The organism is Enterococcus raffinosus (assembly GCF_001886185.1).
Lineage (GTDB): Bacteria > Bacillota > Bacilli > Lactobacillales > Enterococcaceae > Enterococcus_A > Enterococcus_A raffinosus.
In genome coordinates, this window is sequence record NZ_JXLA01000011.1 from 57,672 (window position 1) to 115,342 (window position 57,671).

44 protein-coding genes (1 of these 44 only partly in view) are annotated in these 57,671 nt (G+C 39.0%); 12 read left to right on the forward strand and 32 right to left on the reverse strand.

The features are described 5' to 3' along the window. Window positions 1-128: 128 nt before the first annotated feature. Together ligA and pcrA are read right to left on the reverse strand one after the other, a co-directional pair. Entirely contained in the window at window positions 129-2,147 is a 2,019-nt protein-coding gene (ligA, locus tag RV13_RS07680; protein ID WP_035016638.1) for an NAD-dependent DNA ligase LigA, read from the reverse strand. A gap of 31 nt (window positions 2,148-2,178) precedes the next feature. Next, window positions 2,179-4,428, reverse strand: coding sequence for a DNA helicase PcrA (pcrA, locus tag RV13_RS07685; protein ID WP_010744989.1), 2,250 nt, complete (start codon window positions 4,426-4,428; stop codon window positions 2,179-2,181). 151 nt (window positions 4,429-4,579) lie between these two features. Here pcrA and RV13_RS07690 point away from each other — a divergent pair, with 151 nt between their 5' ends. Then, window positions 4,580-6,154: a ClC family H(+)/Cl(-) exchange transporter gene (locus RV13_RS07690; protein WP_010744990.1), complete on the forward strand. Its 1,575-nt coding sequence runs from the start codon at window positions 4,580-4,582 to the stop codon at window positions 6,152-6,154. Window positions 6,155-6,162: 8 nt separating this feature from the next. Here the strand turns inward: RV13_RS07690 and RV13_RS07695 are convergent, their stop codons facing one another. Continuing rightward, window positions 6,163-7,623 carry an alpha-amylase gene (locus tag RV13_RS07695; RefSeq protein WP_010744991.1) on the reverse strand — a complete coding sequence of 487 codons (1,461 nt, stop codon included), beginning with the start codon at window positions 7,621-7,623 and terminating at the stop codon, window positions 6,163-6,165. Window positions 7,624-7,780: 157 nt separating this feature from the next. Between RV13_RS07695 and RV13_RS07700 the strand changes: the two genes are divergently transcribed. From RV13_RS07700 to RV13_RS07710, 3 genes are read left to right on the forward strand one after another with little or no spacing between them, the layout of a single operon-like run. Beyond that, on the forward strand, window positions 7,781-8,533 hold the full coding sequence (locus RV13_RS07700) for a DeoR/GlpR family DNA-binding transcription regulator (RefSeq protein WP_010744992.1): 753 nt from the start codon (window positions 7,781-7,783) through the stop codon (window positions 8,531-8,533). After that, complete coding sequence (gene pfkB / locus RV13_RS07705) at window positions 8,530-9,450, forward strand: 1-phosphofructokinase (RefSeq protein ID WP_010744993.1); 921 nt, start codon at window positions 8,530-8,532, stop codon at window positions 9,448-9,450. Before RV13_RS07700 ends, pfkB begins: the two co-directional genes overlap by 4 nt. 52 nt (window positions 9,451-9,502) lie before the next feature. Beyond that, the gene (locus tag RV13_RS07710) at window positions 9,503-11,425 is read left to right on the forward strand and encodes a PTS fructose transporter subunit IIABC (protein WP_010744994.1); all 1,923 of its coding nucleotides are present in this window, start codon (window positions 9,503-9,505) and stop codon (window positions 11,423-11,425) included. 42 nt (window positions 11,426-11,467) lie between these two features. On the opposite strand, the gene RV13_RS07715 is transcribed toward RV13_RS07710, so the two are convergent. After that, window positions 11,468-11,653, reverse strand: coding sequence for a hypothetical protein (locus tag RV13_RS07715; protein WP_010744995.1), 186 nt, complete (start codon window positions 11,651-11,653; stop codon window positions 11,468-11,470). 50 nt (window positions 11,654-11,703) lie between these two features. Continuing rightward, window positions 11,704-13,071, reverse strand: coding sequence for a hypothetical protein (locus RV13_RS07720; RefSeq protein ID WP_010744996.1), 1,368 nt, complete (start codon window positions 13,069-13,071; stop codon window positions 11,704-11,706). Window positions 13,072-13,204: 133 nt separating this feature from the next. On the opposite strand from RV13_RS07720, the gene RV13_RS20985 reads away from it, so the two are divergent. Beyond that, on the forward strand, window positions 13,205-13,357 hold the full coding sequence (locus RV13_RS20985; RefSeq protein WP_010744997.1) for an SPJ_0845 family protein: 153 nt from the start codon (window positions 13,205-13,207) through the stop codon (window positions 13,355-13,357). Here the strand turns inward: RV13_RS20985 and yihA are convergent. The 8 genes from yihA to RV13_RS07760 form a co-directional block, all read right to left on the reverse strand. Next, the gene (gene yihA, locus RV13_RS07725; protein ID WP_010744998.1) at window positions 13,354-13,950 is read right to left on the reverse strand and encodes a ribosome biogenesis GTP-binding protein YihA/YsxC; all 597 of its coding nucleotides are present in this window, start codon (window positions 13,948-13,950) and stop codon (window positions 13,354-13,356) included. The genes RV13_RS20985 and yihA overlap by 4 nt on opposite strands. Before the next feature lie 56 nt (window positions 13,951-14,006). After that, window positions 14,007-15,254, reverse strand: a complete 1,248-nt coding sequence (gene clpX / locus RV13_RS07730; RefSeq protein ID WP_010744999.1) for an ATP-dependent Clp protease ATP-binding subunit ClpX — start codon at window positions 15,252-15,254, stop codon at window positions 14,007-14,009. Window positions 15,255-15,406: 152 nt separating this feature from the next. Beyond that, window positions 15,407-16,780 carry a GH25 family lysozyme gene (locus tag RV13_RS07735; RefSeq protein ID WP_010745000.1) on the reverse strand — a complete coding sequence of 458 codons (1,374 nt, stop codon included), beginning with the start codon at window positions 16,778-16,780 and terminating at the stop codon, window positions 15,407-15,409. 254 nt (window positions 16,781-17,034) lie between these two features. After that, the gene (gene tig / locus RV13_RS07740) at window positions 17,035-18,318 is read right to left on the reverse strand and encodes a trigger factor (RefSeq protein WP_010745001.1); all 1,284 of its coding nucleotides are present in this window, start codon (window positions 18,316-18,318) and stop codon (window positions 17,035-17,037) included. A gap of 103 nt (window positions 18,319-18,421) precedes the next feature. Then, complete coding sequence (locus tag RV13_RS07745) at window positions 18,422-19,345, reverse strand: tetratricopeptide repeat protein (protein ID WP_010745002.1); 924 nt, start codon at window positions 19,343-19,345, stop codon at window positions 18,422-18,424. Further along, window positions 19,342-19,887, reverse strand: a complete 546-nt coding sequence (locus RV13_RS07750) for an RDD family protein (RefSeq protein WP_010745003.1) — start codon at window positions 19,885-19,887, stop codon at window positions 19,342-19,344. The genes RV13_RS07745 and RV13_RS07750 overlap by 4 nt, the downstream gene beginning before the upstream one ends. Window positions 19,888-19,889: 2 nt before the next feature. After that, entirely contained in the window at window positions 19,890-20,918 is a 1,029-nt protein-coding gene (gene sppA / locus RV13_RS07755) for a signal peptide peptidase SppA (RefSeq protein ID WP_010745004.1), read from the reverse strand. A gap of 10 nt (window positions 20,919-20,928) precedes the next feature. Next, the gene (locus tag RV13_RS07760) at window positions 20,929-21,216 is read right to left on the reverse strand and encodes a hypothetical protein (protein WP_010745005.1); all 288 of its coding nucleotides are present in this window, start codon (window positions 21,214-21,216) and stop codon (window positions 20,929-20,931) included. 477 nt (window positions 21,217-21,693) lie between these two features. Here RV13_RS07760 and glmS point away from each other — a divergent pair, with 477 nt between their 5' ends. Continuing rightward, complete coding sequence (gene glmS / locus RV13_RS07765; protein ID WP_010745006.1) at window positions 21,694-23,502, forward strand: glutamine--fructose-6-phosphate transaminase (isomerizing); 1,809 nt, start codon at window positions 21,694-21,696, stop codon at window positions 23,500-23,502. An 84-nt stretch (window positions 23,503-23,586) separates the two neighbouring features. On the opposite strand, the gene glmM is transcribed toward glmS, so the two are convergent. The 4 genes from glmM to nifJ all read right to left on the reverse strand — a co-directional run bounded on the left by glmM (window position 23,587) and on the right by nifJ (window position 30,820). Beyond that, on the reverse strand, window positions 23,587-24,942 hold the full coding sequence (gene glmM, locus RV13_RS07770; protein WP_010745007.1) for a phosphoglucosamine mutase: 1,356 nt from the start codon (window positions 24,940-24,942) through the stop codon (window positions 23,587-23,589). Window positions 24,943-24,965: 23 nt separating this feature from the next. Then, complete coding sequence (locus tag RV13_RS07775; RefSeq protein ID WP_060789511.1) at window positions 24,966-26,066, reverse strand: CdaR family protein; 1,101 nt, start codon at window positions 26,064-26,066, stop codon at window positions 24,966-24,968. Next, entirely contained in the window at window positions 26,063-26,947 is an 885-nt protein-coding gene (gene cdaA, locus RV13_RS07780; RefSeq protein ID WP_010745009.1) for a diadenylate cyclase CdaA, read from the reverse strand. Before cdaA ends, RV13_RS07775 begins: the two co-directional genes overlap by 4 nt. Window positions 26,948-27,148: 201 nt before the next feature. Beyond that, on the reverse strand, window positions 27,149-30,820 hold the full coding sequence (gene nifJ / locus RV13_RS07785; protein ID WP_010745010.1) for a pyruvate:ferredoxin (flavodoxin) oxidoreductase: 3,672 nt from the start codon (window positions 30,818-30,820) through the stop codon (window positions 27,149-27,151). A gap of 279 nt (window positions 30,821-31,099) precedes the next feature. On the opposite strand from nifJ, the gene RV13_RS07790 reads away from it, so the two are divergent. Next, window positions 31,100-31,615, forward strand: coding sequence for a thioredoxin domain-containing protein (locus RV13_RS07790; protein WP_010745011.1), 516 nt, complete (start codon window positions 31,100-31,102; stop codon window positions 31,613-31,615). A gap of 22 nt (window positions 31,616-31,637) precedes the next feature. Here RV13_RS07790 and whiA read toward each other — a convergent pair whose 3' ends face one another. The 7 genes from whiA to uvrB form a co-directional block, all read right to left on the reverse strand. Then, window positions 31,638-32,573 (reverse strand): DNA-binding protein WhiA, encoded by a 936-nt coding sequence (whiA, locus tag RV13_RS07795; protein WP_010745012.1) that lies wholly within the window; start codon window positions 32,571-32,573, stop codon window positions 31,638-31,640. A 98-nt stretch (window positions 32,574-32,671) separates the two neighbouring features. Further along, entirely contained in the window at window positions 32,672-33,670 is a 999-nt protein-coding gene (locus RV13_RS07800; RefSeq protein ID WP_010745013.1) for a gluconeogenesis factor YvcK family protein, read from the reverse strand. Next, window positions 33,667-34,554 carry an RNase adapter RapZ gene (gene rapZ, locus RV13_RS07805; protein WP_010745014.1) on the reverse strand — a complete coding sequence of 296 codons (888 nt, stop codon included), beginning with the start codon at window positions 34,552-34,554 and terminating at the stop codon, window positions 33,667-33,669. The genes RV13_RS07800 and rapZ overlap by 4 nt, the downstream gene beginning before the upstream one ends. Window positions 34,555-34,857: 303 nt before the next feature. Then, complete coding sequence (locus RV13_RS07810) at window positions 34,858-35,571, reverse strand: amino acid racemase (protein ID WP_010745015.1); 714 nt, start codon at window positions 35,569-35,571, stop codon at window positions 34,858-34,860. Between the two features lie 2 nt (window positions 35,572-35,573). Further along, a complete protein-coding gene (locus RV13_RS07815; protein ID WP_010745016.1) occupies window positions 35,574-36,830 on the reverse strand; it encodes a carboxylate--amine ligase in 1,257 nt (418 codons plus the stop codon). Window positions 36,831-36,927: 97 nt separating this feature from the next. Continuing rightward, window positions 36,928-39,753: an excinuclease ABC subunit UvrA gene (gene uvrA / locus RV13_RS07820; RefSeq protein ID WP_010745017.1), complete on the reverse strand. Its 2,826-nt coding sequence runs from the start codon at window positions 39,751-39,753 to the stop codon at window positions 36,928-36,930. Window positions 39,754-39,830: 77 nt separating this feature from the next. Then, entirely contained in the window at window positions 39,831-41,822 is a 1,992-nt protein-coding gene (uvrB, locus tag RV13_RS07825) for an excinuclease ABC subunit UvrB (RefSeq protein ID WP_010745018.1), read from the reverse strand. A 245-nt stretch (window positions 41,823-42,067) separates the two neighbouring features. Between uvrB and RV13_RS07830 the strand changes: the two genes are divergently transcribed. Then, window positions 42,068-44,230 carry an amino acid ABC transporter substrate-binding protein/permease gene (locus RV13_RS07830; protein ID WP_010745019.1) on the forward strand — a complete coding sequence of 721 codons (2,163 nt, stop codon included), beginning with the start codon at window positions 42,068-42,070 and terminating at the stop codon, window positions 44,228-44,230. Further along, window positions 44,231-44,980, forward strand: a complete 750-nt coding sequence (locus RV13_RS07835; protein WP_028021200.1) for an amino acid ABC transporter ATP-binding protein — start codon at window positions 44,231-44,233, stop codon at window positions 44,978-44,980. Window positions 44,981-45,001: 21 nt separating this feature from the next. On the opposite strand, the gene RV13_RS07840 is transcribed toward RV13_RS07835, so the two are convergent. Then, window positions 45,002-46,045, reverse strand: a complete 1,044-nt coding sequence (locus RV13_RS07840) for a glycerol dehydrogenase (RefSeq protein ID WP_010745021.1) — start codon at window positions 46,043-46,045, stop codon at window positions 45,002-45,004. Between the two features lie 130 nt (window positions 46,046-46,175). Next, window positions 46,176-47,363: an elongation factor Tu gene (gene tuf, locus RV13_RS07845; protein ID WP_010745022.1), complete on the reverse strand. Its 1,188-nt coding sequence runs from the start codon at window positions 47,361-47,363 to the stop codon at window positions 46,176-46,178. A gap of 334 nt (window positions 47,364-47,697) precedes the next feature. Here tuf and RV13_RS07850 point away from each other — a divergent pair, with 334 nt between their 5' ends. From RV13_RS07850 to RV13_RS07860, 3 genes are read left to right on the forward strand one after another with little or no spacing between them, the layout of a single operon-like run. After that, window positions 47,698-47,973, forward strand: coding sequence for a hypothetical protein (locus tag RV13_RS07850; RefSeq protein ID WP_010745023.1), 276 nt, complete (start codon window positions 47,698-47,700; stop codon window positions 47,971-47,973). Window position 47,974: 1 nt separating this feature from the next. Continuing rightward, window positions 47,975-48,613 (forward strand): ABC transporter ATP-binding protein, encoded by a 639-nt coding sequence (locus RV13_RS07855; RefSeq protein ID WP_010745024.1) that lies wholly within the window; start codon window positions 47,975-47,977, stop codon window positions 48,611-48,613. Continuing rightward, the gene (locus tag RV13_RS07860) at window positions 48,610-49,371 is read left to right on the forward strand and encodes an ABC transporter permease (protein ID WP_010745025.1); all 762 of its coding nucleotides are present in this window, start codon (window positions 48,610-48,612) and stop codon (window positions 49,369-49,371) included. The genes RV13_RS07855 and RV13_RS07860 overlap by 4 nt, the downstream gene beginning before the upstream one ends. 42 nt (window positions 49,372-49,413) lie before the next feature. On the opposite strand, the gene ilvA is transcribed toward RV13_RS07860, so the two are convergent. The 6 genes from ilvA to RV13_RS07890 all read right to left on the reverse strand — a co-directional run. Continuing rightward, window positions 49,414-50,670, reverse strand: a complete 1,257-nt coding sequence (gene ilvA, locus RV13_RS07865) for a threonine ammonia-lyase IlvA (protein WP_010745026.1) — start codon at window positions 50,668-50,670, stop codon at window positions 49,414-49,416. Window positions 50,671-50,683: 13 nt separating this feature from the next. Next, window positions 50,684-51,679, reverse strand: coding sequence for a ketol-acid reductoisomerase (ilvC, locus tag RV13_RS07870; protein ID WP_010745027.1), 996 nt, complete (start codon window positions 51,677-51,679; stop codon window positions 50,684-50,686). Window positions 51,680-51,738: 59 nt separating this feature from the next. After that, window positions 51,739-52,215, reverse strand: coding sequence for an acetolactate synthase small subunit (gene ilvN / locus RV13_RS07875; protein WP_010745028.1), 477 nt, complete (start codon window positions 52,213-52,215; stop codon window positions 51,739-51,741). Between the two features lies 1 nt (window position 52,216). Continuing rightward, the gene (gene ilvB / locus RV13_RS07880) at window positions 52,217-53,914 is read right to left on the reverse strand and encodes a biosynthetic-type acetolactate synthase large subunit (protein ID WP_035016634.1); all 1,698 of its coding nucleotides are present in this window, start codon (window positions 53,912-53,914) and stop codon (window positions 52,217-52,219) included. A 20-nt stretch (window positions 53,915-53,934) separates the two neighbouring features. Then, window positions 53,935-55,617 (reverse strand): dihydroxy-acid dehydratase, encoded by a 1,683-nt coding sequence (ilvD, locus tag RV13_RS07885; protein WP_010745030.1) that lies wholly within the window; start codon window positions 55,615-55,617, stop codon window positions 53,935-53,937. A 430-nt stretch (window positions 55,618-56,047) separates the two neighbouring features. After that, window positions 56,048-57,671: the 3' portion of an ABC transporter ATP-binding protein gene (locus RV13_RS07890; RefSeq protein ID WP_010745031.1), read on the reverse strand. Its footprint extends 182 nt past the window's final position; the window shows 1,624 of its 1,806 coding nt (coding positions 183-1,806); its start codon lies beyond the right edge, outside the window; the stop codon is at window positions 56,048-56,050.

The window sequence follows — 57,671 nt, forward strand, 5'->3', positions numbered from 1 at the left end:
TTTTTCTTGAAATTTTTTGAAAAATAATTCAATTCAAACAATTCCAAAATAGACGCTTTATAACAGACTTGACGCCTTTTTATAATACTCGTTCGTTAATAGTGTCGTCAACAATCATATGGGTAGACTTACTCAGTATGACTTTCTTCAATTGCTTGGATCATTTGTTTTTCATCCCAGACTTCGATCCCTAAATTTTGAGCTTTAGTCAATTTACTTCCAGCATCTTCTCCCGCAACAACAATGTCCGTTTTTTTCGAAACACTGCCAGTAACTTTCCCACCAAGATTTTGAATCTTCTCTTTCGCATCTTCGCGTGTATAATCAATAAGTTTCCCTGTTAAAACAACGGTTTTGTCCTTGAATGGCGACTCCACTTCAGCCAATTGGCTTGCACGAATTCCCTTGTACTCAAGATTCACACCACGTTCCGCTAATTCTTGCATTAGCTCATGAACTTCTTCATTCTCGAAGTAAGTCACCAAACTGTCAGCAATCGTTTCTCCAATAGTGTTTAGATCAATGATTTCTTCTTTGCTAGCCTTGCTGATCGCTTCCAAACTTCCAAAATGCTCTGCCAAAATTCCAGCTGCTTTTGCTCCTACATGGCGAATCCCCAAACCAAAAATTAGTCGTTCGACGGAGTTCTCACGGCTCGCGTCAATTGCCTTTAGGATATTTTCAGCAGATTTATCTTTAATTTTATCTAACGTTAAAAGTTGGTCCTTTTCTAATCCATAAAGATCCGCTACATCAGAAACCAGTCCTTTATCGAACATTTGAGCTAGCACACGTGGACCTAATCCATCAATATTCATTGCGTTCCGAGAAACAAAATGACTTAATCCTTCTTTTATTTGTGCTGGACATTTGGGATTGATGCATCGAAGAGCAACTTCCTCATCTAAATGAACCAGTTCGCTATCACAAATTGGACAATGTGTAGGCACAGGATATGGCTCACTATCCTCAGGTCTTTTTTCCAGAATGACCTGTGCTACTTCTGGAATAATATCTCCAGCTTTGTATACAAGGATTGTATCTTTCAAGCGAATATCTTTCTTTTCAATATAATCGCTATTATGAAGACTGGCGCGACCAACTGTTGTTCCTGCCAGTCTAACAGGTTCCATAATCGCCGTCGGTGTCAACACACCCGTACGTCCAACTGTCCAATCAATATCTAAGAGAGTTGTTTGAGCTTCTTCAGGAGGAAATTTATATGCGGTCGCCCAGCGAGGAGCTTTCACTGTAAAGCCTAATTCATCTTGTAACTCAAACTCATTTACTTTAACAACAATACCATCAATTTCATAAGGCAATTGATCTCTTGTTTCATGAAAGGTCTCGATGTAGGCCCACACTTCATCAATCGTCTCACAAACACGATGTTCAGGATTTGTTCTAAAGCCTAATCGTGACATTTCATTGAGTGCGTGATCTTGTGTAGTGGATTCCAACGGACCGAAATCAGCCAGCGTATACAAAAATGTGCTCAAATTCCGCTTAGCCGCAATGCGTGTGTCCAATTGACGTAAACTTCCAGCTGCAGCATTCCTCGGATTAGCAAAAACTTCTTTTCCTTCCTCTTCTCTTTGATGGTTTAACTTAACAAAGGAAGATTTTGGCATATAGCATTCTCCGCGAACTTCAATCGAAAGAGGCTCCTTTAAGCGTAATGGGATTGACTTAACAGTTTTCAAATTCTCAGTAATATTCTCTCCGACTGTTCCATCTCCACGTGTAGCCCCTTGAACAAAAACACCATTTTCATATTTAAGGGAAATGGACAATCCATCAATTTTTAATTCGCAACAATAAGAAACGGCATGTCCTATCGCCTTTTTTACCCGCTCATCAAAAGCGATTAATTCCTCTTTACTGAAAACGTCGTTTAAGCTATATAAAGGAATGTCGTGTACAACCTTTTCAAAGCCCTCCAGCACTTTTCCGCCAACACGTTGGGTAGGTGATTCTGGCGTAATTAAGTCCGGGTATTCCGTCTCAATTTCAACTAGTTCTTGATATTTTTTATCATAAACAAAATCTTCCACCGAGGGTTGATCTTGTACATAGTACTCATACGAATATTGATTCAGCTCATTCCGGAGCTCTGCAGAACGCTTTTCTGCCGCTTGAAACGTCATTGGTTCCAAGAAAATCCCTCCTAATTTTTGCTTAAATTTTTTCTATTGGTGCAAAGGCGGCTAATAAACGCTTAACTCCTTGTTGAGGAAAAGCAATATCTAACTCCACATCTTTGGCGTTGCCGCTAACTTTTACCACAGTCCCAACACCCCACTTTTTATGTTGAACCTTATCACCAGGATTCCAGTTTTCATTTTCACCGCCAGAAGCCGTTTTGTTCATCACTGGTTCGCGAGTAGCATGTTGGTATTTAGGCTTCATAGTATTTGGATTTGAGGTAAATGGATTATTGAAAGCCGTTTTTGCTTGTGGCTGCATACCAACTGAGTTTAACAGGCTTTCATCAATTTCTGCAACAAAACGTGAAGGTTGATTATACTGTGTTTTCCCATAAAGCGTTCGAGAGAAAGCATTCGTTAAATACAAGTTCTCCTCTGCACGCGTAATACCTACATAAGCCAAACGACGTTCTTCCTCTAACTCTTCTTCTTCCATTAATGAACGAGAGAGCGGAAAGATCTTTTCTTCCATGCCAATCAAGAAAACGATTGGAAATTCCAATCCTTTTGCAGCGTGTAACGTCATTAACGTTACTTGTGCACTCTCTTCTTGATAATCATCTAAATCTGATACCAAAGCCAAATCATTTAAGAAAACAGCGAGTTTTTCTTCTGGCGCATCAGCTTCCTCCTCATTTTGAGCTTCATTTCTTTTATCAAACTCTTTCGTAACTGTGCGGAATTCCTCTAAATTTTCTAACCGTGATTCCGCTTCTAAGGTTCTCTGATTTTTTAGATCATCTAAGTACCCCGTTCTTTCTAAAACTTGATCAACTAAATCAGTTACTGGAAGATAAGCAATCATCTCCTGAAATTGTGAAATCATAGTTCCAAATTCACCAATCATTCGACTTGCTTTACCAGAAATATTGGCTAGATCAACATTTTGTGCTGCTTCTACCATAGACCAATCATGCATTGCTGCAAAATTTCGTAATTTCTCAACTGAAGCTGCACCAATTCCCCGTTTTGGTGTGTTAATTACACGTTCAAAACTAACGCCATCTCGTGGGTTATTGATGATGTTCAAGTAAGCAATAATATCCTTGATTTCTTTACGATCATAGAATTTATGGCCACCTACCATAGTATAAGGAACATTTGATTTAACTAAAGTGTCTTCAATCACGCGTGATTGGGCATTGGTTCGATACAATACTGCGAAATCATTATAGCTACGATTATTACTTTGAATTTCTTCTTTAATCTTTCCCACAACGAACTGAGCTTCATCTCGCTCGCTATCTGCACGATAGTAAGTAATTTGTTCACCCGTCTGATTGTCTGTCCAAAGATTTTTATCTCGTCGATTGCTATTGTTTTTAATAACCTGATTGGCGGCGTCTAGAATACTTTTGGTTGAACGATAATTTTGTTCTAACAATATAACCGTAGCATCGTTATAGTCTTTTTCAAAATCCAAGATATTCTGCATATCCGCTCCACGCCAGCCGTAAATACTCTGATCCGCATCTCCCACGACACATAAATTACGGAAACGAGCTGCCAACATATTTACTAAAGTGTATTGTGCATGGTTGGTATCTTGATATTCATCTACATGCAAATAATGAAATTTATTTTGATAATAAGTTAATACTTCCTCGTTCTCTTTGAATAAACGAATCGTGTTCATGATTAAATCGTCAAAATCCATACTTTGATTGTTTCGAAGTGCTTTTTGGTAGGCATCATAACAGCGAGCAACGATTTCCTCAAAAAAAGACCCTTGACGCTCTGCATAAGTTTCCGGAGTTAATAATTCATTTTTTGCATTGCTGATTGTTCCTAGAATCGAACGAGGATCATATTTCTTTGGATCAACGTTTAACTCTTTCAATATCCGTTTCATTAGCGTTAGTTGATCTGAACCATCCAAAATTGTAAAATTTCGATCATAGCCAATCGCATCTACATCACGGCGTAAAATCCGCACACACATCGAATGGAAGGTCGAAACCCACACGTCGTTGCCACCCTGTCCTAAAATGTCATTGACACGTTCCTTCATTTCTCTGGCGGCTTTATTCGTAAACGTAATTGCTAAAATATTCCACGGGTTAACATTTTTTTCTTCTATTAAATAAGCAATACGGTGGGTTAAAACTCTCGTTTTACCACTTCCTGCTCCTGCCATAATTAGTAATGGACCTTCGGTATGAAGTACCGCTTCTTTTTGTTTAGGGTTAAGTCCTGCTAACAACTCTTGTTTGTTTGGCATGCAAAACGTCCTTTCTATATTCAATCTTTTTTATTATAGCATCTCAGAAAGTTTCGCGACACCAGCAACATTTAAAAAAGCGAATTCATTGATTCATCCTTGTTTTTCTCATAGATTCGCGCTAAATTTAATAATGGTATGGAGGGAAAACATGAAGAACGAACATGAAATCAAACGTTTAGATAGTACAAAAGTTATTTTCATCTTAAAAGGAATCCTAATCGGCGCGATCGCTGGTATTATTGTTAGCTTATTCCGCCTATTTATTGAGGAAATGATGAATCATTTAGTGGCTCTTTATTTGTGGTTCCGTATCAATCCAATAGGGTTGATTCCTTGGACTCTTGTAATGATTATATTCGCAGTTGTCGTAGGATTATTGATAAAATCAGAGCCAAATATTAAAGGGAGCGGAATCCCACAGGTTGAAGGAACTTTGCAAGGAGAAATCAAGCTAAATTGGTTTTCAATTCTTTGGAAAAAATTTGTTGGCGGCGTCTTATCTGTAGGATCAGGCCTTTTCCTTGGACGAGAGGGACCTTCTATTCAGTTAGGGGCAATGGTAGGTCAGGGTTTCGGTGAATATACAAAAGCCTCTACTTCTGAAAAGAAGATATTTATTTCTAGTGGTGCAGCAGCAGGCTTAGGCGCTGCCTTTAATGCTCCTATCGCAGGATTATTGTTTGTAATTGAGGAAGTCCATCATCACTTTTCACCCTTGATTTGGTTAACTTCTTTAACAGCAGCGTTGACTGCAAACTTAGTTTCACTAAACTTTTTTGGTTTAAAACCAGTCTTATTCATTGCGGATGTTCCTTCATTACCGTTAAAATATTACGGACTGCTGATACTTCTTGGGATTATCTTAGGTGCCCTAGGTTATGTGTATCAAATTGTACTTTTGTCGTTGCCTCAAATATATAAAAAAACTCATTTACCCGAACATCTCTATGGACTCATTCCATTTTTATTGATAATTCCAGTTGCTTTCTTTTTTCCAAATTATCTTGGGGGAGGCAATCAAATTGTTTTAGCTATTGGAGAACACAGTTTTCCTTTAACCGTGTTGATCTTTCTATTTTTCTTACGGTTTCTTTTTTCTATGATCTCTTATGGAGCGAACCTTCCAGGAGGAATTTTCTTACCAATCTTGACTTTAGGAGCATTGATCGGTGGGATTTACGGAACTACCTTACATCAGTGGTTTGGTTTAGATTCCCTCTTGATTCGAGACTTTGCAATTTTTGCTATGGCTGGATATTTCACTGCAATTGGTAAAGCCCCATTAACAGCCATTATTTTGGTCACTGAAATGGTGGGGAATATTACACACTTAATGCCATTAGCGGTTTGTTCACTGACAGCCTACGTTGTGAACGATTTATTAGGTGGCAATCCAATCTACGAATCTTTACTTGAACGTTTACTTAACGGTCATCTTCCAAGTATTACTGGAAACAAAACAATCATTGAATTTCCTGTTACGGCTGAAAGTACGTTGGATGGCACAATGGTTCGAGATTTTAATTGGCCGAAAGAAATGTTGTTGATTTCAATCAGACGAGGATCAACAGAAATCTTAACACACGGTGATACTGTGATGAAGGTTGGTGACCTTTTGATGATCTTAACAGATGAAGGCTATACACAAAAAATTAAAAAACAGATTCGTGAACGGTCAGATGCAGCAATAGCAAAAAAACAAGACAAAGCAATACGAGGATGAGCTTAAGCTCATCCTCGTATTTTATTAGCTAATTTCTCATTAATATATACAGATACTTGTCCATCATTTACAGGAAATATTCCTTGACCATTTTCATCAAGGACAATTTTTGCTTCATTATTTCCGAGTAGATCAACAAAGGTTTCCCCTTCATGAATGGCACTAATAGTCATTTCTTTTTCCCCACCATTGGCATTGGTCATAATGATTGCAGCTCCAGACTCAATATCATCAAAGTCACCTGTTAAAGTCCAGCCAATAACGTTTGGATCATCAAAATAGTCCGCTTGATTGCCAAAGTTCAATTCTTCTCTTAATTTAATCAACGCATTCAATCCTTCACCAACAGCATCTGCATTTTCTGTTCCGTAAAGGTCTCCCCAAAAAATTACTGGTGTTCCTTCATTTCTCATTAAAATTAAGCTATAGGCATGTAATTTAAACCAACCTTCTACCCACGATTCTAAGCTTTGTCCATGCTGCGTATCATGGTTGTCCACAAATGTAACAGCCCAATCAGGCCGAGTTTCAATTAAAGTACCAGTAAAAATTTGTCGCATATCAAACTCGCCCATTGTAGAAGCTGCTTGAAATAAATTAAAGTGCAAAGGAACATCGAACAATGAAATCAAATTACCCGATGAATCCAGATATTCCTGCAATTTATCCAACTCATCAGACCAATATTCACCGACAACGAAAAGCTCCTCCCCTTTTTCTTCACGGCGATGTAACAGCCAGTCAACAAATAGGTCAAAACGAATGTGCTTCACTGCATCTAACCGATATCCATCAACATCTGTTAACGCTTGATACCACTTCCCCCACTTATCTAACTGATCAATGGTTTCAGGGTTTTCCATGTCCAAGTTACATCCCATCAAATAGTCAAAGTTGCCATTTTCATCGTCAACTTTTGGTTCCCAGCCTTTATCGGCAAAATTAAAGATCGCATGGTCTTTTTCGCGCGCATCATAATCAACACCTGAAAAGTTTTTCCAAGTCCACTGATATTCATTGTATTTACCTTGTCTTCCGGGAAAAATAAATTTTGTCCAAGCTTCTATTTCTTCTTCTCCCGAACTTGGTTTAGTTCGGTCGTCAAACTGATAAGCAACAGCTGAAACAACTTCCGTCTCATCCGCACCCATGAAGTGATCAAAAACGATGTCTGCGTAAATTTTCAAACCAGCCTTTTTCAATGCAGTAATACTGCTCAAATACTCTTCTTTCGTTCCATACTTTGTTGCAACGCTTCCTTTTTGATCAAACTCACCTAGATCGTATAAATCATAAGTGCCATACCCGACATCGTTCGCCCCTTCAGAGCCCTTGTAGGCCGGTGGCATCCAGATCGCATTGATTCCCAAATGACGTAATTCTTCTGCTTTCTCAGTCAATGTTCTCCAATGATTTCCGTCCGCCGGAAGATACCATTCAAATCCTTGTAAAATTGTTTGTTTTCCCATAAGCTTCACCTCTACTTCTATCATACAAAAAATGAGAGTTCTTTCATAATATGACGAATCAAAACATACCCTTTAAATGTTTTTGACTGATTTCGACTGTTTATGGTTGAAATGCAAAAATACTTGTGGTATTATTTCAAATGAAGGAGGATTGAAAATGCTTACAGAAGAACGACATAGAAAAATTATTGAGCGGCTTGAACGTGATGGAGTAGTAAAGTCACAGGATTTAGTACAGTGGTTAGACTCCTCTGAATCGACCGTCCGAAGAGATTTGCAAGAGCTAGAAGATTTGGGAATCCTAGAACGTGTACATGGCGGAGCAAAACGACCTCAACATTTAGAACAAGAATTAGGTATGTTCGAAAAATCATCCAAAAACGTTCAACAAAAAAAATTAGTTGCTAAGTATGCCGTTGAATGCATTGCTGAAGGCGACGTCATTTATTTAGACGCTGGTACTACCACTTCGGAAATGATCCCTTTTTTGAAAGAGCGTACTGTTACTGTTGTGACAAATTCCGTTGGTCTTGCTGCTCGCCTAGTTGAAGCGGAGATAGCCACAATTGTATTAGGCGGACGTATTAAATTAACAACGGATGCAGTTGTTGGTTCACAAGCTTTAGAACAGTTAAAACAATATCGTTTTAATAAAGCCTTCATGGGAATGAATGGTGTACACACAGATAGCGGCTACTCTACACCTGATCCAGAAGAAGCAATCCTTAAAAGAGCGGCTATCCAACAAGCCGAAGAGGCTTTCATACTAGTTGATCATAGCAAATTCAACCAAACAAGTTTTGTCAGTGTCGCACCTTTGTCAGCTGCTTCAATTCTCACAGATACCTGTCCTTTGGTTATCCATGATCAAATCACAGAGCAAACTACCCTAAAGGAGGTTTCTGTATGATTTATACAGTAACACTAAACCCATCAATCGATTATATTGTCCATGTCAATCAACTGGCGATTGGCGACGTCAATCGCATGAAAAGCGACTTGAAATTACCTGGTGGTAAAGGAATCAACGTATCACGAATTTTGAAACGAATTAACAATGATTCTACAGCTCTAGGTTTTCTTGGCGGCTTTACCGGACGCTTTATCAACGAGTGGATGGAACGCGAAACAATTAAAACGAATTTTACACCTGTAGCTGATGACACGCGCATTAATATCAAACTAAAATCGAATGAAGAAACTGAAATCAACGGTCAAGGTCCAAAAGTCTCTACTGAAGAGATGACTGCATTGAAAAAAGTTTTAGAGCATTTAACTTCAGAAGATATTGTGGTGCTATCAGGAAGTAAACCTGCAAGCATTCCAACCGGTTTTTATCAAGAATTAATTGAAATCATCAAAGCCCAAGGCGCCTCATTTGTCATTGATACTACTGGTGCTGACTTGATGGATGCTTTAGAGAAACAACCTTTACTAGTTAAGCCAAATAATCACGAATTGGCGGATTTATATCAAACAACCTTTAGTTCCGTTGAAGATATTTTCCCATTCGGTCAACGCTTATTAGATGAAGGAGCTCAACATGCACTAGTTTCAATGGCTGGTGATGGAGCTTTATTATTTACCAAGGACGGGATTTACCGCTCCAATGTCTTAAAACGCCCGGTTAAAAATTCTGTTGGTGCGGGAGATTCGATGATCGCCGGTTTTGTAGGAAACTTTACTAAAACGAAAGATCCGGTCGAAGCCTTCAAGTGGGGGGTCGCATGTGGCAGTGCAACTACTTTTTCAGATGATTTAGCAACTGCAGAATTTATTCAAGAATTATTACCAGAGGTACAGATCATAAAAGTAAAAGAATCTTGATCTGCCCTTCTGTTAAAAAATATGTATTAATTTAAAATTTGGAGGAATTATAATGGACATTAAAGATTTATTGATCAAAGATGCCATGATCATGAATTTGCAGGCAACCACTAAAAAAGCTGCAATTGATGAAATGGTTCAAAAAATGTATGATGCTGGTCGAATCTCAGATATTGATGTTTATAAAGATGGGATTTTGGCACGTGAAGCCCAGACATCAACAGGCTTAGGTGATGGGATCGCAATGCCCCATGCTAAAAACAGTGCCGTTAAAAAGGCAACCGTTCTTTTCGCTAAAAGCAAAACAGGTGTTGACTATGAATCTCTAGATGGTCAACCTACGTTCCTATTCTTTATGATTGCCGCTCCAGAAGGTGCAAACGATACTCATCTGCAAGCATTAGCTGCGCTATCAAGATTATTGGTTGATCCAGATTTTGTTGCTAAATTAAAAGCGGCCGAAACACCTGATCAAGTCCAAAAAACTTTTGATACTGCTGAAAAGGCTAAAGAAGCGGAAGAAAAAGCAGAAGCTCAGGCGGAGGCAGAACAAAAAATCAAAGATACGAACCGACGTTATCTCGTGGCCGTAACAGCCTGTCCTACCGGTATTGCACACACCTACATGGCAGAGGACGCTTTGAAGAAAAAAGCAAAAGAACTGGGCGTTGATATCAAAGTTGAAACAAACGGTTCAGAGGGAATCAAACATCGCTTGACAGACGAAGACATCGCTCGTGCAGATGGCGTTATCGTCGCTGCTGATAAAAAAGTTGAAATGAATCGCTTCAATGGAAAAGAATTAGTTAACCGCCCTGTAAGTGACGGGATTCGTAAACCAGAAGAATTGATCAACTTAGCGTTAAGTGGTAAAGCACCTGTTTATCATGGAAACGGCGAAGATACTTCAGCCAATGAAGAAAAAAGTGATAACGGTACTTTAGGTCAACGCATTTATAAAGACTTGATGAATGGTGTATCACATATGCTGCCATTCGTTATCGGTGGCGGAATCATGATCGCATTATCATTCATGATCGATCAATTTATGGGCGTACCTCAAGCAGAACTTGCTAATTTAGGAAATTACAACCAAATCGCTAGCTGGTTCAACCAAATCGGTGGAGCAGCATTTGGCTTTATGCTACCTGTTCTTGCAGGTTTTATTGCTTCAAGTATTGCTGATCGTCCTGGCCTAATCGCCGGCTTTGCTGCTGGTGCTTTAGCGAATGCTGGAGGTGCTGGTTTCTTGGGCGCATTAATCGGCGGTTTCCTAGCTGGTTATGTCATCATTTTCTTGAAGAAATTATTTAAAAACTTGCCTAAATCACTTGAAGGAATTAAAGCGATTCTTTTCTACCCCTTCTTTGGTTTAATGATTACTGGTTTCTTAATGCTCTTGGTAAATGTACCGATGAAAGCAATCAATGATGGCTTAAATGGGTTCTTGACTGGTCTAAGCGGATCAAATGCTATTTTGCTAGGCGCTTTACTTGGTGGGATGATGGCAGTTGACTTAGGTGGACCAATTAATAAAGCTGCCTATGTATTTGGTACTGCAACTTTAGCGTCCTCTGTTGCTCAAGGTGGTTCAATCGTCATGGCAGCCGTTATGGCCGGTGGGATGGTTCCTCCATTAGCTATTTTTGTCGCTACTCGTCTATTCAAAAATAAGTTTGAAAAGAGTCAAGTAGATGCTGGATTAACAAACATCGTTATGGGACTCTCCTTTGTTACTGAAGGAGCAATTCCTTTTGCAGCAGCTGACCCAATTCGAGTAATTCCGAGTTTTGTTGTAGGTTCAGCTTTAGCTGGCGGCCTAGTCGGTGCTGTCGGCATCAAATTGCTAGCTCCCCACGGAGGAATCTTTGTTGTCTTATTATTAAGCCATCCATTACTTTATCTTTTATTTATTGCTATTGGAGCAATCGTTTCAGGTGTTATTTACGGATTAGTAAAAAAACCTGTAGCTTAAAAAGAAGACCACTCTCAATTTGAGAGTGGCCTTCTTTTTTTTCTACAACCAGCGATCCTTTCTGCGGGCACGAACAGGCTGAGGTTTTGGTTTAATCGTAAATAAAATCATACCAATAAAGAACACTGCAATAGACAACGGAATCTCCAATGACGCAAGTGGCAACATAAAAATTATTCCAACAATCAATAAGCAACTACCCATAATCTTGATATATCTTCGATCCATAAAAACCTCTCCTTTCTCAAATTGAGAATCTACTTTCAAAAAATAGAATTTCAATATTTAGACACTTGAAAAGGCAACATCCACGAATTATCAAATTTCCAGTATATCCAATTGATTTTTTGCTGACACTTTTTTTGATCAATAAATGAGACAATTAGGTGCTTCGCTTCTTTCTCTAAAGAAAATGTGAGTGAATCATTTTTACGACTAACCTGATGAATCGTCATATCCTTTAAAGCACCTTTTAGTTCCTCCAAAGGAAAATCTAAAAATGCTTTTTTGGGAATGAATAATTGCAGTACAGCAGTATAATCTTTGTACCGCATATCCTGTATCTCAAATTCGATAGAATCACGGATATAATATTCGAATGCGGCCAGTCCCTTATCCAATGTCAGTTCAGGATACAAGATATGATAATTCATCATTCGTTCACTCTCATCATCAATCCAAGGAAAATAAGCTAAAGCGTTCAGGCCTCCCTTCATTCGATTCACACGGTATTGATTCGTCAAAAAATTATAGGTCCGTGTTACAAAATAAGAAGCATCACTTTTCTTGGTCGGTTGAAACTGTTCATTTTGATATTGGACGGTTTGAATTACAGTATCCTCAAAAGCAAATTCAATGTAGGGCTGTTTTAGCAATCCTACACCATTCGTATAAGACAATTGAGAAATCCCCAATTGATCACGAAATAATTGTTGGAACCGCAAATTGGCTTCTTCCTTCCATTGAAATGGATCCTTGTATAGCTCAAAAAAAACTCCCTCACCTAGCTCGGTTACTTTGTCCACTTGTTGAATCTCAAGCAGTAACTGTTTTGCAAAAAGTTTTTTGTATGGATCTCCTAGGAATAACCACCAGCAAGCGGTAAGACAAACCCCTTTATAAAAAACGTCATAACCAGGAAAAACATTACAATCTACCACAACATCTCCATTTAGTCCCTTCATTTTAGGCAAAGCACTCGTCTCTTCAGCCGTTTCAAATGAACGACGTTTAGATAGCTCACTTGTATTATGATAGAGGTATTCTTCATAGGAACGGATATAAGCAAAGAAACCGTGTTCAGTTAAGCGCGATTTTAGATAATCTAAATAGACATTCTCCCAATAAAAAAAATTCTGTTTAACAAGAATAGATTTTTCAAAAAGAGTATCCCCCAGTAAGTGAACAGTCATTTCCTCATCTTGGTTTTTTAATTGAAGCCAATAATCTTCTTTTGTCCCAAAAGCATTAATTGTACGCTGTAAATAATCCGGATCAAAGGCCTGTTCTTTCCCATTAATCAACATTCTGTCTGGTTCCAGCAATAGACGACTCATAACTAACCAATCTTTGGTCTTCAACTGAATATCGGCTTGCTTTAAATCGTAAAGCTGGCTGACACTGTAAATCTTTTGATTATTCTCCATTGCTTTCCCCTTTCTCATTACTCTATTATAATTATATCTTAAAGATTTAAAAAACCCTATGAAATTGATTACTAAATGTAAAAAAATTGTATACTATAATAAACTATGTTAAAACTGAAATGGAGGTGTTCAAATGGGACTAAAATTTGAAAAAACCGATGATTTAGATAAGTTGTTTGAATCATTCGTCGTTGATCCAGATAAAAAAGTACAAAAAGACGAAGACATTCAGAAGTTCTTAAAACCAAAAACTGAACAAAACGATAAAAAAAAGGATCAGGCTTAAGCCTGATCCTTTTCGATTGCAGCTTCGATGGCCGCCCATGCTTCTTCTTTTCCTTTTTTTGTTTCAGATGAGAAAAGAATGAAGGTATCATTCGGGTCGAAATCCAACTTCTTCTTGATAGCACTCGTATGCTTATTCCATTTTCCACGAGGAATTTTGTCTGCTTTAGTTGCCACCACAATCACTGGAATCCCATAGTACTTCAGGAAATCGTACATTTGAATATCTTCTTTACTAGGATCATGACGCACATCTACTAAAGAAACTACCGCACGTAATTGCTTGCGTGAAGTAATATATGTCTCAATCATTTCTCCCCATTTTGCTCTCTCTGTCTTCGAGACTTTTGCATACCCATAACCAGGAACGTCCACAAAATGCAAAGCATTCTCAATTAAGTAAAAATTTAACGTTTGCGTCTTCCCTGGTTTACCTGACGTTCGCGCTAAATTTTTACGATCAATCAGTGTATTAATAAATGAAGACTTCCCAACATTGGAGCGCCCTGCTAAGGCGATTTCCGGTAAATCAGTTTCGGGATATTGTTTAGGCGAGACTGCACTAATAACAATCTCTGCATTATGAACTTTCATATTTTCACGCCTTTCAAAAAGGGCTCACAAATTAATTTGTGAACCCTCAACACTTGCTAACCTGCTTTTTTCTTATCGTTATGATACTCAATAATTGGTTTGCCAGAACCCTCAACAGAATCTTTCGTCACGATTACTTTTTCAATTGATTCATCTGAAGGAATGTCGAACATCACATCCATCATAACATCCTCAATAATTGATCGCAGACCACGTGCGCCCGTATTTCGAGAAATGGCTTTGTCAGCAATTGCACTTAATGCATCCTCATCAAATGTTAGATCCGTGTCATCGTATGAAAGTAATTTTTGATACTGTTTAACTAATGCGTTTTTAGGTTCTGTTAATATCCGAACTAAGTCTTCGGTTGTTAATTTCTCCAATGCTGTTGTAACCGGTAATCGTCCGATAAATTCTGGTATTAAACCGAATTTCAGCAAATCTTCAGGAATAATCTGCTGCATCACACTCGCATCTTCATCAATCTTTTTGTTGTTCTTTCCAAACCCAATGGTTTTTTCACCTAAACGGTTTTTCACAATTGTTTCGATACCATCGAAGGCTCCGCCAACGATAAATAGAATGTTCGTTGTATCGATTTGGATAAATTCTTGATGAGGATGTTTGCGTCCTCCTTGCGGTGGTACACTAGCGACTGTTCCCTCAAGGATCTTAAGCAAAGCTTGCTGAACTCCCTCACCTGAAACATCACGAGTGATCGAAACATTTTCGCTTTTACGAGTAATTTTGTCGATTTCATCAATGTAAATGATTCCTTTTTCAGCACGTTCAACATTATAATCAGCAGCCTGCAAGAGCTTTAATAAAATGTTTTCAACATCTTCACCAACGTAACCCGCTTCAGTTAAACTTGTTGCATCTGCAATAGCAAATGGTACGTTCAGCGTTCTAGCTAATGTTTGTGCCAAGAACGTTTTACCAGAGCCGGTTGGTCCAATCAAACAAATATTGCTTTTCTGTAATTCTACTTCGTCGATACCATCATTTTCAGTATTTACTCGCTTATAATGATTGTACACTGCAACCGATAATGCTTTCTTTGCCCGATCTTGACCAATAACATATTGATTTAAAACATCCAATAGTTCTTTGGGCTTTGGCACATCAATAAACTCACGAATAGCTTCCTCATGGAATTCTTCATCTATAATTTCTTTACAAAGGTCGATACATTCATTACAAATGTAAACGCCTGGACCCGCAACGACTTTTTTTACTTCCTCTTGGGTCTTTCCGCAAAATGAACAGCGAACTGTTTCTCCTGCGCCTGTGCTCTCATACATGGCTGTCACCTCTTGTTTCATTCTCTACAAGTGTTTCCACGATTGCAGTCTTTATCTATAATAACATAAAGCATTAAAAAGACAAAGAAACCAATTGCAAATAAAAAGGAAATCTAAAGAAAAAAAGTTCTCGAAAATCGAGAACCTTTTGACTATTTTGCATACCAGGCTAAACCTTCATATTTCCAGCCGTGCTTAACTAAATTATTTTTTTCATTCGTGTTCAATGTGTAGTGATGCGCGCCAGATTTAGCATTTGGATTGTATAATCGATGTAACGCATTAGGGCCGCCAGAGTACCAAGAAATCCCTTCATATCTCCAGCCCTTCTTGATTAAATTGTCTTTTTCATAAGCATGAAGAGTATAATGATGATCTCCTGCATTAGGGTTGTACAAACGATAAACTGGATTACCGGAGGTTGGTCCATTCCAACCAATTCCTTCGTATCTCCAGCCTTTTGAAACTAAGTTGTTCTTTTCAGCAACATTTTGTGTATAAAAATGTTCGCCGCTGTTCGGATTATAAACACGGTACATTTGTACACTATTTGCCGGAGGCGTTGGTGTCGGGTTGCTAAAGGTTGATGTATAATCTGCGTTAATGTCAAAATTCCCGCTAATACCAGGGAATGATAATTGCGAAGACCATTGCCAAGCGCCGTATTGGGTATAAAAATTTGTTGTTGATAAATTATATGGATAAGCAGCAACCCATATATTTTTATATCCAATAGTAGCAGCATTAATCCGTCCGGTATCTAACCAATTCAAACCAATGTAATGTCGAACATTTCCATATCCTAAGCTTTTTAAACGACTTTCAAATGCCCTAGAGTTATTTGTATGGTTTCCTTTACCAAGAATTTGAGGTTCCTCGATATCATTCACCATAACGGTACCGCTACTCAAACCGAATTTCTTAGCTGCAGCCGCAAAATAATTCGCCTCTGCCACAGCTTGAGCATCGCTCGTAAACCAACTATAATGATAGGCAGAAACTTTCATTCCCGCTGCCATAGCATTGTTAATCTGTGACTGAGCGTAAGGATTTGTATAACTGGTAGCTTCTGTTAGCTTGACAACAACCCCCGTAACACCATAGCCTTTCATTTTTTGGAAGTTTGCAACAGAAATATTTCCATTATGAGAGGAAATATCAATAAAACTTTTACTAGGCGTATTAGTATTCGTTGCTGATACAGATGGAAGCGAAGCAAATAATTGGATACTTGGATATAAATCAGAACGTCCTTTCGGTAAAGACATTGTTCCCTCAGCTGTCTCCATTTGCGATTGCGGAACTGTCACTTCTTCTGTTTCAACACTATCAGACGTTTGTTCAGAGTCAAAATTTCCCGTAGTCTGTGATTCGATTTGTGAAACACTCGCAGTTGAATCAGTGGTCGATGAACTTTGAGTGATTTGTTGACTGCTTTCTATTTGATTTTCTTCAGCTAGAGCTATAGTCGAAAAATTTAAACATAGCACTGATAAAAAACATAGTCCTAAAATTTTTCTCTTCATTTTCTCCTCCTTAGGGTATTAAAACATAAAATAATTACATCTTTTAAAAACGAGAATGACCCTCATTTCATTAATAATTCAATATTACCAAATTTAAGAGTTATTTTGAAGTTATTCGTTATAAATATCTATAAAAAAAGTGAGAAACTAAATTCATGAGTTTCCTTAGTTAGCAAAAATACTAGTGAATAAAAAAATGTGACGCATAATCTGCGCCACATAGTTTAACTACCTGCTTAACTAACCAGTACTGCTTATTTTTCTACAGCAGTCCCAGTTACTAATTCAACAGCTTTTTTCATTTTAATATCATGTTCAAGCATATCTTCCGTTAAAACACGACGAATTTGCTCTTCTGGCATTTGATACATTTCAGCCAAGTCTTTGATTTCTTTCGCAATATCTTCCTCAGAAGCTTCAATTTTTTCTGCTTCAACAATAGCTTCCATGACTAAGTTTGTTTTCACTCGTCCTTCCGCTTCACCTTCAAATTGAGTATGAAGATCTTCCTCAGTTGAACCAGTTAATTGATAGTACATTTCTGGTGAGATTCCTTGACGTTGCATGTTATTTAAAAATTCATCCATCGAACGGTGAACTTCATCATGAACCATTACATGTGGAAGTTCTACGATTTCAGCATTCTCAACAGCTTGCTTGATTGCAGCTTCGTCTTTTGCTTCTTTCGCAGCTTCTTCTTTTTGTTTTGCTAGTTCATCACGATATTTTGCTTTTAATTCATCTAATGAATTCACTTCTTCATCAACATCTTTAGCAAAATCATCATCCAATTCAGGAAGTTCTTTTGCCTTTACTTCGTGAATCGTTACTTTGAATACAGCTTCCTTGCCAGCTAAATCTTCTGCTTGGTAATCTTCTGGGAAAGTAACTGTTACATCTAAGCTTTCACCTGCTTTGTGTCCGACTAATTGCTCTTCAAAGCCAGGAATAAATGAACCAGAACCTAATTCAAGAGAATAGTTTTCACCTTTTCCGCCTTCAAATGCTTCTTCACCAACGAAACCTTCAAAATCAATTACAGTAGTGTCGCCGTTTTCAGCAGCTTCGTCTTCTTTGATAACTAGCTCTGCTTGAGATTCTTGTTCTGATTTCAAACGCGCTTCTACATCAGCGTCAGAAACTTCAACATCTTGTTTAGGAACCTCTAACTCTTTATAGTCACCTAATTTAACTTCAGGTTTTACAGTAACCTCTGCTTTAATAACCCAAGCTTCGCCTTTTTCCATACTGTCAACATCGATTTTTGGTTGAGAGACTGGATCGATGTCTGCTTCTTTTACAGCAGCTTCATAAGCTGCTGGTAATACATCATTCAACGCATCTTCATACAATGCTTCTTCACCGTACATACGGTTAAATACTTGACGAGAAACTTTTCCTTTACGGAAGCCAGGTACATTAAGATTTTTTTTCACTTTGTTGAATGCATTTGTTAATCCCTTTTGAATCTCAGTTTGTTCAATTGAGAAAGTTAACACACCATCATTGGTGCCTGTTTTTTCAAAATTTGCAGTCACGTTTGTTCCCTCCGAATACTAATATACTTGCATTTTGCATACCATTAAATATTACACTACTGATTATGAATTGTAAATATAAAGCTTTTACTCTAGGCATTTTTTAATGATAATCGAACATAAGTTGTTTTATTTTCATACGCACGCTTTCGATCACTTCATCAAGTGGTTTTGAGCATTCCGAATACTCGGATAGATAACTGGACACCCAAGCATCCGGTTTCATGAACGAACTTTGAAGAGGGTATAAAAAAGCCATTTCTAGTTTTACTTGCTCCATTAAACTCGCTAACAAGATTGGATTCTCGTCTTCTAACTCCTCACTCAGGTATTTTTCAATTCTTTTTTGCAGCGTATCGTCAAATCCAGAATAAGCAGGAGATAATTCTACAATTTCATCTTGTATGGTTAGATAACGCACACTTTCAGATACCCCTACACGTGCTAAACTTTCGAATAAATAACTTCGAACCAATGGTGCAATTCGTCTGTCTATCATATACAATTTAGACAAAGTTTGTAGCCGATCTACAGGCAGCTGCCTAATCCTTCGAACTAGGGTTAATTGCTCGAGCGCATTCATGGTTGGAAGCAGATTCAGCTCATCCTCAAGTTGTTTGAAAACTGCTTGTTGCTGATGTTGGTAAAACCTCTCTTGATCATCAATTCGTGTCAACCAGATATCTCTTTGCTCTTCTGTCAACTGTTTCATCTTTTGGGCACGCCATAAAAATTCTCTAGCTTCATAAAATTTTTGTGCATATAATTGAATTTGTAGAAACAAATCGATTGTATCCAGAGTTTCTAAGTAACTATCTGGCATTTCATCTGCAAACAGTAATGCTTCAGAAAATTCTCCTTGTTCCAAAGCCATGCTAGCAATTAAGAAGTTAAGCTTAGCTGTTGGCTTCTCTTTATAAGCCTGTTTATAGTTTTCTAACGCTTCTAGATAATTCCCTGCGGAAAAAGCCTTTTCCGCAAGCGTTAAGTAATACTGATCATTGTTTGGAAAATCTATTGGATTCATTTCTGTACAAAGCCCTCTCTAGCTGCTAATAGGTTTAGTGTCACAACACTCGTATCTGAAAAATAATCACCTATGTGTTGCTTATTGGGGGTAAAAATAGTGACAAGGTATCCTAACATAAAAATAGAGCCACGCAGAACAAAACGACAGGCACCTTCACGGACTAAAACCGTTGGCCAACTCAGTTCCTCTTCCTCAAAACAGATAACTCTGATTCCAAAAACCATTTTTCCTATTGTTTGTCCATGATTTAGTTTTGTCAATAAAATAAAATACGCTAAGTATACGAGTAATGATAAAAATCCGTAAAGACTAAGTAATTCCTCGCTTTTAGACACCCCGATTAGATTTGCAGGGAACCCTATAATGATTCCTATTAGGGCTGTAATACAAGCTAAATCCAATAGATAAGCAAAAAAACGAATCCAGAAACCAGCATAAAAATAGTCTGGGTAATCATGAAATTGATGTTGACGCTGTTTTTTTTCTAACAATTGTGTCACTGGTCCCACTGCTGGTCTTTGATTAGTTTCTTCCTCCATTATTATTCACCTCCATATAAATACATTGCTTTAGGTGCTTGTGGAGTTCCAATACTTTTTACAATATTTGTCATCAATTCCTCTTGCGAAGGCTTAAGACCTTGCATATCTGCTAAATTGTTTCCTAACCATGTATTCATGAAATTAGTAGTTCCACTTTTGTATGAAATGACTTTCGCTCCAGTCAGACCTTCATTTCGTTTAAGCGCGATCAAAGCCTGATCAGGATATCCAATTTCATCTACCAAACCGTTATCGAGGGCCTGTGCCCCATCATAGATCCTTCCGTCTGCCAATTTCCTTACCTTTGCTTCATCCATATTACGCCCTTCAGCAACAGTCTTAACAAATCGACTATACATGCTGTCAACAAAGGACTGCAAAACTTCTTTATCTTCTTTTGTTTGCGGACGCGAAGACGAACCAATGTCTTTAAGCGCACCACTTTTAACTGTTGCATCTGTGATTCCAAGTTTTTCCATCAGTCCAGAATAATTAACACTTGACATGATGACCCCAATAGATCCGGTCATCGTATCCTCAGAGGCAAAAATCCGATCAGAGTTAGCGGCAATATAATAACCACCGCTAGCAGCTTGACTCTCCATAGAAGCATAAATCGGAATTTTCTTGTCCTTTTGAATTTCTTTCAAAGCACGAGTGATTTCTGCCGTTTCATAAACAGAGCCACCTGGAGAATTTATCTCTAATAAAATGCCTTTAACAGTTGAATCATCCTTAATTTTCTCTAGCTGTTTCATAAACGAAGTATGATTATAGCCGCCAGTTGAAAACAACCCACTTGTGCCATCATTAATGATGGTGCCCTCTACTTCTAATTTAGCAATTTTTTCTGTGTCTGATCCTTCTTCAACGGTCTCTTCTTGAGGCTCATTGTTTCCATACAATAGTTCATTCACTTGACTGAGTTCCTTTTTGCTTTCACTACTACGGCTGATTGATGAAGAAATTGCTGAAAAGATTAACAACACTACCGCAATACCAATTGCAACCCAACGTCTCTTATTCATTTTCTACCTCCTAGTATAAGTTACGAATAATTACTACTTTTTCTATCGGTCCATCAGCATTCATTTTTTCTGCTTTTTCTACTAAAGAATAGCCCCCGAAAAGCTCATGTGTTAATGGATCTTCAATATTAAAGGTTTGAGCTTCCTCAATACTTAAAGCATCCGGGCTGATTTCTTGAATGCTATCCCAGCCTGTATCTAAAAAAATTTTTGTTTCGTTGTTCACTTCGGGATTATTCGTAATTTTTTCTAAAAACTTACGTAAATCGCCAACAGTTAAGTTTTCTGGTTGATTCATTTTATTTTCTCCTCTCCGTTTATTCTGTGAAAATTGATTTCCCGTAATATTTTTTATCATAATAAACGTCTTTAGCAAGCTATAAAAAAAGTGGTTAAAAGATGCCTATTAAATGATACTTTTCTATTTTACCCTATTCTTTCAATAGATGAAACGCAGAAGGCATTTTGCTTTTTGCATTTCAATTTCACAAATATCATATATACCAATTCGTTTAAAATAAAAAAACATTTGACTACAAGCGAAGTTTATATTATATTAATCATTGTTTCCGATGTTAAAACAAAAAAATCTTAAATGTACCAATAAGATAGCGCCAGACCTTTTAAAGGTGACGAGGAAGAAGCTAATCGAAATATTCGGCGGGTGGCTTCAGGGCAGCTGTACTCTACAGACTATTACAAAAACTTTTTTAAAGAACAAAGAAATGGTCATACAGCTCGGAAACATATAATGACAGGAAAGTAGGAAGACATTATGTGTGGAATTGTAGGAATTGTGGGAAATGAGCAAGCAACAAGTATTTTAGTAAATGGTTTAGAGAAATTGGAGTATCGCGGGTATGATTCTGCCGGTATTTTCGTGGCTGACGAAAAAGAAGATTTCTTAATTAAGTCACAAGGTCGTATTAAAGAGCTAGCTGAAAAGATTGGCTCTGGAGTCCATGGTTCCATTGGCATTGGGCATACACGCTGGGCAACACATGGGGAGCCTAGTGAAGAAAACGCACACCCTCACACTTCACAAAGTAAACGTTTTGTATTGGTTCACAATGGTGTAATTGAAAATTATGATGAATTGAAGGAAAAATATTTAACAGATGATACCTTTTACGGTGAAACAGACACAGAAATCGCTGTTCATTTAGTTGAGTATTTCGCAAATCAAGGACTTTCAACCAAAGATGCTTTTCGGAAAGCTCTCAAAGAAATTCATGGGTCATATGCCTTTGGGTTAATTGATAAGAAAGACCGGGAGACAATCTTTGTCGGAAAGAACAAAAGCCCCTTATTAATTGGCTTAGGCGACGGATTCAATGTTGTTTGTAGCGATGCAATGGCGATGTTAGAACAAACCAATCAATTCGTCGAGATTAACGATGGCGAAATGGTTATTGTAACAAGTGATCACGTAGAGATTGAAGATGCTGCCGGCAACGAAGTCCAACGTGCCCCTTACGAAGCAAAAATTGATCTTTCCGATATGGAAAAAGGAACTTATCCATATTACATGTTGAAAGAAATTGATGAACAACCTGCTACGATGCGCCGGATCATCAGTGAATACACCGATGAAACAGGAACCGTCGTGATCGAAGATGAGTTGTTGCAGAGTTTACTAAACAGCGACCGTATTTACATTGTCGCTTGCGGAACAAGTAACAATGCGGGTTGGGCAAGTAAACAAATTATTGAAGGCTTGGCTAACATTCCCGTTGAAATTCATTTATCTAGCGAGTTTGGATATAATATGCCATTGCTTTCAGAAAAGCCTTTCTTTATCTACTTAACGCAAAGTGGAGAAACTGCAGATAGCCGTCAAGTTTTAGTAAAAACCAATGAATTAGGACACCCTTCTCTTACTGTAACAAATGTAGCAGGTTCAACATTATCTCGTGAAGCTAGCTACACCATGTTGCTACATGCAGGTCCAGAGATTGCAGTAGCTTCTACCAAGGCTTATACTGCGCAAATTGCAGCTTTGACGGTTTTAGCCAAAGCTGTAGGTGAAGCAAAGGGAGTTTCTGCTGCTAAAGAATTCGACTTAACAAAGGAATTAGGCATTGCAGCTAATGCGATGGATGTCATGATCGCTGAAAAAGCTATGATCGAAGAAATTGCTGAAGAATATTTGGCAACAACTCGTAATGCATTTTATATTGGTCGTTCTGAAGATTACTATGTTTCTATGGAAGTTGCTTTGAAGCTAAAGGAAATTTCTTATATTCAGGCGGAAGGCTTTGCCGCTGGTGAATTGAAACACGGAACAATCGCATTGGTCGAAGAAGGAACACCTGTTATCGGCATCATTACCGAAGCTGTTACTGCTCCTCACACACGAGGAAATCTCCGTGAAGTTGAAAGTCGCGGCGCTCATACACTAGTAATAGCTTCAGAAGAATTAAGTAAAGATGGTGACCAAATCATTTTACCTATAGTTCACCAATTCTTACGTCCGCTTGTTTCTGTTATCCCAGGACAATTAATTGCCTACTATGCAACATTATTACGCGGCTACGATGTTGATAAACCTCGTAATTTGGCAAAATCAGTAACAGTTGAATAATTGAATAAATTAAAAGGTTGAGAAAAATTTCTCAACCTTTTTTATGCAGAAAAACGCCCGACTAAAAAAGTCGGACGTTTATTATTAATCTAATCCAATTTCATCTCGAACAACAGCTGCGATTTTTTCAACATAGTAATCAACCTTTTCATCTGTTGGTGCTTCTGCCATGACACGTAGTAATGGTTCTGTGCCTGAAGGACGAACGAGAATTCGACCATCGCCATTCATTTCTGCTTCTGCCTCTTCAATCGCTTGTTTTATAGCGGGAACATCCATCGCTCCGTACTTATCGCTTACTCGAATGTTCACTAACTTTTGCGGATAAATAGTTACTTCACTAGCTAGCTCAGAGAGCTTTTTACCAGTTTGCTTCATAATGTTCAATAGCTGAACACCGGTTAACATTCCGTCACCTGTCGTATTATAATCTAAGAATAAAACATGTCCAGATTGTTCCCCACCAAGATTGTAATCATTTTTACGCATTTCCTCAACAACATATCTATCACCGACCTGCGTGATGACATCTTCAAGACCAATCTCTTCAATTGCCTTATGGAATCCTAAATTACTCATTACTGTAGTAACTACAGTATTTTTTTTCAATCGTTTACGTTCAGCTAAATATTTCGCACAAATATACATAATTCGATCACCATCGACAATATTGCCGAGTTCGTCAACAGCAATTACACGATCGCCATCTCCATCAAATGCTAAACCAGCATCTGCACCTTTTTCAACAACTAATTTAGCTAATGCTTCTGGATGAGTAGAACCTACTCCGGCATTGATATTTAACCCATTAGGTGATGTACCCATTGTATAAAAATCTGTTTCTAAATCTGCAAACAGACGATTAACGCTAGTAGATGTGGCACCATTTGCAGCATCAACACAAACAGTTAACCCGGATAAATCTCCTGAAATTGTTTGTACTAAGAATTGTGAATACTTCAGAAGTCCTTCATGAAACTCATCCAATGTCCCAAGCCCTTCGGCTGAAGGACGAGGTAATGTATCTTCCTCCGCATCAATTAAAGCCTCAATCTCAGCTTCTTGTTCATCAACAAGTTTAAATCCATCACCGCCAAAAAACTTAATCCCATTATCTTCAGCTGGATTATGAGAAGCAGAAATCATCACTCCTGCAGAAGCCTTCTGCAGTCTTGTCAAATAAGCAACTCCTGGTGTAGAAATGACACCAAGTTGAAATACTTCGATACCTACAGATAATAATCCAGAAATCAAAGCTGTTTCTAGTAACTCTCCAGAAATTCGAGTGTCACGCCCTACTAATACACGTGGACGCCCTTCACTTTCATGATGTTGACTTAAAACATAACCACCACAACGTCCTAACTTAAATGCTAGTTCAGGTGTTAACTCCTTATTCGCGATTCCTCTTACTCCATCTGTTCCAAAATATTTACCCATTAAATTATATTTCCCTTCTTCATCTAGTTAGTAGATTGATTTGTCGAATCTTCTTGACTGTTTGTTGTCTGTGTAGCACTTGTTTCAGAAGATCTGGAAGCGTCGTCTGATTCTGCTACATCTTCAGTCGTCGACGAACTAGAATGATTTGTACTGTTAGTTTCCGATCCTTGGGACTTCTTAAAGACAGGAGTTACTTGTGCACTCACTGTTTTAGGATTTATTTGATAGTCCCCAGAAGGTACATCAATAAACTTTTTTACAGTCCCTTGGATTCGACTCACATCGACTGGAATGCCGATACTGTCTATTTGATCAATTACTGACTGCACACCAGTAATTGTTACCTTTGTACGATTCAAGTCTATTTTGACGCTTTCTACATCCGAAGGCAAGTCCCCTTCTTGGATAGGGTAGATCGACACTTCTTTACTAGGCGTTTGAATCTCAAAATTAACTGTTACATTTTGTGGATCAGACTGAATTGGCAGTGCTTCTCCACTAGCATTTAACGCCTGAATAGGCGCTTGTATACTAGCTTGATCTGTGGTCAACTTACTACTGTCAACCGAAGCAACAACACGATCAATTTCCTTCATAGTATTTTCGCCAGTAGTAATTTCAACCTTTTCAGGCTGTATAGACATTTCCCCGATTTTCAGCCCATTATTACTAGTTGTACTGCTTAAGATTGGGGATACGTCAAATTCTTTCTTTACCTTTTTCTCGATAGTCACAGAAATTTTTTCTGGTTCTATCGTGGCAAAAAGAGAGCTCGATAAATTTTTTGTTTTTAGCCGAATCTCGTGGGTTCCAGAAGACAGATTTCTTAAATCTGCAACAACACTGAAATCCCTTGTGTCAGGATCTACTTCTTTATTCAATTGTATGCGGTTAGCCCCGCTTAATTTAACCGATACATTCGATGAAAAACCATGAACAAAGTATTCATTTGAATCATAAAGGACATTTATAGGAACGTTTTGAATAGATTCCTCGTAGTTTGTTTCAGACGAAATTAACTGACTAAAATTTTGACTATTTACATTAAAAAATAGAATTAAACTAAACACCAATGAGATCAGCATATATGGGGCATTGCTTTTTTTAAACTTAATTCTCATTTTTGTCCTCCTTTAGTCAACCCTTCGAAAAAGGTTTGCAGAAGACTCTTCTTGCTGGCATTTTTTTCATCTGGCAATAACTCTCTACGCATTACAGCGAGATACTCTTCTTGAGACAAATCGTGAAGAAAATCATTATTCAGCGTGATACTAACCCCACCTGTTTCTTCAGATACAATAAATGTCAACGCATCACTGACCTCGCTGATACCTACCGCGGCTCGATGTCGAGTACCAAACTCTTTGGGAATCAACATACTGTCCGATAATGGGAGATATGCCGAAGCAACCGCGATTTTTCCATTTTTTACAATAACTGCACCATCATGTAACGGCGTATTCGGTATAAATATATTGATCAGTAGTTCTCCGGTAATATCTGCATCCAGAGCAATCCCAGTCTCGATATATTCTTCTAGTCCTGTAAAACGTTGGATCGTTACTAACGCACCAATTTTCCTTTTTGACATATATTGAATCGCTTTGTCAAACGCAAGGATCATTCGCTCGTCGTCACGTTCTTCCTTTTTTGATGTTTTAAAGAATGAACTGCGACCTAAATGTTCCAAACCGCGTCGGACCTCTGGTTGAAAAATAACAATCGCCGCAATTACACCATAGGTAATGATTTGATTCATCAACCAAGACAATGTATGCAGACCAATCAATTCAGCAACGATTCGAATCCCAATAAAAATCGCCACACCTTTGATCAGTTGGACTGCCTTCGTTCCGCGAACAAGTTCAAACAAACGATAAATCAAAAACCAGACAACAAATATATCTAAAAGGTTGACGATGATATCCCAGGTTGAAAGATTCTCAGAAAAAAAGCTAAGCCAATATTCCGGTTTGAATAATTCAATTAGACGATTAGGCATAGATAACCTCTCTTTCTATCCAAAATTCTCTACAATTATACCACAGTGGTACAGGTCTAGCATAAAATTTAAGAAGGAAAGAAGGAGCCTTAATAAACAAAGACTCCTTCTCCTACTACTGTTTAATTTCTTCTATAATAATTTTGATGGTTACATGCTTTCTTATCTTACTATCTTAATATAACGACAACATCCAAAAAGTTATTGGTTTCTTTTTTCAGCGCGAGCAGCTCTGCGAGCGGCACGCCGGGCTGCTGCTTCTGGATCAGCTTTCCGCTCACTTTTTACTTTCTTTTCACTAGTAGTCTTCGTTACTTCAAGTTTTGTTCCTTCTAATTTCGCACGAATTTTTTCTTCCTGTCCCGCCATACGTGCATAGTTATAAAAACGTGTTTGAGCATCGTTTACTGTTTTTTGGTATAGGCGCTGTGCATCGTCAGGCTGAACTCTTTCTAGTGCTGAGAAGCGTGTCTGCTGTTTCATAAAGCCAATCATATCATCAAAGTTTGGTTTTTTATAATCCAACGTCATTGGGTTCTTTCCTTTTTCACGTTGAATTGGATTGTAACGATACAATGACCAATAACCAGAATTTACTGCATCTTTGGCCTCTTGTAAAGTTTTGCTCATTCCACCGCGCAAGCCATGATTAATACATGGTGTATAAGCAATAATCAAAGAAGGTCCTGGGAATTTTTCAGCTTCTTCCAGAGCTTTGATTGTCTGCATTTGATTAGCTCCTGAAGCGATTTGTGCAACATAAACATTGCCATATGTCATCGCCATCATTCCTAAATCCTTCTTAGATTGATATTTACCACCCGCTGAGAATTTTGCGATGGCAGAAGCTGGTGTTGCTTTAGATGTTTGACCGCCGGTGTTCGAATATACTTCATTATCCATTACTAAGATATTTACATCTGCTCCACTAGCTAATATATGGTCAATACCACCGAAACCAATATCGTACGCCCAACCATCTCCGCCAAACATCCATTGGCTAGTTTTGACAAATAAGTCACGGTTGTCATAGATCTCAGCTAGTTTAGCATTCTCCAACCCTTCTGCTTCAAGCGCTGAAGTTAACTTAGCTGCTCTTTGCTGAGTTCCATCAGATTCATACATATGATCCATCCAGTCTTCCATTAACTCCCGTAAATCATCAGAAACCATATTTAGAACGTCATTAATTTTATCTGCTAATTCTTTACGTCGGGTTTGATTTGCCAAAAACATTCCATATCCATATTCAGCATTATCCTCGAACAATGAGTTAGACCACGCTGGCCCTTGACCTTTTTCGTTTGTTGTGTAAGGACTAACGGGGGCAGCCGCTCCCCAAATAGATGAACAGCCTGTCGCATTTGCAATCATCATCCGATCACCAAACATTTGTGTCATTAATTTCACATAAGGTGTTTCACCACAACCTGCACATGCTCCCGAGAATTCAAGCAGTGGTTGATTGAACTGTGAACCTAAAACGGAATTTGTTTTTGCTGGATTTGCCTTTTGCTTTAATGTCATTGAAAAGGCCCAATTGATTGCTTGTTCCTTCTCTTCTTCAAATGGTTTCATAACTAGTGCTTTGCCTTTAGCTGGACATGCTTCGACACAAAGACCACAGCCAGTACAGTCTTCAACTGAAACTTGAATACGATACTTCAAGCCATCGGCACCGCGCATTTCTCGGACGATGTATCCTTCTGGTGCTTCTTCCATTTCTTCTTCATCTGCCAAAAATGGGCGAATAGCCGCATGAGGACATACAAATGAACATTCGTTACACATTGTACAACGATCGCTAATCCAATGAGGAACCTCTAATGCCACCCCGCGTTTTTCAAATTTTGTGGTACCTGTTGGTATGGTTCCATCTGTCATGCCGTTTGCTACAAGGTCATTAACAGTAAGTGCATCTCCTCGTTGAGAATTGATCGGTTCAACAATTTGTTCAACATATTGTGGCACGGGAGATTTCCGTACATGGGCAGGCGTTTCAATGGTTTTCCACGTTTTAGGAATCTGTACCTGATGCAATAATTCAACGGTTTGATCAATCGCCGCAATATTCTTTTCTACGATTTCCAGTGATTTACGGCGGTAGCTTTTATCGGCTTCAGATTTTAAAATCTCTATCACTTCATCAAATGGGATAATGCCCGTCAAACTAAAGAATGCTGTTTGCATCACTGTGTTGATCCGCGAACCAAGCCCGACTTCCATGGCTAATTTAGCAGCATTAATTGTGTAAAATCTAATATTATTCTCGGCGATATAGCGTTTCATCTTAGCAGGTAATAATTTATCAATCTGCCCATCATTCCACATAGTATTCATTAAGAATATCCCGCCTGGTTTCAATCCTTTCAGCAAGTCATAGGTGTGAATATAAGCAGGTGTATGACAGGCGATAAAATCAGCACTTTCGACAAGATAGGTCGAGCGAATAGGTGTATCTCCGAAGCGCAAATGTGAAACAGTCAATCCGCCTGATTTTTTTGAATCATAGCTAAAATAACCTTGCGCATATTTGTTCGTATGATCTCCGATAATTTTAATTGCTGATTTATTTGCCCCCACTGTTCCGTCTGAACCAAAACCCCAGAATTTTGCCTGATAAGTATTAGGGTTCGTCAAGTCAAGGGTTCCCTTTGTTTCGAGCGACATATTAGTTACATCATCAACAATACCGATAGTAAAACGCTTTTTGGTTTTTCCTTTCTCTTTTAACAATTCACCATATACAGCAATAATTTGGTCTGGTGTGACATCCTTAGAGCCTAAACCAAAACGTCCACCGATGATTCTAGGACGGATATCCGCTTCATACATGACGCCTTGAACGTCTAATAATAATGGCTCACCATCAGCTCCAGGCTCTTTTGAACGATCCAAAACAGCAATAGACTTCACAGAATTTGGAAGCTTTTCTAAAAAGTTCTCGGTTGGGAACGGACGATACAAATGAATATTTAAAAAACCAACTTTCCGACCATTAGCATTTAAATAGTCCACCGTTTGTTCGATCGTTTGTGCCACAGAACCCATTGCTACAATGACTTCTTCCGCATTTTCTGCCCCGTAATAAGTAACCAAATCATATTGAGTACCACGGAGTTTATTGATTTCAAACATATATTTTTGAACGATTGCTGGCAATTCATCGTAATAACGATTGACTGTTTCGCGTTGTTGAAAATGTATATCAGGATTCTGATTCGTCCCACTGATTGTTGGATGATTTGGATTCATGCTTCGCTTACGGAATGCTCTTAACTTTTCTTGATCAACAAGCGGCGCCAATTCTTCATAGTCTAATACCTCAACCTTTTGAATCTCATGACTAGTACGAAAACCGTCAAAAAAGTTCATGAATGGGATGCTGCCTTCAATAGCTGCTAGATGCGCCACCGCAGACAAATCCATTACTTCTTGTACACTGCTCTCCTGTAGCATCGCGAATCCTGTTTGGCGTGCCGCCATTACATCTCCATGATCTCCAAAAATATTTAACGCATTTGTTGTAACTGCGCGACTAGCCACATGAAAAACGGCTGGCAGTAACTCTCCTGCCATTTTATACATGTTTGGAATCATTAGTAATAATCCTTGCGATGCAGTATAAGTAGTTGTTAGTGCACCCGTTTTAAGCGCACCATGAACAACACCTGCGGCACCCGCCTCTGATTGCATTTCAGTAATTGATACCGGTTGACCAAATATATTTTTCTTTCCCTCTGAAGACCATTGGTCCACAAGTTCAGCCATTGTTGAGCTAGGAGTGATTGGATAAATTGCAGCTAACTCAGTAAATGCATATGAAATGTAAGCTGCTGCTGTATTTCCATCCATCGTTTTTTTCTTACGCATAGTTCTCCTCCTTATTGTAATTCGTCCTTTTTTCTTGGAAAAGACAACGATTCTATTGTTTTGTAACATTTCATTTAAGTGGTAAAATGACAGCTAAAAAATTGGCTTACCTCAAAATAGAAATCTTAACCTTATAATCTTTATAACAACGGATTTATTATAAACTAAGCTGAGTTATTTTCAAACAGACGTTTCAATCTTTTTAACTTATTTATATCAAAAGAGTTTGTTTTCTTTAGAATCTTTTGTAAACTAGACTATGAAAGGACGTGTTTATTCATGGATATTTCTATAATAAAAGCAAACTTAGTAAATGATTTCAATGGAATTAAAATTGGATCAGACACTGCGCCAAAGCGTTTAATTGAATTTATTAACCTACGATGTCCCTACTGCAAACAATGGTTTGAGGAATCCTATGAAACGCTGAGTGAAGCGGTCGAAGAAGGCAAAGTTCAACGTGTTATCAAGTTATTAGATAAAGATAAAATTAGCTTACAGCGCGGAAATGTAATGCACGAATATATTGACAATAATCCTGCCAAGGCTATGATTCAAATCAGACAAGCTTTTGAAACACAAGAAAATTGGCAAGACCTTGCTTTAGAAGCTGTAGCTGAGTATGCTGAAAAAACATTGAGCTTTATTCAACAAGCAAACCAAAATCTGCAAGGAGAAATCCGCAATGAGGCAGCCCAAGCAAACATTCAATTCGTACCAACCATTGTATTAGGTGATCATATTTTTGACGAATCCATTGATGAAGCAACTTTAAAAGCTTACATTGCTGAATAAACAGAAAAAAACCGTTTGACTATCAAACGGTTTTTTTTCGTAAATTATCGGCAAAATCATTAATTTTTCGAATTCTATGGTTGATACCTGATTTCGAAATGGCTCCTGATGGAATCATTTCTCCTAGTTCTTTTAGACTGATTTCAGGATTTTGAATCCTTAATTCTGCTATTTCCTGCAGCTTTTCTGGTAACGATTGTAGTCCAACCGTCGACTCAATAAAATGAATGTTCTCAATTTGCTTAGACGCAGCATCTATCGTTTTGTTCATATTGGCTGTTTCGCAATTCACTAGTCGATTGACAGAATTTCGCATATCACGAACGATTCGAACATCCTCAAATTTTAACATTGAATTCGTCGCACCAATCAAAGTTAGAAAATCAGCTATTTTCTCTGCGCCTTTAAGATAAGTGATATAGCCATTTCGGCGTTCCAGCGTACGCGCATTCAAGTCAAATTGATTCAACAGGTCACAAATATCTTGATTGTGTTCCTCGTAAATTGAAGATATTTCTAGATGATAACGGCTCGTTTCTGGATTATTAACTGAACCAGAGGCTAAAAATGCACCACGTAAATACGCACGAGTTTTTTCATCTGATTGCTTAATTTCATTCGATATATGCGCTTGAAACATCATGCCGTCCATGATATCCAAATCCAATAAAATATTTTGTGTCTCTTGTTTCAATCGAACAATGTAGACGTTGTTTTTTTTCAATTTCATTTTCCGACGTACCAGTAACTCGCTTCGCACATTATAATGCTCTTTTAATAAAGTAAAAATTCGACGAGCAATCGCCGCATTTTCAGTTTGCACATTCAAAACAAATTGATGATTACTCAAACTAAGGGAACCATTCATTCTTATCAATGCGGCTAACTCAGCTTGTGCGAGATTCTTTTGGACTGCCAGACCCGTTAACTCTTTTTTTACTTCTGCCGCAAAAGACATGACGAGCCCTCCTTCTCATAATAAAGAACTAATTTTCCTAAATAAAATTAGTTCTAACTAATGATTTACTATTTCGACACTTATTTAAAAATCCAGTCTTAAATTTTTGCACCAAAAACAATTCGAAATAGCTCATCGACAACTTTGTCTCCATCATGAAAGACGCCACCATCACGAAGTTTTAAAAAGTCAGTTGAAACAACTCGGCAGCCTTCTTCCCTTAACCCGTTAAAATCATGTGTAACTTGTACCAAGTACTCATCATAGATCTCTGGATCCATATATCCTTCAGGAACTTTTTCAGTATTGACTAATACAGTGTCAATAAATTTGCTATCGAGGTGTTTGTGAAGAACACGAATATGATCCGCATCACTGAAATGTTCGGTCTCACCTTTTTGGGTCATAATGTTACAAATATAGACTACCTCTGCCTTTGTTGTACGAACCGCATTTCCTAGTTCCTCAATGACTAAGTTAGGCAAGATACTAGTGAATAAGGAGCCTGGTCCTAAGACAACCATATCTGCCTCATTGATAGCATTGACTACTTTACGTGCTGCGTGAATCGCTTTTTCACCATTTTTTTCTGTGACATAAACTCTTTCTATCGTCTTACGATCCAGAGCTATTTTTGATTCTCCCACTGCACTTGTTCCGTCATCAAAATCCGCGTGCAACACTAGCGGCGTTTCCGAAGAAGGGTAAATATGCCCGTCCACGTGCATCATCATGGAAAGTAATTGAATTGCTTCATACGTACTTTCTCGCATTTCTGATAAAGCCGCGATTAAAAGGTTCCCAATCGTATGATTTGCAAGAAATTTGTCATCCTCATGAAAACGATATTGAAATAAGTCTTCATAGAGCTTCGGCATGTCAGATAAGGCGGCCAAAACATTTCTCAAATCACCTGGGGGGGCCATGTCGATCGAATCGCGTAGTTCACCACTACTGCCACCGTCATCTGCTACAGTTACCACTGCTGTAATATCAGCACTTTGATTTCGTAAACTTTTTAAAATAACTGGTAATCCTGTCCCACCACCGATAACCACTATCTTCGGTTTACGAATACGGTATGTTTTCATTTTCATGAACGATTCACCGTCTCTTTCCGCTTATCCTTATCGCGATGAGTGATATTTACCTTGTACTCTGCATCCGTAATTGCCTTTCCAATACGCTCTGTCAAAGCGACTGACCGATGCTGTCCACCAGTACAGCCGATAGCAATCGTTAATGAACTTTTTCCTTCATTAATGTAGCCAGGCAGAATGTCCATAATTAAACGAACAAAATTCGTGTAAAAACTTTCTGTTTCAGGAAATGACATTACATAATCATATACCGGTTTGTCTAGCCCGGTTTGAGGCCGCAGGTCTGGAATATAGTGTGGATTCGGCAAAAAACGAACATCCATAACTATGTCAGCATCGATTGGCAACCCATATTTAAAGCCAAAAGAAACTACCTCCACGTGGAATCCCGCGTCATCCTTATCTTTAAACGTTTGATTAATTTTTTCTCGTAATTGACGCGGCGTTAAATCTGTTGTATCAATCATTAGAGTAGCTCTATTCTTTAAATCTTCCAAGATTGCGCGTTCTTTACGAATACCTTCAGTGATCATGCCATCCATCGCAAGCGGATGTGCGCGACGCGTCTCTTTGTAGCGAGAGACTAATTCTTCATCTGAACAATCTAAGAACAAGATACTTGTATCAATGAACCCTGTATTTTCTATCTCTATTAGCATTTTTTGAATATCTTCGAAAAATGAGCGAGAACGTAAATCTACTACTAAAGCGATCTTAGTTACTTTTCCTGATTCACGGATCAATTCCCAAAACTTCGGAATTAAACCTGGAGGCATATTATCTACACAAAAATACCCCATATCTTCAAAACTTTGAATTGCGACAGTTTTACCTGCACCACTCATACCTGTAATGACAACCAAATGTAAACTATCAGTCATTTGTGTCACTCCTTTCGCGTAATTAGAGACTCACTCCTGAGAATGATTATTTTAATTTACTATTGTTCTATATAGACGAATAGACGATATTGCGATTTGAAATACATTGATAGGCTCATCAATAATCATAAGCCAAATTTTTGAACTAAATAAAAAGATGCCAAAGAAACCATAGGCTAGCTTCTTTCGCTATCTAAAAAAATTATAACACTCCTGGCGTGTCTTTGCTACTCATTTGTCATTCTTTAGATTTTCCTAATAGAATAGAAACTGAAAAAAATGTGCAAATAAAAAACAGATCTCCTATTTAGAAGATCTGTTTTTCTGTGCTAATTCAATTGTCCGGTCCGCTAAAATAGATTGCGCATCAATTACTGGAAAAGGAACTTCTTTTGTCAATTCTTGAACTAAAGACAGCTCGGTACAGCCAAGAATAGCATTCTGACAACCATATTTTTCAAAAACATCTGAAAGAATCTCTAGATACAAATCACTGTTGATATAATCATTCTCTTTTACATCGTGATAAATTAGATGATTAACCTTCTCTTGTAAGTCTGGCTTAGGAATCAAAACTTCAAATCCTTTTGCCTCTAGCTCACTTTGATAAACCTTAGCGGAAATTGTCCCAGCAGTTGCTAATACTGCGATTTTCTCGCCGGGTTTATGATGCTTTGTCACTTCATTTACAGCCTCACGCGGCATATGCAGCAACGGAATATTTGTTGCCCCCTGTAGTTGATCAAAAAAGTAATGAGCAGTATTGCAAGTGAGTACAATAAAATCCGGCTGTAATAGGTTTTGTTTCTCTATATCATCCAATAAAAAGGGTAATGGACTTGGTGATTCGTGATCTAAAATAAAAGCCGTGCGGTCAGGAACCGTTGCATGATTGAACATCACATAGTTCAAGTATTCTTGATCATTATGAGCATGTGTACGTTGGTTAAGGATTCGAATAAAACTTTCCGTCGCCATCGTCCCCATTCCACCAAGAATACTAAAGAAATTTTCCATACTTATCCTTCTTTCTCTTTAAAGAATAGATCGAAGCGTCCTTTGTACTTGCTGAACATATACTTCATTAAAATCCACCGCATCAAGGACATATCTTTCTTGTAAAAGACTGTCGTTCCCCAATGGTCATTTTTGATCATTTCTAGAGCTTTTTCTTTTTCCTTATTATTTCGAGCAAATTTCTCAAAAACACCCTTTGGAACCCCCATCCATAACATGGATGTAGCTGGTTCTGCTTTACCGTAAATCGTTTCAGTAAACGACTTTTCAAAAACGCGATCTTCAGTTACGTATTGTGCTAAATTGAAGCCATTTAAAGTAACGAAGAAACTACTACGTCCTTGCCGTAAGTTGATTTCAAACAATTTATATTCTCCATCACGAGGATCGTACTTCATGTCAAAATTTGCAAAGCCAGTATAGTTGATTTTCTCTAAAAATCCTTTAATTGTCTGGTAGATCTTCTCGTTATATTCAGGCATGATCGCCACATAGTTTCCAATCGCTTCTGGAGAAGGATCTTCTAATAATGGATGTCCCAAGCACATCATGCGAACCTGATGGTTTTGATCGACATAAGCATTCAATACACGCATGTTGCTATCGTCTCCAGGAATAAAGTCCTGCGCAATCATTTCACTCGTATAACCAGCTTGATAAATACGCTCAATGATTGTGTCAAATTCATCACGAGTATCTAAAATAAAGGCTTTTTTTCTTCCTTCAAAATCAACTGATAGCCATTCCACACTATTCGCTGGTTTTAGTGCAACAGGAAAATCAAAGGGTAAATCCTGTTTTAACTTACCAGCCTCTAACATATCTTCAGTAATGATAAATGTTTTTGGATAAGGCAAATCATATTTTTCGCAAATTTCGTAAAAGCTGACTTTACTAATCAGACTTTGGAGTAAATCAAAATCAATATACGGGCAAATAAACCATTCGGAAAGCTCTTCTTTATGTTGTGAAACTAGCTCAGCGTATCCATCACCGCAAGCAATCAATAAATATTTTACATTAGGATCGTTGTACGTATTTTTTCCTAATTCGCGCATCTGCTCGATGAACACAGGATCCTTATCAAATCCTGGTACAACATGTACGTTCACGATCTTACTATATTTTGTTGGTGCTAATTGTAGACCAGCATAAGCCTCTGATACGATTCCATAGGCTTCGTGAAAAGAACGGGCCATACCGTAAACGTTGATATCGCTCCCTAATAAAATCGGGACAAATTTTTGATTTTCATTCATATTCTCTTACACCTTCTCATTCTAAATCCTTGATAATCATACCATAAAGAAAAATGCAAGCAAAGGAGAATCCTTTGCTTGCATCAAGCTTTATCAGTTATTTATTTTTTAAGACGCGTTTTAAATAATGTCCTGTATAACTGTCTGGTACTTCAGCAATTTCTTCCGGTGTCCCTGTTGCTAGTATGGTTCCACCACCGTCGCCGCCTTCTGGTCCTAGATCGATAACGTAGTCGGCTGATTTAATCACATCCAAATTATGTTCAATCACTAATACCGTATTTCCTGAGTCAACAAAACGTTCCAGAACCTTTAACAAACGAGCAATATCATCTGTATGAAGTCCTGTTGTCGGCTCATCCAAAATATAGAAATTCTTTCCATTGGAATTCTTATGAAGTTCACTAGCAAGCTTCATTCGTTGAGCCTCTCCACCTGAAAGTGTTGTCGCAGGCTGCCCCATCGTGACATAGCCTAAACCAACGTCAACAATCGTTTGAAGTTTTCGATGAATTTTAGGAATGTGTTTGAAGAATTCCACAGCATCTTCAACAGTCATTTCCAGAATATCCGCAATATTCTTTCCTTTATAATGAACTTCCAATGTTTCGGAGTTATAGCGTTTGCCATGACAAACTTCACACGGTACATAAACATCAGGTAAAAAATGCATCTCAATTTTGATGATCCCATCTCCGCGACAAGCTTCACAACGTCCGCCCTTTACATTAAAGCTGAACCGACCCTTTTTATAACCGCGAATCTTCGCTTCATTTGTCTGAGCAAATAAATCTCGAATATCATCAAAAACACTTGTATAGGTTGCGGGATTGCTCCGCGGTGTTCTCCCGATTGGACTTTGATCAATATCAACTAATTTTTCGATATTGTTGTATCCAGTAATTTTTTTGAATTTTCCTGGTTTGTTTGAATTACGATTCAACTTCTGTGCAAGAGCCTTTTTCAAGATCTGGTTAACTAAAGTAGACTTCCCAGAACCTGAGACACCTGTCACAGCAACAAATTTCCCTAATGGGAACTCGGCATCAATGCTTTTCAAGTTATTTTCAGCAGCGCCAGTAACTTTTATTTTCTTTCCATTTCCTTTTCGACGTTCTTTTGGCACAGCGATTTCTCGTTTTCCAGATAAATATTGACCTGTCAAGGATTTTGGATTTTTTTCAACTTGTTTAGGTGTTCCAGCAGCGACAATCTCGCCACCTTGATCCCCTGCACCTGGACCGACATCAATCAGATAATCTGCCGCACGCATTGTATCTTCATCATGCTCTACTACAATCAAAGTATTTCCTAAATCTCGCATTTTCTTCAAAGACTCAATCAAGCGGTCATTGTCTCGCTGATGCAAACCAATCGAGGGTTCATCTAAAATATACAAGACACCAGATAGGTTTGAACCGATTTGAGTCGCCAACCGAATTCGTTGAGCTTCTCCACCAGACAAGGTACCTGAAGCTCGACTCAAGGTAAGATAATCTAACCCAACATTTCGTAAGAAGCTAAGACGATCCTTGATTTCTTTCAAAATAGGCTTGGCAATTACCTTTTCCTGTTCACTTAATGCAACAGTTTCGAAAAAATCGAGTGCTCTATTAATAGAATCTTCACTAACTTGTCCAATATTAACATCATTGATTTTCACTGATAAAGCTTGTGGATTCAACCGATAGCCGTGGCAGGTTTGACATGTTAATTCCGTCATATATAAACGCATTTGATCACGTGTAAAATCACTGTTCGTTTCTGCATAACGTCGATTAATATTGTTAATAATCCCTTCAAAAGGTACTTCTACATCACGAACACCGCCAAAGTCATTTTCATAATGGAAATGGAAGTTTTCTCCATTTGAACCATTCAAAATGATTTCTTGATGTTCTTTTGGCAAATCCTCGAACGGAGTATCCATATCAATACCAAAACTCAAGCATGCTTGCTCTAGCATTTGAGGATAGTATTGAGAACTGATCGGATTCCAAGGAATCAATGCCCCTTCACGCAACGTTTTACTTTGATCAGGAATAACTAAATCCAAATCGACTTCCAACTTAACCCCTAACCCGTCACAATCTGGACAAGCTCCAAACGGTGCGTTGAATGAAAACAGTCGAGGTTCAAGTTCGCCTACTGTAAAACCACAATAAGGACAAGCGTAGTGTTCGCTGAATAGCATTTCTTTTTCCCCGATTACATCAACAATCGCATACCCTTCAGCTAAGCGTAACGCTGCTTCGAAGGAATCAAATAGACGCGAGCGGATACCTTCCTTAACCACAATACGATCGACGATGATTTCGATATCGTGTTTTTTATTCTTGGTTAGTTCTGGAGCATCTGTCACATCATACAATTCTCCATCAACACGCATACGGACATATCCTTCTCGTTGAATCATTTCGAAGACTTTTTTGTGTTGTCCTTTTTTCTTTGCAACAACTGGCGCTAATATTTGAATTTTGGTTCGCTCAGGTAATTCAAGCACCTTGTCGACCATCTGCTCAACAGATTGAGAGGTAATTTCAATATGGTCATTCGGACAGATTGGATGACCTACACGTGCGTATAGTAAACGCAAATAATCATTAATCTCCGTCACGGTTCCTACTGTTGACCGAGGGTTTTTACTTGTAGTTTTTTGATCAATAGATATCGCTGGACTCAATCCATCAATGCTGTCAACATCAGGCTTATCCATTTGGCCTAAAAACTGCCGCGCATAAGCAGACAGGCTTTCCACATATCTGCGCTGCCCTTCAGCATATAGCGTATCAAAAGCCAGCGAACTCTTTCCTGAACCTGATAGACCAGTAACAACCACCATCTTATCACGAGGAATCGTGACATCTACATTCTTTAAATTGTGAGCTCGCGCTCCATGAATTACTATCTTATCATTTGCCATTTATTTCTCCTTGTTCATTGTTCATTAACTGTATTCCTTTTTCCACAGCCGAAAAAAACGTGACATTTTTTCATCAGTTATTCTGCTGCTTTTAATTCTAAGATTGTATCTCGTAATGTTGCGGCAGTTTCAAAATCAAGTGTTTTAGCCGCTTCTCGCATTTCATCTTCAAGTTTCGCAATAAGTTCTTTACGTTCAGATTTAGATAACTCTTCATAAGAGGTGGTATCGTAAGTTCCAGTATCTTCTGCAACCTTACTAATTGCGATCAAATCACGAATTTCTTTAATAATCGTCTTAGGTACAATGCCATGTTCTTCATTATATTGTTGCTGAATGCTACGACGGCGTGATGTTTCATCCATTGCACGTTGCATTGAATCCGTCACCTTATCAGCATACATAATAACTTTTCCCTCTGAATTTCGGGCAGCACGACCAATTGTTTGAACAAGTGAGCGTTCACTGCGAAGGAAGCCTTCTTTATCTGCATCTAAGATAGCCACCAATGAGACTTCAGGTACATCTAGACCTTCACGAAGTAAATTAATACCAACTAGCACATCAAATTTTCCTAATCGTAAATCACGAATAATCTCAGTACGTTCTAAGGTTTTGATATCACTGTGGAGGTATTTAACCTTGATACCTAGTTCTTTAAAGTAGTCTGTTAAATCTTCGGACATTTTTTTTGTTAAAGTCGTGACAAAAACACGTTCATTTCTTTCAGAGCGTTCGTTTATTTCTCCAACCAAATCGTCTATTTGTCCCATAATCGGGCGGACTTCAATGACCGGATCTAGTAGTCCAGTCGGACGGATGATTTGCTCTATTACTGTATCTGTTTCTTCATGTTCATAAGGACCAGGAGTCGCCGAAACGTAGACAATCTGATTCACGCGCTCTTCAAACTCTTCTAATCTTAATGGACGATTATCTAAAGCTGATGGCAACCGGAAACCATAATCTACCAGCATCTGTTTACGTGCTCGGTCACCGTTGTACATACCTCTTACTTGCGGCATCGTCACATGAGATTCATCCACAACTAGTAAAAAGTCATCTGGGAAAAAGTCGATCAACGTATAGGGCGGCTCGCCCTCTTTACGTCCGTCCATATGACGAGAATAGTTTTCTATACCAGATGTATAGCCCATTTCTCGAAGCATTTCGATATCATAATTGGTTCGTTGTTCTAATCGCTGAGCCTCTAATAGCTTGTTATCATTTCTCAAGACTTCTAACCGATCAGCAAGCTCTTTTTGAATATTACTGATCGCCACTTCCATATGCTCTTCATTGGTTAAGAAGTGGGTCGCCGGGAAGATGGCTACGTGCTCTGTTTCACCGGTGATTTCTCCTGTTAATGCGTCTACTTCGCGAATTCGTTCTATCTCATCACCAAAAAATTCCACGCGTAACGCACGTTCATCACGTGATGCGGGAAATATTTCCACTACATCCCCACGAACACGAAAACGACCACGCTGAAAGTCAATATCGTTTCGTTCAAATTGAATATCAATTAAATTCCGTAATAATTGGTTTCGATCCATTTCCATTCCTACACGCAAAGAAACCACTTGCTCCAAATATTCCTTTGGTGATCCCAAACCAAAAATGCAGGAAACTGAAGCAACAACGATCACATCATTTCGTTCAAGTAAGGCGCTTGTCGCCGAGTGGCGAAGCTTATCGATCTCATCATTGATACTCGAGTCTTTTTCAATATACGTATCACTAGAAGGCACATACGCCTCTGGTTGATAGTAGTCATAATAACTAACGAAATACTCCACCGCGTTGTTAGGAAAGAACTCCTTAAACTCTCCATATAATTGCCCCGCTAACGTCTTATTATGGGCAATAATCAAGGTTGGCTTATTTACTTCCTTAATAACATTGGAAATCGTGTAAGTTTTACCTGTCCCGGTAGCTCCTAAAAGGATTTGCGCTTTTTTTCCATCGACGATTCCTTCGGCAAGTTGTTCAATGGCCTCAGGCTGATCGCCAGCAGGCTGATATTTTGAATGAAGGTCAAACGTATTATCCGTTACTCTTTCAATCATACAAAAATCCCCCTTTTTCTATTAAATGAACAAAGATTTTCCATTCCAAAATTATAGCATACCGAACATATTTTCGCCATTTTTTCTTCTTGCCATAAGAAGTTCTTAAAAACAATCGTGTCATATTTTCTGACATCCCATGTTATAAAAATTTTGCTTTTTTTCTATCCAACAATGAACCCTCTTGTATTTTATCTATAAACTAACATATAATAAACAAATGATAAGTAATTAGGAGGATTATTATGAGAAAAAACAAATTAATTCCATTCGTTGTTTTCTTAATGGCAAGTATTTTCACACTTGGCTTTGCCAACAAGACTGACGCCGCGGAAAAAACATATAAGATCGGGACGGACTTGACTTTTGCTCCTTTCGAATTTCAGAATTCCGATGGCGAATACATAGGTATTGATGTAGATTTGCTTAATCAAATCGCTAAGGACCAAAACTTTAAAGTTGATTTGCGTCCATTAGGATTCGACAGCTCTATCCAAGGAGTGCAATCCGATCAACTGGACGGAATGATTGCTGGTATGAGTATTACAGATGAACGGAAAAAAACGTTTGATTTTTCTGAACCTTATTTTGATAGCGGAATCCAGATGGCTGTTAAAAATGACAATAAGGACATCAAGAATTACAAAGATTTAAAAGGAAAAACAGTTGCCGCAAAAATCGGTACAGAAAGTGCGACTTTTTTAAATAAGAACAAAGACAAATATGGTTATGAAGTAAAACAATACGAAGCTGCTGATGCTATGTACAACGCCCTGACAAACGGGAATGTTGAAGCGATTTTTGATGACTACCCTGTACTTGGTTATGCTGTAACTAATGGGCAACCATTCAAATTAGTTGGTGAACCTGAAAAAGGCAGTTCTTATGGCTTCGCTGTGAAAAAAGGCGAAAACAAAGAGCTGCTGGAAAAGTTTAATCAAGGACTGAAGGACTTAAAGGAAAATGGCAGCTATGATAAAATCGTCAGCAAGTATATTTCTACTGGTTCCGGCGATCAAGGCGCTTCAAGCGAAATGAAAAAAATCGAGCCCAAAAAAGATGTTTATGTTATTGCCAGCGATTCTGCTTTCGCCCCTTTTGAGTATAAGGACAGCGACGGCGAATACAAAGGGATTGATGTTGACCTGTTAAAACGAATCGCAGAGCTGCAAGGATTCAAAATTGATTTTAAATTCATCGGATTCTCCTCAGCAATGCAGGCTTTAGAGTCAGGACAGGCTGATGGTATGATCGCAGGAATGACAATTACCGATGAGCGAAAAGCCAATTATGATTTTTCGGACCCCTACTTCCAAAGCGGGATTCAATTAGCCGTTGCGAAAGACAATAAAGATATTAAGACTTACGAGGATTTAAAAGGCAAAACCGTAGGAGCTAAGGTTGGAACGGAAAGTGCCGACTTTTTAGAGGCTCACAAAAAGGAATATGGCTATACAATCAAAAGTTTTGATGCAGCGGATCAATTGTATGACGCGCTGAAAGTCGGTTCTATCGATGCCATGATGGATGACTATCCGGTCATCGGTTATGCTGTAAAACAGGGGCAAGATTTGAAAACACCAATCAAACGCGAAGTTGGTGGTGAATATGGTTTTGCTGTGAAAAAAGGTCAGAACCCTGAATTGCGTGAGATGTTTACAGAAGGGCTAAAAGAATTGAAACGTACTGGCGAGTACGATGAAATTGTTGATCAATACATCGGCTCCGGTAGTGAAGACAAGAAAGAAACTGTTGATGAGTCTACTATCACTGGTTTATTGAAAAATAATTACAAATCATTACTAGAAGGATTATGGAAGACCATTGTATTGGCTTTAGTCTCCTTTGCACTGGCTCTTGTTTTAGGAGTTATCTTTGGATTGTTCCGTGTTTCTCCTGTTCGTGGACTACGTACGTTGGCTGGTATCTATATTGATATTATCCGCGGAATCCCAATGATGGTATTAGCCTTCTTTATCTTCTTTGGTTTACCGGGAATTACAGGCATTAAAATTCCTGACTTTGCTGCGGGAATCATCACACTGACATTAAATGCCAGCGCATATATCGCTGAAATAGTTCGTGGCGGTATCAATGCGGTTCCTGTCGGTCAAATGGAAGCCTCTCGAAGTTTGGGATTGTCCTATAACCGAACCATGCAGAAGATTATTTTGCCTCAAGCTGTGAAGATTATGATTCCTTCTTTCATCAATCAATTCGTTATCAGTTTGAAGGATACGACGATCATTTCGGCTATCGGTGTAGTAGAATTGCTGCAAACAGGGAAAATCATTGTTGCTCGTACGACTCAAAGTTCTTACGTTTACTTGATCATCGCGATCATGTACTTAATCTTGATCACGATCTTGACTAAGTTAGCGAACCGTTTAGATAAGAAGGTGAAATAGATGGAAAATAAATTAGATAAGAAAATTGTCGTAAATCATTTAGTAAAAAAATTCGGTGACAATACCGTTTTGAATGACTTGAATATTACTATCAGCGAAGGGGAAGTTGTTTGTATCATTGGTCCATCTGGTTCAGGGAAAAGTACCTTTCTTCGTTGTATGAATCACCTAGAAGAACCTACATCTGGGGAAATTATTATTGATGGACAAGATTTGACGGATAAGCATACGGACATTAACTTAGTTCGTCAACATATTGGTATGGTGTTCCAGCATTTCAACCTGTTCCCTCACCTGACAGTTTTAGAAAATATAACGTTAGCCCCACTCGATTTAAAGGGGGAAGCAAAAGAGTCAGCAAACAAGCGTGGTGTGGAGTTGTTGACACAAGTCGGTTTAGCTGAAAAGAAAGACGATTATCCTGATAGCCTTTCCGGAGGACAAAAGCAACGTGTCGCAATTGCTCGCGCGTTAGCAATGAATCCTGATATTATGCTCTTTGATGAACCAACTTCCGCTTTGGACCCAGAAATGGTTGGAGATGTTTTAAAAGTAATGAAGGATCTGGCACTGCAAGGTATGACCATGGTCATTGTCACTCATGAGATGGGCTTTGCGAAAGAAGTTGCTGACCGCGTCATCTTTACCGATGGTGGAAAAATTCTAGAAGATGGCACACCTGAACAGGTCTTCAATAACCCTCACAATCCGAGAACCCAAGACTTCTTAAATAAAGTATTGAATATTTAATACGAAACCCGTGAAATCTAGTTAGATTTCACGGGTTTTTCTGAATGTTAATAGCGTTTGATAAACCTCTTCTTTTGTTGCAGGCGATTGACTTCGAACGATGCCGTCTTCTGGAGAAAATGCCAGATCAACAATTTTCTTTAGTTTATCAACAGATGGGAAAATTGACAACATTTCATAAGTAATGGGCAAATTGAGTTTTTCAAATAGTTCTTGATGACTTGTCAGTTCATCATGGCGACCTTCAATACGTAGTTGCTGCAATGTCGTCAATGCAATGATCTGTCCATGACTTCCCTTTATCTCTCCTCCCCACAAACTAACCATCGCATTATGGAGCGCATGGGCAATACTTAAGCCCCCGGATTCAAATCCAATGCCACTTAATAACGTGTTGGCCTCTACCACTGCATCAAATTCTACTGTGATCTCTTTTCTCTTATTCGCCTCAACTGCTGCTTCTGCATTTTTGAGTAAAACATCACGACACTTTTCGGCAATTGCTTCTGCTGCTAGTGTTGGTGCTGCCCCTAAGGTATTTTTTCCAAAATTTTCACGTACAGTCCTTGCTTCTATGAATGTAGACAAACCATCTGCTATCCCGGCAGTTAAGAAATGAATCGGACTATTGATCAAAATAGCGGTGTCAACTAGAACCAAGTCAGGACTTTGAGTATAATAGGTATACTTCTCGAAATAGCCATTTTGATATTTCACAGAGATTCTTGAAGTGGGCGCGTCTGTCGAAGCAGATGTCGGAACAACGATACATCGTCTGCTTGACTTAAAAGCCAATGCTTTTCCTATATCGATCGCCCGTCCACCACCTATAGCAATTACATAATCAAATTCATCAATCGTGCTGTTCTCTTCTGCGAACCGTACAGAAATTTGACCGCCTAAAGAAGTCAACTCATCCACCAAACGTTTGCCAATCATCTCGTAAACAAATTGATCCGTTACTAGTAACCCCTTTTTGCCAAATGCTAGAATATCTCTCAAATGATCCCATAAAACATTTTCGCCCTGACGATACGTCATTGGACTAACAAAGACTTTTTCCATAGTTACTCCCTCTATCCATTTTAAACTCATCATAGCAATCAGAGAAAACTGTTGCAAGTTATTCTAGGAGCAGCTTTATGAAACACAAAAAGCACGTAAGCGTTGAACGCTTACGTGCTAGAAAATCAAATTAAGCTTCGATTTCAGTTACGATACCTGAACCAACGGTACGTCCACCTTCACGAATAGAGAAAGTTGTTCCTTTTTCTACGGCGATTGGATGGATTAATTCAACGTCGATTGTTACGTTATCGCCAGGCATGACCATTTCAGTACCTTCTGGCAACACGATATTACCGGTAACGTCTGTTGTACGGAAGTAGAATTGAGGACGATAGTTGTTAAAGAATGGTGTATGACGTCCACCTTCTTCTTTCGTCAACACATAAACTTCTGCACTGAATTTCGTATGTGGTGTAATTGAACCTGGTTTAGCTAATACTTGACCACGTTCGATTTCATCACGTGTAATACCACGTAATAGAACCCCAACGTTATCTCCAGCTTCACCATAATCCAATGTTTTACGGAACATTTCAAGTCCAGTTACGACAGCCTTTTGAACTTCAGGTTTGATCCCGATAATTTCAACTTCGTCACCGACTTTAACTTCCCCACGATCAATACGACCAGATGCAACAGTCCCACGTCCTGTGATTGAGAAAACATCTTCCACTGGTAACAAGAATGGTTTGTCAGTGTCACGTTCTGGTGTTGGGATATATTCGTCAACCGTATCCATTAGGTCCATGATTACTTGTTCTTGTTCAGGATCGCCTTCTAAAGCTTTCAGAGCTGAACCTTTAAGAACAGGAATATCATCGCCTGGGAAACCATATTCTGAAAGTAACTCACGTACTTCCATTTCAACTAAATCAATCAATTCTTCATCGTCGACTAAATCAACTTTGTTCAAGAAGACGATCAAGTATTTAACACCTACTTGGCGTGATAACAAAATGTGCTCACGTGTTTGAGGCATTGGTCCATCAGTAGCAGATACTACTAAGATCGCACCATCCATTTGAGCAGCACCGGTAATCATGTTTTTTACATAGTCCGCGTGTCCTGGAGCATCAATATGGGCATAGTGGCGTTTTTCAGTTTCATATTCAACGTGTGCAGTATTGATAGTGATTCCGCGTTCACGTTCTTCTGGTGCAGCATCGATACTAGCATAGTCTTGAGGGTTTGCTAGACCTTTCTTACCTAATACCGTTGTAATTGCTGCCGTTAAAGTTGTTTTCCCATGGTCGACATGGCCAATGGTACCAATATTAACGTGTGGTTTACTTCTATCATAATGTTCTTTTGCCATAATAAACAAACCTCCTAAAAAGTGTAAAAATTCTTACGGATATAGTGTAAAGCATTTTGAGCAAAAAGAAAAAGATTTACACTTTTACTTTTCGTAAGTAACTATCCGAAATTATAATACATCAGAATTGGTCAAACTCCAAACAATTTGTTTCTCTACTTAATTCGATGAGAAATTGAACCTGATTTTAAGTGAAATAAGCTCATTGGAAGCAAATGAACTAGGATATAATATAGACTAAAGAGTGTACAGAAAAATAAATAATTGGTTTAATAGTGAATGGAAATTTTTCTAATTGACTCGTTTGAAATTATAAAATGAATGGAGGATAGCTATGAAAGAATTTCAGAAACAGTTGGCTCAATGGCCTTTAGATATAAAGCAAGCCTGGAGCATCGGTTTTGTTTTTGTTAGAGAAAAAGAGCATTATTGGCATTTCCCCGCTAGACAGTGGACAGAGCAGCAAATTCAGGATTATTTTTTTAAACGTTTTGGAAAGGAAGGCCGGTTTATCTCCTACCCTGAACTAAGTTTAAAGCAGCTAAGGATCGATGAGATTCCTGAACTTTTGATCATCATCCCTTACGATCCTAGAAAGGAGAAACAATAATATGGCCTTATTAGAACTACATGATGTGAATTATCAGACAGATGATCGATTGATTTTGAATCAGATCACTTTATCTGTTGAAAAAGGTGATTTTTTAACGATTACTGGTCCCTCTGGCGGAGGAAAAAGTACCCTGCTGCGACTGATTGCTTCTTTATTAACGCCGACAAGCGGCGAGATACTTTTTGAAGGAAAAGCGCAGCAAAACTATGACTATACTGCCTATCGACAACAGGTATCGTATTGCTATCAACAGCCCTCTTTATTTGGAGATACGGTAGAAGATAATTTAACCTTTCCCTATCTAATAAGAGAAGCAGAACCTAATCGGAAGGACATGCTGGATCAGCTTCAATTAGTTGATCTGCCAGAAAGCTATTTTTATAAAAGTATCAATGAACTTTCTGGCGGTGAGCGTCAGCGGATCGCATTGATTCGTAATATTTTATTCCTGCCTAAGGTTTTGCTTTTGGACGAGGTAACAGCGGGCTTAGACGAACAAACGAAAACAATTATTCATCGCCTAATGGATGACATTCAGAAAAAAGGCTGCACCATTCTTCAGGTCACTCATGATGAAGCAGAAATCAATTCTGCAAAGAAATTACTACATGTTCAAGGAGGAAAACTGGATCAATGAATCAACTTGCTGTAAATAATCTTTCTCTGTTGTTAGCCTTTGCACTTGTCTTAATCGCTGTTGGAATAAGCTATAAAGAGAAGTTGAACTTATCTAAAGATATTTTCTTCAGCATTGTACGGGCAATTATCCAATTAGTCATTGTCGGCTATTTATTGAAATACATTTTTCAAGTTAACAACAATTTACTGACTTCAGGGATGAGTCTTTTTATTGTATTAAATGCGGCGTGGAACGCCCATAAAAGAAATCCTGCTCGCCAAAAAAAATACCTGCACTCTTTGGCAGCTATTTTCGTAAGTACCTATATCACTCTTGGTGTATTGATTTTAGCAGGAGCAATCAAATTCATCCCTTCGCAAATCGTACCTATCACGGGAATGATCGCCAGCAATTCGATGGTGGCGCTCGGCTTATGTTATCGTGCGTTGAATACGCAATTTCACGACTTGCGACAACAAACTTTGGAGAAATTAGCTCTAGGTGCTTCTATCAAATTGGCCTCTAAGCCTATTCTTCAGCAAAGCATCAAAACAGCGATGCAGCCCACAATTGATTCTGCCAAAACAGTCGGTTTGGTTAGCTTGCCGGGGATGATGTCTGGGTTAATCTTCGCTGGCCTTGATCCGGTCCACGCAATCAAATATCAGATCATGGTCACCTTTATGCTGTTATCAGCTACCAGTCTGGGATCTATCATCGGCGGATACTCTGCTTATAAAAACTATTTTAATGAAAATCATCAATTGACAATTTAATTCGAAAAAGGCCTCCAAAAGTTCGCTTTCGGAGGCCTTTTCTTAGACTAATAAATTATAGAGTGTTTTATTTTGACTTAGTTCAATGTACGTTGAATCAAATGTCTTAAGTCGCTTCAGCAAATTTGGTAACGTTTCAGGCTTCTTCAATAAGACACCTATCACGACTGGTCCGGTTCCACGATTACTCTTTTTCGTATATTCAAATCGAGTAATGTCATCCCCTTCTCCTAGAACTTCCGATACAAATTCTTTTAAAGCGCCGGGACGCTGTGGAAAATTCACCACAAAATAATGCTTCAACCCTTCATAAATCAATGAGCGTTCTTCGATTTCAGCCATTCGATTAATATCATTATTTCCACCGCTGATAATGCAAATGACCGTTTTGCCTTTGATTTTATCTTTCATTAAATCTAAGGCGGCCACGCTTAAAGCACCCGCAGGTTCCACTACGATCGCTTGCTTCCCGTAGAGATCTAAAATAGTTGAACAGATTAGTCCTTCATCAACAGACATCAACTCATCTACGTATTCTTTACTGTGAGAATATGTGATTTCACCGACACGTTGAACGGCGGCGCCATCGACAAACTTGTCAATCTCATTCAATTTGACCGGCTGTTCTTCCTCAAAGGCTGCCTGCATAGAAGCAGCACCTTTTGGCTCAACGCCTATTACTTTAGTGGTTGGTGAAGTATTTTTTACGTAGGAGGAGACACCGCTGATCAAGCCCCCACCACCGATAGCAGAGATGACGTAATCAGGTTTGTAGCCTTCACTTTCTGCGTCCGTCATCATTTCCAACGCCAAGGTTCCTTGACCGGCAATAATATTTTTATCGTTAAAAGGATCAATAAATGTCATGCCGTTTTCTTCACAGTATTTTCTTGCGGCAGCGGCAGAAGCATCAAAGGTATCACCAACTAAATGAATATCCGCAAACTCACCACCAAAGAACTTCACTTGAGAAACTTTTTGCTGCGGTGTAGTAGTCGGCATAAAAATTGCTGCTTTTGTTCTTAACTCATGACAGGTATAAGCGACACCCTGTGCATGATTTCCCGCACTCGCACAAACTACACCCTTTTTCAATTCTGCCTCTGGAAGCTTCTTAATTGCGTAATAAGCGCCGCGTAACTTAAATGAACGAACTTTCTGCAGGTCTTCTCTTTTCAAAAGCACCGTTGCCTGATACTTTTCGGATAAATAACGATCATATTGCAACGGTGTATGGTTTACAGCGTTTTTCAATAATTGATACGCACTGCGGACCTCGGTATCTTTGATCAATTCCATCGCTGCACCTCCACTAATCTTTACGACTTACAAATGGCATCATTTTTCTTAATTCACCGCCGACTTCTTCAATTTGATGTCCAGCACTTTCAGCACGCATCTTCTTGAATTCAGGGAAGCCATTCTTATTATCGTCAATGAAGCCTTTCGCAAATTTACCATTTTGGATATCAGTTAACACTTCCTTCATCCCGGCTTTTGCTGTTTCAGTGATTACGCGAGGACCAGAAACATAGTCGCCGTATTCAGCTGTGTTAGAGATTGAATTACGCATTTTGGCAAAGCCACCTTCATAAATCAAATCGACAATCAACTTCATTTCATGGCAAACTTCAAAGTAAGCCAATTCAGGTTGGTAGCCAGCTTCAACTAGGGTTTCAAATCCAGCTTCGATCATACTAGTTAAACCACCGCAAAGCACTGCTTGTTCCCCGAATAAGTCTGTTTCGGTTTCTTCCTTAAAGGTTGTTTCCAAGACACCTACTCGTGTAGCACCGATTCCTTTCGCATAAGACAATGCCAAATCTTGAGCAGTTCCTGTTGCATCTTGATAAACAGCGAATAAGGCAGGTACCGCAAAACCTTCAGTAAAGGTACGACGGACCAAATGCCCTGGACCTTTAGGAGCCACTAAGAATACATCGACATTCTTCGGTGGATTGATAACGTCAAAGTGAATATTGAACCCATGAGCAAAGACTAAAGCATCGCCTTCCTCTAAGTTTGGTGCGATTTCATTTTCGTAAAGTGTTCCTTGAATTTCATCTGGAGCTAAAATCATGACTACTTCGGCTTTCTTTGTTGCTTCAGCTACTGGCAACACGTCAAACCCATCTTCGCGAGCAGCCTCAGCGGATTTTCCTTCTCGAATACCGATCACTACTTGATGACCTGTATCTCTAAGATTTTGTGCATGAGCATGGCCTTGAGATCCATACCCTACCACTGCGATTGTTTTTCCTTCCAAAGCATCCTTCGCTACTGCATCATCATAATAAACTTTAACCATAATTTTTCCTCCAATTTTTTAAACTATATTAATAGCAAAACGAATAATCAATTTTGCGTTTAACCTCTGCTAAATCCGGTAACACCGGTTCTTGCTAATTGCTTAATTCCATAAGGTCGCAATACGTCAATACACGCATTGACCTTATCTGTAGAGCCAGCCACTTGTACCACGATTGTTTTCAATCCTACATCTACAACGTCCGCTCTAAATGGATCAATCATCGCCTGAATCTCAGAGCGCGTAGCCGCTGGCGCACTGACTTTGATCAAGGCCAACTCTCGTTCTAAATGCGGCTCATCGGTTACATCAGAAACTTTAACGACATCGATTTGTTTATTTAATTGCTTTGTTACTTGTTCGACATCCGCTAAGGTATCCGCTTGAATAATGATCGTCATCCGCGATTCGCCGTCTTTTTCCGTTCGCCCGACGGAGACACTGTCCATGTTTACTTGCCGACGATTTAGCACACTTGTAATTCGACTGAGCACCCCTGCTTGGTCATGAACCATTGCTGTAATCATCCGTCTCATCTTAATCAACCCCTAACATTTGATCATTTGGCATCCCGGCTGGGATCATCGGTAATACATGCTCTTTATTGCAGATCATGACCTCAATCAGCATTGGTCCAGGTGTAGCAAAAGCCTCCTGTAACTCCTTCTCCAAAGAAGCTGGGTCGGTAATTTTCTTATTCCCAATTCCATAAGCCTCCGCCATTTTCATAAAGTCTGGCTGCTCATGAAAGACGGATTGGGAGCGTCGTTCATTGTAAAACTTCTCCTGCCATTGCCGAACCATTCCCAATGATTGATTGTTCAATAAGACAAATTTGATGTCCAATTGGTGTTGGTTTAAGATTGCCAGCTCCTGATTCGTCATTTGGAACCCGCCATCTCCCACAAAAACAACTACGGATTCTTTTGGTTTACCAAATTTCACGCCGATTCCTGCGGGGATGCCATACCCCATAGTCCCAAGTCCACCACTGGTGATCAGCTGCTTAGGAAATTGGAATGGATAATATTGAGCTACCCACATTTGATGTTGTCCTACGTCTGTTACAACATAGGATTTTCCTTTTGTAATTCGACCGATGATTTCTATTACTTCTTGCGGTTTGATGATTTTTTCGTGACGATCATATTTTAATGGATACTTTTTCTTCCGTTCATCACAGAGATCACGCCAAGCTTGGCAATCAGGAGCTTCAATTTCGATTGACAGCATTTGCTGCAAAGCAATTTTTGCATCGCCAACAATCGGTACATCCGTCTTGATGATTTTGCCGATTTCAACTGGATCCACGTCAATATGAGCAACTTTCGCATGTGGTGCAAAAGCTTCAGGTGAACAGGCAAGGCGATCATCAAAACGACTGCCAATATTAATTAACAGATCCGTTTCCATCATTGCCATATTTGCTACATAGGTCCCATGCATTCCGCCCATTCCTAAGAAATTAGGGTCATCATGGGGCAGTAGCCCTAAGCCTAAAAGCGTACTAACGGTTGGAATTTGGTATTTATCAACAAACTGCCTTAATTCCTCAGCACCATTCGCTGCTACTACTCCGCCGCCAACCAAAAGAAGAGGTTTTTTAGCTTTCTTTAGTAAGCTCATTAAGCGTTCAACCTGTAAAATCGAGGGGGTCGTTGTTGGCTGATAGCTTTCTAAATGAACCGGCCGATCAATCTTTGGATTTGATTTCAATACTGTGATGTCCTTCGGTAAATCAATCAAAACTGGTCCTTTGCGTCCAGTTGTAGCAATATGGAAGGCTTCATTAACGATACGTGGAAGCTCTTCGATGTCGCGAACTTGATAATTATTTTTGGTGATGGGAACGGTAATTCCCAGCATATCCGCTTCCTGAAATGCGTCTTTTCCGATTCCTGGAGTTGTTACCTGACCAGTGATTACTACTAGTGGAACAGAATCGATCATTGCATCAGCGATTCCTGTCACGACATTCGTTGCACCTGGACCGCTAGTTACGATCACAACTCCCGGTTTTCCTGTAGCTTTCGCGTACCCTTCAGCTGCGTGAACTGCACCCTGCTCGTGCCGTGTGAGAATATTTGGGATAGATTCATCATAAAGGGAATCAAATAATGGTAGGACGGACCCTCCGGGATACCCAAAAATCAATTCGACTCCTTGATGCTCCAGGCACTTGATTAACAAATCAGCACCATTGTATAGGTTTTCTGTTTCCACTTTTTGTTTCATTTCTTCCACCCCGATTCCCCCTATTCTTCAGGCAATTTCATGACACCGCCAGTATGTGCTGAAGTGACCATTGCCGAGTAACGTGCTAACCAGCCTTTTTTGACCTTCGGCTGGAATTTTTTTAACCCCTCTTGCCGTTTTGCTAATTCTTCTGCTGATACATCCACATTCAATGTTCGATTCGTTAAATCGATCGTGATTTCATCACCATCTTGAACCAGCGCGATTGGTCCACCTGCAGCAGCTTCTGGAGAGATATGTCCAACAGCGATTCCTCGAGTAGCTCCTGAGAAACGCCCATCAGTAATCAGTGCTACATCTTTCCCTAAACCACGCCCGACAATACTAGACGTCGGTGCCAACATTTCCGGCATACCAGGTCCGCCTTTTGGACCTTCGTAACGAATAACAACAACATGTCCTTTCGTAACTGTGTGATTGTCAATAGCTTCCACCGCTTCATCATGGGAGCTAAAGCAAATCACTTTTCCTTTAAAGACCTTAATACTTGGGTCTACTCCCCCGACCTTAATTACACTACCTTCTGGTGCAATGTTGCCATATAAGATAGAAAGACCGCCGACTGGACTATAAGGAGACGTTTTCGGATGGATTACCTCTTCATTCCGAATTTTTGCAGATGCAACACTTTCCCGTAAGGTTTTGCCTGTCACTGTGATTCGATCAGAATGAATCGCTCCGTCAATGGAAACCAATTCATTGATAATTGCTGGAACACCACCTGCCTCATGGACATCGTGCATCGAATAATTAGAAGACGGCGCGATTTTTGAAAGGTAAGGAACTCTTTTTGCAATCTCATTGATATCGGATTGATCGTAATCAATCTCTGCTTCATTCGCGATTGCCAATGTATGAAGAACCGTATTAGTTGAGCCGCCCATCGCCATATCTAACGCGAAGGCATCATCAATAGCGTCCTTAGTCACGATATCTCGTGGTTTGATTTGTTTCTTCACAAGATCCATTAAATGCTTCGCCGATTCACGAACCAACTCACGACGCTCATCAGAAACAGCCAAAATTGTCCCATTTCCTGGTAAAGCTAACCCAAGAATCTCTAATAGACAGTTCATAGAATTTGCTGTAAACATTCCGGCGCATGAACCACAAGTTGGACACGCATTTTGTTCCATAAAGAGAAAATCTTCTTTGGTCATTTGACCTTCTTTAAATGCGCCAACAGCTTCAAACATTGACGAAAGTGTCGTTTGGTGACCACGGGGATCAATCCCAGCCTTCATTGGACCGCCTGAACAAAAGATGGATGGCACATTCGTTCTCATAGCAGCCATGATCATTCCCGGAGTGATTTTGTCACAGTTGGGAATATAAAATACTCCGTCAAACCAATGGGCGTTAATGACTGTTTCTGCCGCATCAGCGATAAGTTCTCTACTCGGCAGCGAGTAGCGCATTCCGATATGCCCCATCGCAATTCCATCGTCTACACCAATCGTATTGAATTCGAACGGAATGCCTCCGGCTTCACGAATCGCTTCTTTTGCTACATCGGCGAGTTCTCGTAGGTGGACATGTCCAGGTACAATATCGATATAAGAATTACAAATAGCAATAAATGGCTTATCCATATCGTGGATATTTTTTACTTGGCCAGTCGCGTATAACAAACTTCTGGCGGGTGCTGCATCAATACCTTTTTTAATCTGATCACTTCTCATAGTCACATCTCCCTACCTTCAAAAAAAGAGCATCCCATCAATAAATGGGATGCTCTTGCAAGAATCCCATTTCTAACGCAAATAGGACTCAAACTAACGGTTGTTACTTCTCCGCGTTCTAAGTCCTGGACTCAATAATTAATAAGACGATGCCATCAAAATTATTGTATTTACTCTTGCGCATAAAAATCGGCTCCTTGTTTTTTCTAATAATATCTTAATCATTTTTTTATACTATACATTTCATAAGATTAAAAGTCAATGAATTTTCAGAATATTTTCTAACTTAGCAATTTTTTGGTTTCTTACTGGTAAAAAAGAGTCCTCTAGCACCAATATTAATATCCTCTTAAGTAGTAAGTTCTCATGATGGCTCTCTAATAAATTATTTTCATAAAACATTAAAAAAGCCCGACAATATTTGTCGAGCTTATCCTGCAAATTGACTATTGTACAAATTCGCGTAGAAATCACCTTTTTTCATTAAACTCCGATGGCTGCCCTGTTCAATGATCGAACCATCCTTCATCACTAAAATCAGATCGGCATTTTTTATGGTAGATAAGCGATGCGCAATCACGAAGCTGGTCCTTTCAGCAGTTAAACGATCCATCGCCTGTTGGATCATTCCCTCTGTTCGTGTATCTACGCTAGAGGTTGCCTCATCTAAGATTAACAACTGCGGATCTGCTAAGATCGCTCGAGCAATCGTTAAGAGTTGCTGCTGACCTTGTGAAATCTGACTGCCATCTGATGAGATGATGGTATCATAACCGTTTGGCAATGTTCGGATAAAGTGATGACATTGTGCGTCTCTTGCTGCTTGAATAATTTCCTCCTTTGTCGCCTCTGGATTGCCGTATGCAATATTATCAGCTACACTTCCTTCGAACAGCCATGTGTCCTGCAAGACCATACCAAACTTCTGGCGAATGGCCGACCGTGAAAAATGACTGATATTCTTACCGTCTACTTCGATTTGCCCCCCAGTCAATTCATAAAAACGCATCAATAAATTGATCATCGTTGTCTTACCCGCACCTGTCGGACCAACGATTGCTACCATCTGCTTGGGCTTCACCTTGAAGTTCACGTCATCCATTAAAAGCCGATCTGGAGTATAGCCGAATGCAACATGCTTAAAAGTTACTTCACCACGAAGGTTTTCTGGAACGGCAACACTTAATACTTCTTCTGTTTCTTCCTCCAGATCTAAAAGCTCAAAAATTCTCTCTAAGGCTGCAAAAGCGCTTTGCAAACTATTGATTACATAGGAGACCTGTGTAATTGGTTCGGAAACTTGATTCACATATTGCAGATAAGCTTGAACCAAACCAATCGATAGTTGTCCATTGATCACCATGATGCCCCCAACAACTGCGCTCGTCACAAATCCTAACTGGTTGATTAAACGAATTAATGGGTTGATGGCAAAGCCAACAAATTGGGCTTTTTTGAAGGCTTGGAACTGTGCCTCATTCAATTTATCCAATTCCTCGGCAGTTTCCTTTTGCCGATTATAAGCTTTAATAAGTAGATTTCCCGAATAATTTTCCTCAGCCTTTGTTCCTACAGCCCCTAATGCTGCTTGATTTTCAGAAAAATACTCTTGATTTTTATGAGCCAGATAATTGGTCAGCAATAAGCTAATCAATAAAATCACAACAATCCCTAGCGTTAAAAGCGGACTCAAATAAATCATCAAGCCTAAACCAATAACGATGGATAAAATCGCTGAAATCATTTGCATTAAACCGACTTGCAAGACTTCAGAGACTTTATCTAAATCCAAGGTCGCTCTTGTTAATATATCACCGGTTTTATATTGATCAAAAAACTTCATCGGTAAATGATTCAGCTTCTCTGTCAATGTTTTTCTAAGTCGTAAAGTTAGTGTCTCAGCAACGCTCGCCATCGTATATTCCTGTAATAAGGAAAAGAGTGATACGCCACCCCACGTTAAAAAGAGTAGAAGCACTGGGCGCCGTAATGCTTCAACTATATTTTTTAAAGATGCCTGCTGTGTTCTCAGCAGACCTATAATGGCATCCAAT

Coding starts and splice junctions, on each gene's coding strand:
- ligA (WP_035016638.1), bottom strand. CDS start 2,147: ATGACGTTTCAAGCGGCAGAAAAGCGTTCTGCAGAGCTCCGGAATGAG.
- pcrA (WP_010744989.1), bottom strand. CDS start 4,428: ATGCCAAACAAACAAGAGTTGTTAGCAGGACTTAACCCTAAACAAAAA.
- RV13_RS07690 (WP_010744990.1), top strand. CDS start 4,580: ATGAAGAACGAACATGAAATCAAACGTTTAGATAGTACAAAAGTTATT.
- RV13_RS07695 (WP_010744991.1), bottom strand. CDS start 7,623: ATGGGAAAACAAACAATTTTACAAGGATTTGAATGGTATCTTCCGGCG.
- RV13_RS07700 (WP_010744992.1), top strand. CDS start 7,781: ATGCTTACAGAAGAACGACATAGAAAAATTATTGAGCGGCTTGAACGT.
- pfkB (WP_010744993.1), top strand. CDS start 8,530: ATGATTTATACAGTAACACTAAACCCATCAATCGATTATATTGTCCAT.
- RV13_RS07710 (WP_010744994.1), top strand. CDS start 9,503: ATGGACATTAAAGATTTATTGATCAAAGATGCCATGATCATGAATTTG.
- RV13_RS07715 (WP_010744995.1), bottom strand. CDS start 11,653: ATGGATCGAAGATATATCAAGATTATGGGTAGTTGCTTATTGATTGTT.
- RV13_RS07720 (WP_010744996.1), bottom strand. CDS start 13,071: ATGGAGAATAATCAAAAGATTTACAGTGTCAGCCAGCTTTACGATTTA.
- RV13_RS20985 (WP_010744997.1), top strand. CDS start 13,205: ATGGGACTAAAATTTGAAAAAACCGATGATTTAGATAAGTTGTTTGAA.
- yihA (WP_010744998.1), bottom strand. CDS start 13,950: ATGAAAGTTCATAATGCAGAGATTGTTATTAGTGCAGTCTCGCCTAAA.
- clpX (WP_010744999.1), bottom strand. CDS start 15,254: ATGTATGAGAGCACAGGCGCAGGAGAAACAGTTCGCTGTTCATTTTGC.
- RV13_RS07735 (WP_010745000.1), bottom strand. CDS start 16,780: ATGAAGAGAAAAATTTTAGGACTATGTTTTTTATCAGTGCTATGTTTA.
- RV13_RS07745 (WP_010745002.1), bottom strand. CDS start 19,345: ATGAATCCAATAGATTTTCCAAACAATGATCAGTATTACTTAACGCTT.
- RV13_RS07750 (WP_010745003.1), bottom strand. CDS start 19,887: ATGGAGGAAGAAACTAATCAAAGACCAGCAGTGGGACCAGTGACACAA.
- sppA (WP_010745004.1), bottom strand. CDS start 20,918: ATGAATAAGAGACGTTGGGTTGCAATTGGTATTGCGGTAGTGTTGTTA.
- RV13_RS07760 (WP_010745005.1), bottom strand. CDS start 21,216: ATGAATCAACCAGAAAACTTAACTGTTGGCGATTTACGTAAGTTTTTA.
- glmS (WP_010745006.1), top strand. CDS start 21,694: ATGTGTGGAATTGTAGGAATTGTGGGAAATGAGCAAGCAACAAGTATT.
- glmM (WP_010745007.1), bottom strand. CDS start 24,942: ATGGGTAAATATTTTGGAACAGATGGAGTAAGAGGAATCGCGAATAAG.
- RV13_RS07775 (WP_060789511.1), bottom strand. CDS start 26,066: ATGAGAATTAAGTTTAAAAAAAGCAATGCCCCATATATGCTGATCTCA.
- cdaA (WP_010745009.1), bottom strand. CDS start 26,947: ATGCCTAATCGTCTAATTGAATTATTCAAACCGGAATATTGGCTTAGC.
- nifJ (WP_010745010.1), bottom strand. CDS start 30,820: ATGCGTAAGAAAAAAACGATGGATGGAAATACAGCAGCAGCTTACATT.
- RV13_RS07790 (WP_010745011.1), top strand. CDS start 31,100: ATGGATATTTCTATAATAAAAGCAAACTTAGTAAATGATTTCAATGGA.
- whiA (WP_010745012.1), bottom strand. CDS start 32,573: ATGTCTTTTGCGGCAGAAGTAAAAAAAGAGTTAACGGGTCTGGCAGTC.
- RV13_RS07800 (WP_010745013.1), bottom strand. CDS start 33,670: ATGAAAATGAAAACATACCGTATTCGTAAACCGAAGATAGTGGTTATC.
- rapZ (WP_010745014.1), bottom strand. CDS start 34,554: ATGACTGATAGTTTACATTTGGTTGTCATTACAGGTATGAGTGGTGCA.
- RV13_RS07810 (WP_010745015.1), bottom strand. CDS start 35,571: ATGGAAAATTTCTTTAGTATTCTTGGTGGAATGGGGACGATGGCGACG.
- RV13_RS07815 (WP_010745016.1), bottom strand. CDS start 36,830: ATGAATGAAAATCAAAAATTTGTCCCGATTTTATTAGGGAGCGATATC.
- uvrA (WP_010745017.1), bottom strand. CDS start 39,753: ATGGCAAATGATAAGATAGTAATTCATGGAGCGCGAGCTCACAATTTA.
- uvrB (WP_010745018.1), bottom strand. CDS start 41,822: ATGATTGAAAGAGTAACGGATAATACGTTTGACCTTCATTCAAAATAT.
- RV13_RS07830 (WP_010745019.1), top strand. CDS start 42,068: ATGAGAAAAAACAAATTAATTCCATTCGTTGTTTTCTTAATGGCAAGT.
- RV13_RS07835 (WP_028021200.1), top strand. CDS start 44,231: ATGGAAAATAAATTAGATAAGAAAATTGTCGTAAATCATTTAGTAAAA.
- RV13_RS07840 (WP_010745021.1), bottom strand. CDS start 46,045: ATGGAAAAAGTCTTTGTTAGTCCAATGACGTATCGTCAGGGCGAAAAT.
- tuf (WP_010745022.1), bottom strand. CDS start 47,363: ATGGCAAAAGAACATTATGATAGAAGTAAACCACACGTTAATATTGGT.
- RV13_RS07850 (WP_010745023.1), top strand. CDS start 47,698: ATGAAAGAATTTCAGAAACAGTTGGCTCAATGGCCTTTAGATATAAAG.
- RV13_RS07855 (WP_010745024.1), top strand. CDS start 47,975: ATGGCCTTATTAGAACTACATGATGTGAATTATCAGACAGATGATCGA.
- RV13_RS07860 (WP_010745025.1), top strand. CDS start 48,610: ATGAATCAACTTGCTGTAAATAATCTTTCTCTGTTGTTAGCCTTTGCA.
- ilvA (WP_010745026.1), bottom strand. CDS start 50,670: ATGGAATTGATCAAAGATACCGAGGTCCGCAGTGCGTATCAATTATTG.
- ilvC (WP_010745027.1), bottom strand. CDS start 51,679: ATGGTTAAAGTTTATTATGATGATGCAGTAGCGAAGGATGCTTTGGAA.
- ilvN (WP_010745028.1), bottom strand. CDS start 52,215: ATGAGACGGATGATTACAGCAATGGTTCATGACCAAGCAGGGGTGCTC.
- ilvB (WP_035016634.1), bottom strand. CDS start 53,914: ATGAAACAAAAAGTGGAAACAGAAAACCTATACAATGGTGCTGATTTG.
- ilvD (WP_010745030.1), bottom strand. CDS start 55,617: ATGAGAAGTGATCAGATTAAAAAAGGTATTGATGCAGCACCCGCCAGA.